Source organism: Rheinheimera texasensis, from assembly GCF_964031785.1.
Classification (GTDB): domain Bacteria; phylum Pseudomonadota; class Gammaproteobacteria; order Enterobacterales; family Alteromonadaceae; genus Pararheinheimera; species Pararheinheimera texasensis_A.
On the sequence record NZ_CAXIRE010000022.1, the window covers coordinates 346,028 to 403,698 of the forward strand.

Annotated in this window: 37 protein-coding genes (2 of these 37 running past the window's edge); 19 read left to right on the plus strand and 18 right to left on the minus strand. The window is 56.0% G+C overall.

All coding sequences use genetic code 11. The features are described 5' to 3' along the window. The 7 genes from ABNT34_RS18260 to ABNT34_RS18290 form a co-directional block, all read left to right on the plus strand. A protein-coding gene (locus ABNT34_RS18260) for an SDR family NAD(P)-dependent oxidoreductase (protein ID WP_348734207.1) crosses the window boundary here: on the plus strand, positions 1-376 show its end. The gene continues 5,867 nt to the left of window position 1, outside the view; only the last 376 of its 6,243 coding nucleotides appear in the window; its start codon lies off the left edge, out of view; its stop codon occupies positions 374-376. Between the two features lie 21 nt (positions 377-397). Then, the gene (locus ABNT34_RS18265) at positions 398-6,163 is read left to right on the plus strand and encodes a type I polyketide synthase (RefSeq protein WP_348734209.1); all 5,766 of its coding nucleotides are present in this window, start codon (positions 398-400) and stop codon (positions 6,161-6,163) included. A gap of 12 nt (positions 6,164-6,175) precedes the next feature. Next, complete coding sequence (locus tag ABNT34_RS18270; protein ID WP_348734211.1) at positions 6,176-11,155, plus strand: aminotransferase class III-fold pyridoxal phosphate-dependent enzyme; 4,980 nt, start codon at positions 6,176-6,178, stop codon at positions 11,153-11,155. Between the two features lie 29 nt (positions 11,156-11,184). Then, positions 11,185-11,820, plus strand: coding sequence for a 2-oxoacid:acceptor oxidoreductase family protein (locus ABNT34_RS18275; protein ID WP_348734213.1), 636 nt, complete (start codon positions 11,185-11,187; stop codon positions 11,818-11,820). Positions 11,821-11,863: 43 nt separating this feature from the next. Continuing rightward, complete coding sequence (locus ABNT34_RS18280) at positions 11,864-13,867, plus strand: thiamine pyrophosphate-dependent enzyme (protein ID WP_348734215.1); 2,004 nt, start codon at positions 11,864-11,866, stop codon at positions 13,865-13,867. A gap of 226 nt (positions 13,868-14,093) precedes the next feature. After that, positions 14,094-15,143: a hypothetical protein gene (locus ABNT34_RS18285; RefSeq protein WP_348734217.1), complete on the plus strand. Its 1,050-nt coding sequence runs from the start codon at positions 14,094-14,096 to the stop codon at positions 15,141-15,143. 96 nt (positions 15,144-15,239) lie between these two features. Next, entirely contained in the window at positions 15,240-16,250 is a 1,011-nt protein-coding gene (locus ABNT34_RS18290; RefSeq protein WP_348734219.1) for a hypothetical protein, read from the plus strand. Here ABNT34_RS18290 and ABNT34_RS18295 read toward each other — a convergent pair. The 8 genes from ABNT34_RS18295 to ABNT34_RS18330 are packed head-to-tail and all read right to left on the minus strand — an operon-like array spanning position 16,230 to position 23,822. After that, positions 16,230-17,042: an alpha/beta fold hydrolase gene (locus tag ABNT34_RS18295; RefSeq protein ID WP_348734221.1), complete on the minus strand. Its 813-nt coding sequence runs from the start codon at positions 17,040-17,042 to the stop codon at positions 16,230-16,232. The two genes, ABNT34_RS18290 and ABNT34_RS18295, sit on opposite strands and share 21 nt — an antisense overlap. Then, positions 17,042-17,698 carry a hypothetical protein gene (locus ABNT34_RS18300; RefSeq protein ID WP_348734223.1) on the minus strand — a complete coding sequence of 219 codons (657 nt, stop codon included), beginning with the start codon at positions 17,696-17,698 and terminating at the stop codon, positions 17,042-17,044. The genes ABNT34_RS18295 and ABNT34_RS18300 overlap by 1 nt, the downstream gene beginning before the upstream one ends. Before the next feature lie 18 nt (positions 17,699-17,716). Further along, positions 17,717-18,448 carry a LytTR family DNA-binding domain-containing protein gene (locus ABNT34_RS18305; protein ID WP_348734225.1) on the minus strand — a complete coding sequence of 244 codons (732 nt, stop codon included), beginning with the start codon at positions 18,446-18,448 and terminating at the stop codon, positions 17,717-17,719. Between the two features lie 7 nt (positions 18,449-18,455). Further along, on the minus strand, positions 18,456-19,586 hold the full coding sequence (locus ABNT34_RS18310) for a histidine kinase (protein ID WP_348734227.1): 1,131 nt from the start codon (positions 19,584-19,586) through the stop codon (positions 18,456-18,458). Positions 19,587-19,600: 14 nt separating this feature from the next. Further along, positions 19,601-20,878 (minus strand): hypothetical protein, encoded by a 1,278-nt coding sequence (locus ABNT34_RS18315; protein ID WP_348734229.1) that lies wholly within the window; start codon positions 20,876-20,878, stop codon positions 19,601-19,603. Positions 20,879-20,881: 3 nt separating this feature from the next. Next, positions 20,882-21,700, minus strand: coding sequence for an outer membrane lipoprotein-sorting protein (locus ABNT34_RS18320; protein WP_348734231.1), 819 nt, complete (start codon positions 21,698-21,700; stop codon positions 20,882-20,884). A gap of 35 nt (positions 21,701-21,735) precedes the next feature. Then, positions 21,736-23,130 (minus strand): FtsX-like permease family protein, encoded by a 1,395-nt coding sequence (locus ABNT34_RS18325; protein WP_348734233.1) that lies wholly within the window; start codon positions 23,128-23,130, stop codon positions 21,736-21,738. Beyond that, positions 23,127-23,822: an ABC transporter ATP-binding protein gene (locus tag ABNT34_RS18330; protein ID WP_348734235.1), complete on the minus strand. Its 696-nt coding sequence runs from the start codon at positions 23,820-23,822 to the stop codon at positions 23,127-23,129. The genes ABNT34_RS18325 and ABNT34_RS18330 overlap by 4 nt, the downstream gene beginning before the upstream one ends. A 283-nt stretch (positions 23,823-24,105) precedes the next feature. Here ABNT34_RS18330 and ABNT34_RS18335 point away from each other — a divergent pair, with 283 nt between their 5' ends. Both ABNT34_RS18335 and ABNT34_RS18340 read left to right on the plus strand, forming a co-directional pair. After that, positions 24,106-25,584 (plus strand): MATE family efflux transporter, encoded by a 1,479-nt coding sequence (locus tag ABNT34_RS18335; RefSeq protein WP_348734237.1) that lies wholly within the window; start codon positions 24,106-24,108, stop codon positions 25,582-25,584. A gap of 32 nt (positions 25,585-25,616) precedes the next feature. Continuing rightward, entirely contained in the window at positions 25,617-36,272 is a 10,656-nt protein-coding gene (locus ABNT34_RS18340) for an amino acid adenylation domain-containing protein (RefSeq protein ID WP_348734239.1), read from the plus strand. Between the two features lie 157 nt (positions 36,273-36,429). Here ABNT34_RS18340 and ABNT34_RS18345 read toward each other — a convergent pair whose 3' ends face one another. Continuing rightward, positions 36,430-37,233 (minus strand): MipA/OmpV family protein, encoded by an 804-nt coding sequence (locus ABNT34_RS18345; protein ID WP_348734241.1) that lies wholly within the window; start codon positions 37,231-37,233, stop codon positions 36,430-36,432. Between the two features lie 159 nt (positions 37,234-37,392). Between ABNT34_RS18345 and ABNT34_RS18350 the strand changes: the two genes are divergently transcribed. Beyond that, entirely contained in the window at positions 37,393-38,139 is a 747-nt protein-coding gene (locus ABNT34_RS18350; RefSeq protein WP_348734243.1) for a 4'-phosphopantetheinyl transferase superfamily protein, read from the plus strand. Here the strand turns inward: ABNT34_RS18350 and prmA are convergent. Continuing rightward, entirely contained in the window at positions 38,136-39,017 is an 882-nt protein-coding gene (gene prmA, locus ABNT34_RS18355; RefSeq protein ID WP_348734245.1) for a 50S ribosomal protein L11 methyltransferase, read from the minus strand. The genes ABNT34_RS18350 and prmA overlap by 4 nt on opposite strands. Positions 39,018-39,216: 199 nt before the next feature. Here prmA and ABNT34_RS18360 point away from each other — a divergent pair, with 199 nt between their 5' ends. After that, positions 39,217-40,356, plus strand: coding sequence for a glycosyltransferase family 4 protein (locus ABNT34_RS18360; protein ID WP_348734247.1), 1,140 nt, complete (start codon positions 39,217-39,219; stop codon positions 40,354-40,356). Between the two features lie 62 nt (positions 40,357-40,418). Here the strand turns inward: ABNT34_RS18360 and accC are convergent, their stop codons facing one another. The 4 genes from accC to ABNT34_RS18380 form a co-directional block, all read right to left on the minus strand. Beyond that, complete coding sequence (gene accC / locus ABNT34_RS18365; protein WP_348734249.1) at positions 40,419-41,762, minus strand: acetyl-CoA carboxylase biotin carboxylase subunit; 1,344 nt, start codon at positions 41,760-41,762, stop codon at positions 40,419-40,421. Between the two features lie 16 nt (positions 41,763-41,778). After that, on the minus strand, positions 41,779-42,234 hold the full coding sequence (accB, locus tag ABNT34_RS18370) for an acetyl-CoA carboxylase biotin carboxyl carrier protein (RefSeq protein ID WP_348734251.1): 456 nt from the start codon (positions 42,232-42,234) through the stop codon (positions 41,779-41,781). A gap of 27 nt (positions 42,235-42,261) precedes the next feature. Beyond that, positions 42,262-42,723 (minus strand): type II 3-dehydroquinate dehydratase, encoded by a 462-nt coding sequence (aroQ, locus tag ABNT34_RS18375; protein ID WP_348734253.1) that lies wholly within the window; start codon positions 42,721-42,723, stop codon positions 42,262-42,264. A gap of 261 nt (positions 42,724-42,984) precedes the next feature. Further along, complete coding sequence (locus tag ABNT34_RS18380; RefSeq protein ID WP_348734255.1) at positions 42,985-44,823, minus strand: protein-disulfide reductase DsbD; 1,839 nt, start codon at positions 44,821-44,823, stop codon at positions 42,985-42,987. A gap of 376 nt (positions 44,824-45,199) precedes the next feature. Here ABNT34_RS18380 and ABNT34_RS18385 point away from each other — a divergent pair, with 376 nt between their 5' ends. From ABNT34_RS18385 to ABNT34_RS18405, 5 genes are all read left to right on the plus strand, one after another. Beyond that, on the plus strand, positions 45,200-45,490 hold the full coding sequence (locus ABNT34_RS18385; RefSeq protein ID WP_348734257.1) for a co-chaperone GroES: 291 nt from the start codon (positions 45,200-45,202) through the stop codon (positions 45,488-45,490). 53 nt (positions 45,491-45,543) lie between these two features. Then, positions 45,544-47,181: a chaperonin GroEL gene (gene groL, locus ABNT34_RS18390; RefSeq protein ID WP_348734259.1), complete on the plus strand. Its 1,638-nt coding sequence runs from the start codon at positions 45,544-45,546 to the stop codon at positions 47,179-47,181. Between the two features lie 1,091 nt (positions 47,182-48,272). Then, the gene (gene ltrA, locus ABNT34_RS18395) at positions 48,273-49,919 is read left to right on the plus strand and encodes a group II intron reverse transcriptase/maturase (protein ID WP_348734261.1); all 1,647 of its coding nucleotides are present in this window, start codon (positions 48,273-48,275) and stop codon (positions 49,917-49,919) included. A 27-nt stretch (positions 49,920-49,946) separates the two neighbouring features. Next, positions 49,947-50,240, plus strand: a complete 294-nt coding sequence (locus tag ABNT34_RS18400) for a hypothetical protein (protein WP_348734263.1) — start codon at positions 49,947-49,949, stop codon at positions 50,238-50,240. Positions 50,241-50,330: 90 nt separating this feature from the next. Next, positions 50,331-50,753 carry a hypothetical protein gene (locus tag ABNT34_RS18405; RefSeq protein ID WP_348734264.1) on the plus strand — a complete coding sequence of 141 codons (423 nt, stop codon included), beginning with the start codon at positions 50,331-50,333 and terminating at the stop codon, positions 50,751-50,753. A 316-nt stretch (positions 50,754-51,069) separates the two neighbouring features. Here ABNT34_RS18405 and ABNT34_RS18410 read toward each other — a convergent pair whose 3' ends face one another. Further along, complete coding sequence (locus tag ABNT34_RS18410) at positions 51,070-55,077, minus strand: rhombosortase-dependent M36 family metallopeptidase (RefSeq protein ID WP_348734265.1); 4,008 nt, start codon at positions 55,075-55,077, stop codon at positions 51,070-51,072. A gap of 166 nt (positions 55,078-55,243) precedes the next feature. Between ABNT34_RS18410 and ABNT34_RS18415 the strand changes: the two genes are divergently transcribed. Further along, positions 55,244-55,684 carry a hypothetical protein gene (locus tag ABNT34_RS18415; RefSeq protein ID WP_348734266.1) on the plus strand — a complete coding sequence of 147 codons (441 nt, stop codon included), beginning with the start codon at positions 55,244-55,246 and terminating at the stop codon, positions 55,682-55,684. A 163-nt stretch (positions 55,685-55,847) separates the two neighbouring features. Next, on the plus strand, positions 55,848-56,363 hold the full coding sequence (locus ABNT34_RS18420; protein WP_348734267.1) for a DUF3016 domain-containing protein: 516 nt from the start codon (positions 55,848-55,850) through the stop codon (positions 56,361-56,363). Between the two features lie 80 nt (positions 56,364-56,443). On the opposite strand, the gene ABNT34_RS18425 is transcribed toward ABNT34_RS18420, so the two are convergent. Then, positions 56,444-56,737: a hypothetical protein gene (locus ABNT34_RS18425; protein ID WP_348734268.1), complete on the minus strand. Its 294-nt coding sequence runs from the start codon at positions 56,735-56,737 to the stop codon at positions 56,444-56,446. 53 nt (positions 56,738-56,790) lie between these two features. Continuing rightward, positions 56,791-57,096: a primosomal replication protein PriC gene (gene priC, locus ABNT34_RS18430; RefSeq protein ID WP_348734269.1), complete on the minus strand. Its 306-nt coding sequence runs from the start codon at positions 57,094-57,096 to the stop codon at positions 56,791-56,793. A gap of 138 nt (positions 57,097-57,234) precedes the next feature. On the opposite strand from priC, the gene ABNT34_RS18435 reads away from it, so the two are divergent. Then, positions 57,235-57,624 (plus strand): MerC domain-containing protein, encoded by a 390-nt coding sequence (locus ABNT34_RS18435; protein ID WP_348734271.1) that lies wholly within the window; start codon positions 57,235-57,237, stop codon positions 57,622-57,624. 8 nt (positions 57,625-57,632) lie between these two features. Here ABNT34_RS18435 and ABNT34_RS18440 read toward each other — a convergent pair whose 3' ends face one another. Beyond that, on the minus strand, positions 57,633-57,671 hold the end of the coding sequence (locus tag ABNT34_RS18440) for a glycerophosphodiester phosphodiesterase family protein (RefSeq protein WP_348734273.1). 663 nt of this gene lie beyond the right edge of the window; the window shows 39 of its 702 coding nt (coding positions 664-702); its start codon lies beyond the right edge, outside the window; the stop codon is at positions 57,633-57,635.

Here is a 57,671-nt window from a genome sequence, read left to right on the forward strand (position 1 = left end):
GCGACAGCTGCCACGACCTCAGGCGGAGCAGGCGATGCAGCTCTGGCTCAGTCAGCAAGTTGAAGCTATCACCGGTCTGACCGTCGATGCCGACCAGTCACTGATGGCGCAGGGCGTTGATTCGCTGGCTGCTGTGACTATCCGCAGCACACTCAGCCAACAACTCGGGCTGCGCCTGCCGGTCAGCCTGCTGTTTAACTTCCCGGCCATTACCGCCCTTGCCAGCGAGCTGTGTTTGCAGCTGTTTGGTGCCGCACCGGCCCCGGCCTTGTCTGCGTCGGCAACTGAGGCCACCACTAACCCATTTCATTATTTAGAAGACCTGTCGGAAGCAGAGCTGAACGCGCTGATTCTGCAGGAATTCAGTGCTGTTTAACCCGATGGAGACGGAGTACCTATGAGCGAACATAACCAGACCCGGCCTGAAACAAATACGTCAGCTGAGGCGATGAAAAAACTCTTTGTGGAATATAAAAAAGCTCAGGACCAGTTGCAGCAATTGCAGCAACAACGCACTGAACCGCTGGCGATCATCGGTGCCAGCTGCCGTTTTCCGGGCGGCGCCAATGACCTGCAACAATTCTGGCAAGTGCTGGCCGATGGCATCAATACCATCACGCCGGTCGACCCTGCGCGTTGGGACGCCGGGCATTATTACGCGGCCGAACAACAAGCGCCCGGTAAAATGTACACCACCCACGGCGGTTATCTGCAGCTGGCGCTGGACCAGTTTGACCACCAGTTTTTTGCCATCTCACCGAAAGAAGCCAAAGCGCTGGACCCACAACAACGGCTGTTATTAGAAGTGGCGTGGGAAGCGATGGAAGTGGCGGCACTGGACCCGCAGCAGCTCAAAGGCTCTGCGACCAGCGTGTTTATCGGCATGTCGAGCGACGACTATGCCCACGCCCATTTAAAATCCGGCGATCCGGCCACTATCGACGCGTACAGCATGACTGGCGCCACCCACAGCACAGCGGCCGGGCGGTTGTCTTACACCTTTGGTTTTGAAGGCCCGGCGGTGACCGTCGATACCGCCTGTTCCTCATCCAACGTGGCGTTACATCTGGCCTGTCAGAGCCTGCGCAGCGGCGAGTCGGATTTAGCGCTGGTCGGTGGGGTCAACCTTATTCTGACACCGTTGGCCCATATCGCTTTTACCAAACTGCAGGCGATTTCGCCGCATGGCATAGTGCGGACTTTTGACGCCGACGCCAGTGGCTATGTCCGCGCTGAAGGCTGTGGGCTGGTGGTGGTGAAACGGTTGTCGGACGCTGTGCGTGATGGCGACCCAATCATGGCGCTGGTGCGCGGTACTGCCGTGAATCAGGATGGCCGCAGCAATGGTTTCACCGCGCCAAGCGGTCTGGCGCAGCAAAAAGTTATTCGTCAGGCGTTAGCCAATGCCGGCTTGCAGCCGCTTGATGTCGATTACGTCGAAGCGCATGGCACCGGGACGCCGCTGGGTGATCCGATTGAAGTTGAAGCGCTGCAAAGTGTCTATGGTCAGGGCCGGCCAGCGACGCAGCCGTTGAAACTCGGTTCAGTGAAAACCAATCTGGGCCATCTGGAACCGGCGGCGGCGATTTCTGGTTTGATTAAGTTATTGCTGTCGCTGTCGCATCGTCAGTTGCCGGCCAGTCTGAACTTTGCCACGCCTAATCCGCATATCCACTGGCAGGGCGCGCCAGTGCAGGTGATTAACCAGTTGCAGGACTGGCAGGTCGGCGCTGCTGCGGAAGGCGGTGTGCGGCGTGCAGGCCTGAGTTCATTTGGTTTTAGCGGGACCAACAGCCATGTCATTGTCGAACAGGCGCCGGAGTTGTCGCGCCAGCTGCACAGCAGCAGTGCGCAGTTATTGCTGTTAAGCGGCCGTAATCTCAGTGCGCTGCAGCAACAGGCCGAGCGTTATGCCGATTTTCTGCAGCTGCACAGCGTGGAACTGGCCGACCTGGCGTATACCTCAGCCTGTGGCCGTAGTTTATTTCAGGAACGTCTGGCGCTGGTAGTCAGCGATAAAGACAGTGCGGTCAGCGCGTTACGGCAAATTGCCGATGGTCAGCTGCAAGGCACTGACCGCGCCCGTTGCAGCAGCCATGAGCATAAAGCGCAGTCGCTGGCGTTGTTATTTACCGGGCAGGGTTCGCAATATGTCGGTATGGCCCGCCAGCTGTATCAGCAATTACCGGTGTTCCGCCGGGCGCTCGATGAAGTGCTGGCGCTGTTTGCGCATGAGCTGCCTTTGCCACTGCAGCAGGTGTTATGGCCGGATGAACCTTCGGAGCTGATTAACGACACCGCTTACGCCCAGCCGGCGATTTTTGCCGTGCAATATGCGTTGGCGCAGCAATGGCTGGCTGATGGCGTGGCGCCGCAATATGTCGCCGGCCACAGTATCGGTGAATATGCCGCGGCCGTGGTGGCTGGTGTGTTCAGCCTGGCTGATGCCGTGCGGCTGGTGGCGGCACGCGGCCGGCTGATGCAACAGGCGCCGGGTCAGGGCGGCATGACTGCGGTCTTTGCTGCGCGGCCGGCGGTGGATAGTTTATTGCTGGGTTACCGGGGCCAGTTGTCAGTGGCGGCAGTCAATGCGACGGATGTGACTGTGGTGTCCGGTGCGCTCGATGCGATGGCGCGGTTTATCGCCGATTGCCAGGCGCAGGAGCTGGAAACCCGGCCTTTAGTGGTGTCGCATGGCTTCCATTCACCGTTGATGGAGCCGGTGCTGGCAGACTTTGCTGCTGTGGCGGCGACTGTGCAATACCATGAACCGACAATCAGCTTTGTCAGCGCGCTGACCGGCCAGCCGGAGCGCAAAGCGCTGACCCGGCCGGATTATTGGGTTGCCCATGTGCGCGAAGCTGTGTTGTTCCTGCCGGTACTGCAATACCTGCAACAGCAGCAGGTGCAAGTGCTGCTGGAAGTCGGCACCACGGATACGCTGACTGGATTGGCGCGCCGGCTGTTGCAAGCTCAGCCTGCGACATCCGGGCAAGCACCGGCACTGCTCGCCAGTCAGAAACGTGACCAGCCGGGTCTGCATACCTATCTGCTGGCCTTAGGGCAGCTGCAGTTGCGCCAGCCTGTGCCGGGTGTAGCAGCGTTTTATCAGCAACAACAGGCGCGACGTATTGCCATTCCGACTTATCCGTTCCAGCGTGAATCGCATTGGCTGCCGCTACGCTATGACCTGTTGCAGCCCGGGCTTGCCGAAAATGGGTTTGTACAACCTGGGCTTGTAAAAAACGGCCAGGCGCCATCAGGCGTGGCAACCGGCAGCCCGCTAGGTCTTAGCAATCAACATGCGCTGCTCGGTCAGCGCCTGGAAACGCCGGCGCTCGGTGGTCAGATTGTTTATGGTCGCGAATACAGCGCCAATACACCGTATTTTATGGCCGAGCATATCGTTTATGACACGCCAATTTCACCGGCGGCAGCCCATGTGTCCTTGTTGTTATCAGCGGCGCGTGATGTGCTGGCGCAGGACGTGGCGGTGCTGGAACACATTGATTTCCTTGCCCCGTTAATTGCCAGAGATCACGAGCGTCGCGCCGGTCAGGTGATCCTGACGCCGGATGCGCAGCAGAGCGGCCAATATCAGTTTGAACTGGTCAGCCGGGATGCGTTGCAGGCCGGTAGCGAATTTACCCGCCACTGCAGTGGTCGCGTACAAACAAGCGGAGCAGACAGTGGGGGCAGGATGCAACCGGCGCCACTGGATTTACCGGCACTGCGTCAGCAATTTCGCGATGAAGTGGATGTCGGCGCTTTTAATCAGTTTTTTGAAGGGCTTGGCTTTAAACTCGGCGACGGTTTCCGCCGCATTCAGCAGGTCTGGAAAGGGCATAACGAAGGCCTGTCACGTTTAACCTTAAAAGCTGATGTACCGGACAGCGACATTTACCTGATTTATCCGGGTTTAATCGACTCGTTGTTCCACACGTCATTGCCGGTGTCGGCTTTGGATTTTAACCAGTTACAGCAGGACCGCCGGGCTTTTATTCCAATTTCGGTCGGGCGGGTCTGCCTCTATGCCAGCACTATCCCGGCCGAAGTCTGGGCCTATACCTGCGATCACGACGTGCGGCAGGGCTCGGATGTGATGACCAGCGATATCACTGTCTGTGCGTTGGACGGCACTGTGCTTCTGACCATCGAGGGCATCACCGCCAAACGCAGCGCCGAATCGGTGTTATTGCGTAATCTGCAGGTCAATACCGCGCCGTTGTTGTATCAGCAGGACTGGCTGCCGGTTGCATTGCCGCAACCGCAAACCCCAGCACAAACCCAAGCACAAACCCAAGCACAAACCCAGGCCCAACATTATCTACTGCTGGCAGATCGGAACGGCGTCGCCACCCGGCTGGCCGAAGCGCTGCGCGCTGCCGGCCATCAGATCAGCATGATCTGGCCGACTGTCAGTGAGCTGCAGGTCGCGCAGGCGGCAATGCCGGGGCTGCATCATCTGCAGCTCGACCTGACGTTGGCTGCCGACTATCCGGCGTTGTTTCAGCATTGTCTGGCCACAGGTGCCAGTGCTGCGGCGCCGGCACAGCTGGTATATGCCGCCGCGCTCGATTTGCTGCCAGCGTCGGCCGAATTTGCCGCAGAGCTCAACACGCACTACCAGACACTGCTGACGCTGGTGCAGCAAATCGCGGCCTCGGCCCAACCGCTGCAACTCTGGCTGTTGCTGGACCAGCAGGCTGAAGTCGCGTTGGCGCAATCGCCGTTACTTGGCCTTGCCCAAGTCATTGCACTGGAACATGCCGACTTGTGGCGCGCCAGCGTGATAAGCGCCGGACTCACCTCTACTGAAGTCAGCACTGCGGTCGATGCTACAGCCGAGAACAGCAGTCAGACGCAACAGCTGGCCGCCTTGAGCCAGCTGTTACAGGCGGCACCACAAGCGACTGAACATGAACCGCTGTGGCGTTTGCAACAGGGCGAGGCGGCTGTCGCCCGGCTGCAACGTTTACGTTTGCCGGCGCTGGCTGCTTATACACCGCAGCCAGATCGGACTTATCTCATCAGCGGTGGCCTCGGCGCATTGGGGCGGCAAGTGGCCGAATCGCTAATCCAGCGTGGTGCGCGTCAGCTGGTGCTGACCGGGCGCAAAGCGCCGGACGCCGCAGCACAGCAGTGGTTGCAGCAACTGGCCGACGACGCTGTCGAGGCTGTCAGTGTGCGTTATCAGCAACTGGACATGGCCGATGCGGCGGATGTCACGGCGCTGGTCGCCGAACTGCCGGATCTCGCCGGTGTCTTCCACTGTGCCGGCTTGCTCGATGATGGCCTCATCGCCGACCAAAGCGCTGCACGTTTTCAGGCGGTATTTGCCGGCAAAGCGCTCGGCGCCTGGCATTTGCATCAGGCCACACAACACCTCACGCTGGATTGCTTTGTGCTGTTCAGTTCCGTCACGGCGCTGTTTGGCAGCCCGGGACAAAGCAATTATGTCGCCGCCAATCAGTTCCTCAATGCTTTAGCAATGCTGCGCCGGCAACAAGGTCTCGCCGCGACATCGGTGAACTGGGGGCCATGGCTCGAAGGCGGCATGGCCAGTGATGACGCCAAACGCGGCGACCGGCTGGCCGCCCGCGGTATTCATGGCTTAAACCCGGCGCAGGCGATGGCGGCGTTGTGGCAATTACTGACCCAGCAAGTGGCAGCACCAGCCGTGGTCGAGATGGACTGGGCGCGGCATCAGGATTACGCCGCACCGGCGCAGCGTTATGGCCTGTTCAGTGCTCTGTTACCACAGCAAGCGTCGGCCGCTGCAAGCGGTGCTGCTGGCGTGGCCGCGCCAGCCTGGCTGGCGTTGTTGCAACAGGCTGAACCGGCGCAGCGCCTGCCGTTGCTGTTAGCGCAAATGACCGCTATCACCGCCAAAGTGCTGGGCTACAACCCGCAGCAAAACCTGGACCCGGACCTGCCGTTGATGGACCTCGGCGCCGACTCGCTGATGATGGTCGAAGCGCGCAGTCAGTTGGCGAGTGCTTATCAGGTGAAATTGCCGGCGTCGTTTTTCTTTAACTATCCAAGCTTGCGTAAAGCCGCTGACTATTTATTGCAGCAGGCTTTGCCTGACTTACTGCCGCAGCAAAAGGCAGCGGACAGCAGTGCCGACGTGCTGGCGGATATCGCCGCCTTGCTGGATTAAGCGGAGCACATGATGGATACATCAACAGAACAGAAATACAAAGAAGCGCTGCGCCGCGCCGCCGGTCAAATCCAGAAGCTGGACGCTGACCTCAAAGCCAGTCAGGCGCAGCAGCAATCGCCAATCGCGGTGATTGGTGTCGGCTGTCGTTTTCCGGGCGGCGCCAATGACGCGGACGCTTACTGGCAGCTGCTGGCCGACGGCATCGATGCGGTCGGACCGGTGCCGGCCAGCCGTTTCGCTGCTGAGCAGTGGTTTGACCCGCAGCGCCAGCCGAAAAAGACCGGTCGCAGTTATGTGCGTCACGCCAGTTTTATCGACGATGTGGCCGGATTTGATGCGCGTTTTTTTGACATCACGCCGGTCGAAGCCAAAGCACTGGACCCGCAGCAGCGCCATTTGCTTGAAGTCAGCTGGCAGGCGCTGCAACACGCCGGGCTGGATCCACAGCAGTTACGTGGCAGCAAGACCGGTGTTTTTGTTGGCCTCAGCAGTAACGATTATTTTAAAGCCCATATGGGCTCACTCGATGCCGACAAAATCAGCGCTTATGCCCTGACCGGTGTGCATGCCAGCACCGCTTCAGGCCGGCTCAGTTATTTTTATGACTGGCATGGCCCTTGTTTTGCCGTGGACACGGCCTGCTCATCATCGCTGGTAGCGTTGCATCAGGCGGTGCAGAGCCTGCGCGCCGGTGAATGTGATCTGGCATTGGTGGCCGGGGTCAACCTGATGTTGACGCCGGAGCCTTTTGTCGCGTTTTCGCAGCTGGATGCACTCGCACCGGATGGGCGTTGTAAAACCTTTGATGCGCGCGCTGATGGTTATGGCCGTGGTGAAGGTTGTGGTGTGCTGGTGTTAAAACGTGAAGCCGACGCGCGCAAAGCGTCGGATGACATTCTGGCGCTGGTCTGTGGCAGTGCGGTGAATCAGGATGGCCGCAGTAACGGCCTGACGGCGCCGAATGGGCTGGCGCAGCAGCAGGTCATTCGCCAGGCGCTGCAGGCGGCCGGCGTGCAGCCGGCTGAAGTGGATTATGTCGAATTGCATGGCACCGGCACGCCGCTTGGCGATCCGATTGAAGCGCAGGCGCTGGCCGAAGTGTTTGCCAGTGTCGACCAGCCGGTGCGCATTGGCAGTGTGAAATCGCAAATTGGCCATCTGGAAGCGGCTGCCGGCATCGCCGGCCTGATTAAGCTGGTGTTGTCGATCCGCGCCCAGCAACTGCCGGCCAGCCTGCATTTTCAGCGCGCTAACCCTCTGATCCAGCTGGAGCAGCTGCCACTGCGGATGCAAACCGCGCTGGAGCCGGTGACACCGCGCAGTGGTCGCCTGACCTGCGGCATCAGTGCTTTTGGCTTTAGTGGCAGCAACGCCCATGTATTGTTACGCGCGCCTGTCTTGGCTCCATCGGACGACAGCGCCGACGTCCCGGCGCCAGCGGCAGGAGCGCCGGGCTGGCAGCTGTTGCCGGTGACGGCAAAAAGCCCGGCGGCGTTGCAGCAACTCTGTGTTGCGTACAGCAAACGGCTGACGGCGGAAGCCGATTTAAGCGCCTGGTGTGCCAGCGCCTGGCAGAGCCGGGCTGGGCTACCGCTGCGGTTACCACTGCTGGCCGACAGCAGCGCCAGTCTGGCGGAGCAGTGCCGGCAATGGCAGCAAACACCACAGCTGCCGGCAAAACGCAATAATCTGCAGATGGCCTGGTGTTTTAGCGGGCAGGGCAGCCAGTCGTTGCAGATGGGGTTGGCTTTATATCAGCAGTATCCGCTGTTTTGCGCGGCGCTGGACCAGGCAGAAGTTTATCTGACGCAGCAGCAGGGCTGGTCGCTGCTGGCACTGCTATACCCGGCGGAAGGGCAGGCGCAAGAAGCGCAGCAGATGCTGGCGCAAACCCAATACACCCAACCAGCCATTGTGGCGCTGCAATGGGCACTGGCCGCGTTATGGCAAAGCCTTGGTCTGATGCCCACGCAGCTGGTCGGGCATAGCATTGGTGGCATTTCTGCTGCAGCAGTGGCTGGATTTTACACGCTGGAGCAGGCGCTGGAGCTGGCGTGTTTGCGCGGCAAGCTGATGCAGCGCTGTGGTGAAGGCCAGATGCTGGCGTTGCAAATGCCGGCAACGCGCTGGCGTGACTGCCAGGCCTTTGTTGGTGCAGAGGCTCCGGACGCGATGTTAGTGCTGGCCGCTGATAATGCCAGCAGCAGCATCACCCTCAGTGGTGACAGCACGGCGATTGCGTTGGCGCAGCAGTGGGCTGAAGCGCAGCAGGTCCGGGCTAAATTGCTCGATGTGACGCAGGCTTTCCATAGTCCGGCATTTACCGGCGTCACGGCAGAATTTGCCGCGGCTATTGCCCATATCCAGCCAGCGCCAGGGCGCTTGTCCTGTATTTCTGATGTGACCGGCGAGTTGCTGCAGGCCGCAGATCTGACACCCGCTTATTGGGCTGCACAAATCACCGCGCCAGTGCAGTTTCGTCAGGCCGTGGCGGTTGCGGCGGCGCAGTGCGGCATTTTGCTGGAACTCGGCGGGCACGCCACGTTAAGTGCGCCGCTTGGCACTGATTATCCTGATCAGCTGGTGCTGTGCAGCTTACGCAAAACCTGGCCGGCCGACCGGGCCTGGCTCAGCGCCGTCGGCGCCTTATGGCAAGCCGGGCTGCCCATTCGCTGGCAGGCACTGTTTCAGCTACCGGACGGCGCCTTGCTCCGCCGGCCTTTACCGCCCTATCCGTTTGACCATAGCCAATATTGGATCCCCCTTAATGACCACACCGCGCCTGTTCGGCCGGCACAGGAGTCTGTGATGCCATTTTCCGAATCCGCCGGCGCAGCCGCCATGACCGCATCTGCTACGTCCACAAACCACAATCAGCTGTTGCAGACGCAATTGCAGCAGATGATTAGTCAGATCTCCGGCCTTGCGGTCAGTGAGATAGCGCCGGGCGCGCATTGGTTTGAACTGGGGCTGGACAGCCTGATGGTGGTGCAGCTGCAACAACGACTGCAGCAGCGTTATCAGCTGGAGCTACCGGTAGAACAGTTGTTCCAGACGCACAGTTCTGTTGCGGCGTTGGCCAGCTTTTTACTGAGCGACTATCCGCAGCAGATGTTGGCGCAGTTGCAACCGCAAGCACAAACTCAAACGCAGCCGGTTGCAGTCAGTCAGGTCGCGCCGGCTGTTGCCACGCCGCCGGTTTTTGCAGCTGCTGTTACTGCGTCCTCTGCTGTCACACCCTCTGCCACCACACCCTCTGCCACCACACCAGCTGCGGCATCGCCACAGCTGGCATTTGCGGCCGAGCCTGAGCCGGCGCTGGCGCAACTGTTACAGCTGCAACTGGCGCAAATGGACCAGATGAACCAGCTGATGGCGCAGCAGCTGCAATTGCTGACACAGGGTGATGGCCTGCTGCAGACGCCGGCTGCCAGCACTGCGCCGGTCGCCAGCACAGCACCAATCATCACCGCAGCGTCTGCAGTACCCGCTGCAGTGAAGCCACAGCCGGTGGTCACAGCAGCCCCCGCGGCAGCCGCTGGCAATCAGGCGCGGGGCATGAGTTTTAACCGTGAAGGCCTAAATCCGCAGCAGCTGGCTTTTGTCCGTGCGCTCATCGACAGCCATGTGCAGCGCACCGCCAAATCCAAAGCCTATGCCGGCCAATACCGGCCGGTGCTGGCCGACTGGATCGCCAGTCTGAATTTCAGCCTGACGTTAAAAGAAATGGTTTATCCGCTGGTGTCAGCCACATCTGCCGGTGCGCGTTTTAGTGATATCGATGGCAATGATTATCTGGATATTTCCGGCAGTTATGGCGTCGGCTTTTTTGGCCACAATCCGGCTTTTGTCCGTGACGCTATCGCTGCGCAACTGGCGCTGGGGCTGGATTTAGGACCACAGAATGCCTTGGCCGGCGAAGTGGCGACCCTCATCAGCGAGCTGACTGGCGTCGAGCGCGTGGCTTTTTGTAATACCGGCTCCGAGGCCGTCACTGTGGCTATCCGTATCGCCCGCACTGTCACGCAGCGGCCAAAACTGGTGATTTTTAAAGATTCTTATCACGGCACTTATGACGGTGTGCTGGCCGACAGCGGCGAATTCGGCACTGTGCCAAGCGCACCGGGTATTCCGGCCGGTATGGTCGAGGATGTTTTGGTGCTGCGTTACGGCACTGATGAGGCGTTGGCGACTATCGCGGCGCACGGCAGCGAAATCGCCGCAGTGTTGGTGGAGCCGGTGCAAAGCCGCAAACCAGGGTTGCAGCCCAAGGCATTTTTGCAGCAGTTGCGCAGCCTGACCGCGCAGCAGGGCTCACTACTGATTATCGACGAAATCATCACCGGCTTTCGCACCGGGCCACAAGGCGCACAGCAGCATTTTGACGTGCAGGCTGACCTGGTCACTTACGGCAAAGTACTCGGCGGGGGCATGCCGCTTGGCGTGGTCGCAGGTAAAGCGCAGTACATGGGCTGCATCGACGGCGGCAGCTGGCAGTATGGCGACGATTCAGCACCGCTGCAAAAAACCACGGTGTTTGCCGGCACTTTCTGCAAACACCCGCTGACGATGGCGGCGGCCCATGCCGTGTTACTGCGCCTGCGCGACAGCGGCGGTCAGTTACAGCAGCAGGTCAATACGCTGACCAGCGAGCTGGTACAGGCGCTGAACCAATATTTCAGTGCCGACAATGTGCCGCTGCAACTGAGCCATTTTGGTTCTTTGTTCCGCTTTGAGCCTTGCGGTGGGGTCGACTTCCATCTGCAGGCGCTGCAACAGCAGTTGTTTTTCAGTCTGCTGCTCAAAGAAGGCGTTTATGTCTGGGAGCGCCGCACTTGCTTCTTGTCCGTCGCGCACAGCCGGGCGGATATCGCCGCCTTATTAACAGCCTGTCGCGAGGCCGTGTTGCAGCTGCGTCAGGGTGGCTTCGCTTTTTACCGCCAGCGCGTCACATCCGGGCCTGCTGTTGCGGCTATTCCGGTGATATGAATTAACCATCTGATTAAAGGGAGTTTTGTATGCGAAAGTCCTATACCAATGTGCTGATCACCGGGGTCGGTGGTCTTGGCAATATCCTGTTGACCCGGCTGACCGGCATGGCGCTGTATCAGCGCCATCCGCGGGTGATCACCTCAGAAGAGCGGGGCATCGCCCAGCGCACCGGCAGTGTCAGTGCTGTGGTGCGTGCTGGCCGGGAGATTGAAACCTCTTGTCTGTATTCGCAGCATACGGATTATCTGCTGGGGCTGGAACCTCTGGAGGCGCTGCGCAAACTGCCGTTTTGCCAGCGCGGCACTGTGACCTTGTTGTCTGATTTGCAGTTTCCGACCGGCCGTAGTCTGGAGCGCCAGCGGCAGTACCCGGATTTTCAGCAGATTGTGCAGGCGTTTACCGCGCACTGCAGTGTGCTGGTGATCCCGATGCGCCAGCTGCTGAGCCGGGAGCAACTGACCGACAAATTCAGTTCGGCGGTGATGTTTGGTGTGTTTTGCGCCAGTTACGGCTTTTCGCATAGTTTTGCCCTGCAGTTACTCAGCGAAACCGTGGCGCCGGCTTATCTGGCATCGAATCAGCGCGCTTTGGCGGCCGGTTTTGACTGGCTGGAGCAACAGGATTTACCGGCAGCGCCTGAGCACGAACTGAAACGGGCCTGATGGCAGCTATGGGCGCAGGTGTTGAGTACACAAGGACAAAAAAATGCTGAATTATCACTCAGGCTGTGAGGCCGTGGCATTTGGTGCCTGGGAAGCGGGCGTGCAAGCGCTGTATTCCTATCCGGGCAGCCCGGTCACAGAGATTGTTGAAGCGATGCAACGCTTGCCAGAGGTGAAAACCAGCTGGGCGACCAATGAAAAAGTCGCGATGGAAATGGCCGCCGGCGCCAGCCACAGTGGCGCCCGGACGCTGGTCGTGATGAAACATGTCGGGCTCAATGTGGCGGCCGATCCGTTTTTTAATCTGGCCTACACCGGTGTGGTCGGTGGGTTGGTGGTGGTGGTCGGTGACGACCCCGGTGCCCGCAACTCGCAAAACGAGCAGGACACCCGCCAGCTTTGTCTGGCCGCCGGCGTGCCGGTGCTGGAACCTGCGACAGTGCAGGAAGCCAAAGCTCTGACCGCGCTGGCATTTGCACTGTCTGAGCAATTTGATTTACCTGTGGTGCTGCGGCTGACTTCCAGACTTTGCTACAGCAAAGACAAGCTGGACCGGCTTGAACGTCAGCCCAACAGCAAGCCCGGCGCTTTTGCCACGCCGATTCAGAAATATCTGTTATTACCGGCATTTGTGCCCGGTTGCCATGAGCGGCGCAATCATAACTTACAGGCGCTGGCGCAAAGTAGCACAGCCGACAACCTCTGTGTCCGCACTTTGCCGGACAAACTGCAAAACCGTTATCCGCTTGGCATCATCAGCAGCGGTTTTCCGTCCGGCGTGGTGCAGGAGCTGCTTGGGCAGGACCTGCCGCTGCTGCGGCTGCAGCTGGTGTATCCGTTGCCGGCCGCGCAGATCCATGCTTTTGCTGCGCTGTGTGAGCGGGTGCTGGTGGCGGAAGAATCCTCCGGTTACCTCGACCAGCAAGTGCGTAGTCTGGGCATTCAGACGCTGGACAAACCGGATTATGACGGCGTTGGTGAATTCAGTCTGCAGATGCTCAGAAGCCCACAAGCACCGGAGCTCGAACCTTATATCCGCGCCACCGCGCCCGGCACTATCGACATCCGCTGGCTGGATAATCTGCCGCCGCGTTTACCCGGCTTTTGTGGTGGCTGTCCGCATACCGGCATTTTTCAGATTTTACGCGACCGCAAGCTTTACGTGGTGGGCGACATCGGCTGCTCGACACTCGGTTCACTCGAGCCGTTTAGCGCCCTGCACACCAATTTATGTATGGGCGCCAGTCTCGGCATGTTGCAGGGGTATCTGGATGGGCTCGGGCCGCAGGCCGCCACTGAATGTGTGGCGGTGCTTGGTGATTCAACTTTTTTCCATTCCGGCATGACCGGCATGATGGCGCTGGCGCGCCAGCAATGCCCCGGCACAGTGATCATTCTGGATAACAGTGGCTCGGCGATGACCGGTATGCAATACACCAGTTTGTCACTGACCGCGCCCAAGTGGCTGGATTTACTGCGCAGTCTTGGTGTCGAGCACTGTCAGGTGCTGCCGTCGCTGGAGCCCAAAGCTATTGAACGCTGGCTCGACCAGGAACTGGCGCGGCCGGCGTTGTCGGTGCTGGTGCTCAAAGGCAGCTGTGTGCAGGAGCTGAATATCAAAGAAGACACGCCGTTTCGCTACACCATTCTGGAGTCGGTCTGTACCAGTTGCGGCGATTGTGTGCGTGAGACCAACTGTCAGAACTTTGCCGTCACTGCGCTGGAACAGCAACAGGCGCAGATTGAGATCAGCAGCAGCTGTATTGGCTGTGGCCTCTGTAGTCAGCTGTGTCCGGAGCAGGCGATAGTGCCGTTGTCCGTCAGCCTGCTGGTGCCAAAGTCCGGTCCGTTGGCGCGGCCGCTGGCCAAAGTGGCCGGACGCTTGCCCTGGGCGCGCATTATTCGCCAGCTGAACCAACAAACCTGGTTGGCGCCCGGTTTGCATTGGCTGGAAGTGAAACTGCAGCGGCTGTTACAGCGCCGGGCGGCAAAAACGGCAGCTGCCAGCACCGCCACAGAGCCGGTGCAGTTTTATCCGGCTGAATAAGCTCAGTTGCCGTAGTGGCGACTGAACTGCAATTAGCGCTGACGACTGGTTATTTGTGATGAAAAACAGGTTAAATGCAGTGAAAATCAGGGAAAATATCAAAAAATTAGCAGGTTTTTTCGCGGCGTTGTCATTGTGTTTCAGTGGCGGTTTTTTATCTTGAGGGCGCCTGTCACCGGACAGGCTGGGCCTGGCCCACAGATCAATTCAACGAAGGACCATGAAGATGAAAAAACACCTGCTGACGCTGGCTTTGACGGCCACTCTGGGAATGACACTGTTAAGCACCGCGCAGGCGGCGGATTATAAATATGTGCTGCTGCATGGCTTCCAGCCGTCGCAATTACAAAGCCGGCCGGATGCCGCGGCTGTGACAGCCAATGGCGAAAAATACTGGCAGGAATTTTGGTTACAGCACGCCAGCGCCCGGATTGACTGGCCATCGCATGAACGCATCGAAGGCAAAATCGCCACCGACTATCTGTGGCCAAAGTTGCAGCAAATGTCGCGCGATAATCTGTGCCAGAGCGGCTGTGTGCTGGTGACGCATTCGACCGGCGATCTGGTGGCGCGTTACCTGCTGGAAAATCAGGCCAACTGGTTACGCAATGCTGGTTTACAGCCATTAAATATCATCGCCACTTTTGACTTCGCCGGCGCCGGTGGTGGTTCTGAGCTGGCGGATGTGGCGTTAAATGTCGCCGACGGCAAAGCCGGCACTCTGGCGAAAAAAGCCGTGCAGGCCTGGCTGGGTTTTGAGCCAACCCGGGCTAATGTCGGGGTATTAAACGACTTGTCGGTCAATACCGCCCGCGCCTTGGTCAGTGCGCCGCAAAACCGCGTGCCGCGCATCCGTTTTGTTGGCGGTGGTACAGATTTTTACTGGGTGACGGACAGCTTCCTGCCGGGCCAGGATGACGGTGTGGTGGCGAGCCATTCGTCTTGTGGTGCGGCCAAAGCCGGTGCTTTTGTCAGTTGCAGCAATCGGGTTGATCTGGACGGTAAAGTTGGCGCGACTGCCGATGCGGTGACCAGCTTTTTACCGAACCACGTGCCGCTGCTGATGGCGCTTGGTTATTCCCATTCGGCGCTGGTTGGTAATAAAACCGCCGGAAAATACACCACAGCCAGCAACAGTGTCAGTTTTGGTGCCGGCCAGCTCAGCATTGCCAGCAAAGACGAAAAAGCCAAATGGCCATTTAGCGGCACTTACCGTTATGTGGTGGATTCTGCCAGCACGCCAGTATCGGCGCTGGTGCAGCGTAAAGCGTTTTAACGCGGTTTAAAACATTACCGTCTGATGCAATCAAGGCAGCAACCGCGGTTGCTGCCTGTTGCCGCTGCCGGTATTTAATTCAGCCAGGGAGTCAGGATGAAACTGAAAATTTTTTTGTTATTGGCCAGTGTGGGCCTGTTATGGGCCGTGCTGAACAGTCTGAAGCCTGGCGTCAGCCAGCCGGCGTCAGGCCTTGTGGTGAATCCGCCTGTGCCAACACCAGCCGCCAGTGCGTCAAAGACCCAGCTACCACCGCCTGCTGCGGCAGCGCCACTGCAGCAATTCAGTGAACAGCTGCTGAGCCCGCCTTATTCGCAACCCGTCACCGCGATGAATCTGGCACAAACTGAAGCGCCGTCTGTGGCTGCGGTGACAGTGCCGCTGGATGATGGCATTGTCTGGTCACTGCAACCCGGCCAATTTCGCTTCAGCTACCCTGAACCTGTGACCGCCACTGTGCAAATCAACGGTGAGCAGCCGGCGCTGGTGCGCTACCGGCTGCGCAGTACTGCTACAGCAGAGCTGCTGAGCAGCGGTGAGCTGGCTGCTGACGCCGATGGACTGTTCCGGCTGTCGATACCAGGGCAAACTGATTTTCCTGCCGAACTCGAGCTTGTTGTCGACAGCGAACCGGGGCACGGCGCGTTGGCGCTGCTGCAATACCATCAGCCAGTGGCGTGGCTGGGGCAAACGTTGGCGCTTCGTGCCGATGACAGTGATTTAGTGCTGCCGCTACAGCTCGAAGTGCAACAACGTGGTTTATACCGGGTGCAGGCAGTATTAGGCTTGCGCCAGGACCAGCACCAGAACGCAGCGAAGCCGCAGGCCATTTTACAGGGCGAATTTATGCTGGAAGCTGGTACTGCCACTATTGAACTGCGGGCCCATCACTCGGTATTACCGGCCGAACCTTTTGACGCCGAACTGAGCCGGCTGCAGCTGGAACTGGCGCCACCAATGCCAGGCGCGGCAACCGGCTACGGTCGGCCTTTGAACGCGCCGGTGGCTTTAGGCGATTTTGACCCGCGGGCATTAAACCGCACGCCCTATCAGCCGGACGCGCAGGCGCTGCAGCGGGTAGAGCTGTTACAACAACTTGGCCGTTAAAGGCAACGCAGTTGTCGGCAGGATTTTCAGCGCGGCTTGCAGCGTCTGCACCAATGGTTTTAATAATGCTGGCGCATGCTCAAAAATAAAAAAATGGTCGCCCCGGCAAAGCTGTACAGCGGTTGGATTGGCAAAACACTGCTGCCAGGCTTGCAAGTCGGCCGCGCTGATATCAGGGTCCTGATCACCGCCAAAAATCCAGCACGGTGGGCCTGCGAGCGGCGGCCGGTCCGGCAGACTGCGGTACTGTTCGACGTGGGCAAAATCACGTTGCAGCATCGGCAGAAACAGATCCAGTAATTCATCGTTTTGCAGGATCTCGGCCGGTGTGCCATTCATCTCACGCAGCAATTGAATAAACGCCGCGCGATCCTTGTTGGCGACATCCCGAGTGGTGGGCGGTAAAAACGGTGCGCGGGCGCCGCTCAGCACCACAGCCGCCGGTTGCAGGGCGACCGGCAGCAGATGCAGAATTTCAAAGGCGATACGCGCCCCCATGCTGTGGCCGTACAGCACCCAGGGCCGGTCGGTGATGAGTGCCGGTAAATCGGCCGCAATAGCCGTCGCCATTTGTACAATCGATAAGTCATTACGCTGATGAAACCGCCGGCCACGGCCCGGCAGCTGCACCGTCTGCATTTCCAGCCAGCTGGGTAACAGCGGCAACCAAGGCCGGTATACATGTTCGTTGCCGCCGGCAAAAGGTACCGCCAACAGCAGGGCTGGCTGGCGGACCGCGGCAGTCGGATGCTGCGGGCTGAACCAGCAGCTGTGTGTCTGCGGCGCCTGCATCAGCTGCGGCTCAGGCTCAGTACTTTGCTGGCGTCGATCACCGCCAGAAACGACTGACCGGCAGTGGCCTGACACAGATCCAGCGCTTTGCCGTTAATGCTGAATTCGCCTTTGCAGTTTTGCAGGCTGAACCAGTTACTCGGCTGACCTTTTTCCAGCAATTGCACAGTGCCGCCGGCTTTGACTTCAATGCCGCTGGCGGTGGCAAAAAACCGCACCCGGTACACACCACTCTGGTCACTGCTGTGTTTTTTAAAGGCGCTGATACGCGGCGCTTTATTGTCCTGCCAGGCCACGACTGTCTGGTCATCGTCATTTTTCACGTCATAAACCAGATGATTGCTGCCGCTTTTATCCAGTCGCTGAAAACTCTGCACTGACACACGGTAATCGATATTGTCGCGCCGGACTTTGGCACTGCTGGCGTCCTGACCGGCTTCGAGGCTGCCGGCGCGGTATTTGCTGTCACTGATATTCGGCGCTTTGCCGGTATAGTCATGGGCGCCGATGTGGATGTCGACCGGCTCGCTGCTGGCATTAATCAGCTGATAAGTATTTTTGTAGTCGTAATCTTTGATAATGTCGCGCACTTTACTGACTTTACAGCCTGCGAGTGTCAGCACGGCGATAGTAGATAACGTCATGACTTTACGCATATTTTAACTCCTGTTTCCTTACATTTGTTTAAACTGCGCCGCAAAAGTGCGGCTCAGCGGTAACACATCCGCGTGTTCTTTTAAGTGGATCTGATGGCGGCCAAACAGGTCCTTTTCGACATAAGCGACAGCGCGCAGACTGACGATGTAACTGCGGTGCACCTGGGCATACCACTGGCTGTCGAGCTGGCGAATCAGCTCTTTGAGCGGGGTGCGGATCACGTGACGCTCATGCGCTGTGACCAGTTCGGTGTATTTGTCCGAGGCCTGAAAAAATAACACTTCATCCAGCGCCACCAGTCGGGTCTGATTGGCGAGGCCAACATGAAACCAATGCAGTTTGTTATGCTGGGTCTGCAGACTGGCCAGGCATTTGGTAAGCAGTGCCGGGTCGGGTTGCAGCTGCTGGCGCAGCCGGTCTATGCATTTTTTTAAGCGCTCATCGGACACTGGTTTCAGTAAATAATCGGCGGCCGCCCGTTCAAAGGCGGCTACGGCATATTCATCAAAAGCGGTGACAAATACCGCCCGGGTCTGATGCAGGCTTTCGGCGACCTGCAGGCCATTCAGACCTGGCATGCGGATATCCAGAAAAGCGAAATCCGGTTTGTGCTGATGCACCAGGCTCAGCGCTTCCACGCCATTGCGGGCGGTGGCAACCAGTTCCAGTTCCGGCCACAGATGGCGCAGCCGGTCACACAGATAATTCAGCAGCAGGGGTTCGTCGTCAGCGATTAATGCAGTTGGCATACAGCTATTACTCTTGGTTAAAGGCGGCACGGGGGGAGGATGGCTCTGCAGGTGGTGCTTCCTGCAATAACACGGCCGGCGGCGTATCGAGCGCAGCCAGTGGTAAACACAGTTCGCTGATGCAGCCATGCGGCGGATTGTCGAAGAGCGCCAGCCTGGCTTTGTCGCCATATAAGTGATGCAGGCGGTTGCGCACATTGGCGAGACCAATACCGCTGGTTGACTGCAAGGTCTGGGCTTCAAGCCCGACACCGTCGTCTGTGACTTTCAGGCACAGCTGCTCGTCATGCAGTTCAGCATGCACGCGGATATGGCCTTTGTGCAGCGAAGGCTCGATACCGTGCGCCAGCGCATTTTCCACCAGTGGTTGCAGCAGCAGCGGCGGCAGCAGTTTGCCGTGTAGTTCCGGCGCGATGTCGATGCAAAATGACAACCGATCGCCAAGGCGGATGCGGGCAATTTCCAAAAGTTTTTCAATGAGTTCTAACTCATGCTGCAAAGTTGACAGCGGCCGGCGGGTACGTTGCAGGCTGGCGCGCAGATAACCGTTAAAATGCGTCAGCATGGTTTGCGCCTGCTGCGGATTAAACATAATCAGGCTATGCACGTTAGCCAGAGTATTAAACAAAAAATGCGGTTCAATCTGCGCCTGCAAAAACATCAGCTGCGCCTGGGTGTCGGCCTGACGATATTCGGCCAGCAGCCGGCGCTCGCGTTCCAGCTCGGCGCGATAGACCTGGCCCTGATAACGCACCAGCACAAAGCTGGCAGCGATGATAGCCACCACCAGCGGCAAAATCAGACTGCGCCAGCCGATGTCCGGATTTTGCTGCATAAACTGAAAGACGTCGGGTGAACCCAGCACTGCAGCGATTTTCAGCCCCAGATACAAACCCGGCGGCACGGCCAGCAACTGGATGAGCCAAACCGGCAAACGCTGGCGTGCTACCAGATGGCCTAGTTGAGTCAGACCCCAGATACAGCCACCGACCGCATTGGCATAAATCAGTTTCACCGGCCAGCTGGTGCTGTCGTCGAGCAGATACATCAGACTGGCAATGACAAAGTTAATCGCCAGTAAAATCAGGATCTCACGCAGCCAGTGGCGCAGATCTTTCGGGGCAGCGGGTGCAGGCATCAGTTCAGCTCATGTTAAAAGTAAGAACGCCACAGCAGCTGCAACTGGCTGCCGACAGCACCAAAGTGGCTTTGGTCCGGGCCAGGCGCCCATTGCCATTGCAGCACTATGTCATACTCAGGTTTAATCCATGTTAATTCGGTTAATAACATATCACTGTTATCTTGCAAATCATGTAACCACAAGGCGGACCAGTCAAAACCTGCTGACCACTGCTGACTTTGTGCCTGCAGCAGTAAGGTCTGACGGGTCGGTAACTGGCCCTGACGCTGCTGTAAATAGTGCTGCCAGTCGGCTGGTTGTTGCAGCAGTTGTTGCCAGGCCTGCTGGCTGAGGCCTGCTGCGTCATACTGCCATTCCAAAGTCAGCGTCATTGGCAACGTCAGGCTGTAACTGACACCTGTGGCCAGACGGTTGCTGTGCTCGGTCCCGGCTTGCCAGCGCGGCTGGCTGCCGCTCGCGGCTTCGAGGTGATACAACCAGCGCTCATTCAAAGCGCCGCTCAGGTTCAGACCATATTGCCGCGCCTCGCCTTGTGCCTGATATGCTAATAGCCCAAGCGTCCAGCCTTGCCAGAGCTGCTGCTCGGCACTGAGCTGCCAGCGATCAGTACTGTTGGTGCGGGCCCAGTCGGGCGCGAGAGTAGCGTCGTCTGCCGTGCTGCTGAGCTTGGGGCTGAATAAAAAACTCAGCGATTTTGCATCGCCCAGCCATTGCTGGCGCAGCATCAGGCTGCCAAGCCGCTGTTCGCGCAGCACGGCCGGTTGCTGTGAGATTTGTGCCCGCACGGCCGCTGCGGCAAAAAAATCGGTTGGATTAAAACCACGAGCCACGCCGTTTTTTTGATTAATACGGCCAAACTCGGTGAGCCAGCTGTCATTCCAGCGATACCCGGCGTACAGCTCTTTCCATGACAGTACGGTGCTGCTGCCCGCGCCCGTGCTGCTATCAAAACGGTCAATCCGGCCGTTCCAGCGCAGATTCCACGATTGATCGGCGCTGGCCTGACTGAATCGGCTGTCAAGCGCCAAACGGCTTTGCCATTGTTGCTCTGTCGCACCAGGCAGCGTGTTGCTGGCCAGCGCCAGTTCGCTGCTGAGCTGCCAGTCTGGCGCTGTGGCGGGGGCGGTGCTGCTGTTGTCGGCCAGCGCAAAGGCTTGTTGCATAGGATCAGTGCCTGCAGGCGCCATCAGCAGCGGAGCCGGCAATGGACCGGGCAATGGACCGGGCAACGGAGCTGGCAATAGATCGGGCAGCGCCGGGAGCAGGCTGAGATACAGCAGCGGCCACATCACTCAGCGTCCGTTAAAATTTTCCAGCGCCTGGCGTTGCAGCCACTGCGCCGGTACGTCCATCGCCTGATGATCCTGACTTTGGATCACCGTCACCAGCTGCGGATTTAAGCCATCGATGATGATGGTTTCAGTCGGCCGCAGTTGCCCCAATGCCGGTTTGTAATGGCGAAACCAGGCAGTTTTCAGCAAAGTACCGCTTTGGGCATACAAGGCGGCTTTAACGGACTGACCGTTTTTCGGGTCAAGCCACAGCTGCATGCGGGCGTAGGTAACATCCGCACGGCGGGCGCTCAGGTCAAGTTGGATGGTATCCCGGTTTTGCCCTTCGGCGTCCTGCAGGGTGGCGCGTCCGGCCTGGATTGCACTGTAATCACGGATGAGGTCGGTGGTCACCACATCACCGTTGGCGGCCTGGCCCAATAAACGTTGCTGTGCTGAGATCCGGATGCTGGCCTTGCCGGCCGGGTCGTAAAACCACAGGTCGGCGCCGTCTTTAAGCAGCAACTTGCCGTTGTCGCGCCGGGGCTGCAAAAAGCGGATCAGGTTGCGAAATTGTTGGGTGTCTGCGTCATAACGGGTAAAAACGGCCAGCTGATTGCGGCTGATTTCTTTGCCGTTGCGATATTCAATTAACGTCGAGGTCACCCGGTACGACTGACGTGGGTTTCTGACGTCATCGGCCTGTTGCAATAAGGTGTGGGCGGCGTCGTGATTGTTTTCATGCGCCTGCGCTGGGGCGAGCGGCGTCGTGGCTGCACAGAGCAGCAGGCCAAACACCAACAGTGGGCGCAGGCCTGTGAGATGGCGGAGTGCTTTCATCAAATCACCTTTGAATTTAATAGACTGATTTCAAATCAGACATAACGCAGCGCATCGACCACGTCCTGCTGCGCGGCACGCCGTGCCGGCCACCAGGCGGACAGCGTGGCTACCAGCACCACGGTCAGGCTGATGCTGAGCAACATCTGATGTTCGCCCCAGAGCCGGATAGTGATCGGCACCGGATTGCTGCTGCCAGGCGGCAACCAGGCAAAACCGGCCTGATTAATCAGGCCGGCCAGCAACAGCGCCAGCAGGGTGCCGAAGATGGCGCCAGTCAGGCCCAGCAGCAGGCCTTCGCTGACAAACAGCCGGCGGATGCCGCTGCGGCGCAGGCCCAGCGTGCGCAAAGTGCCAATTTCCACCGTGCGTTCCAGCACCGCCATGCTCATGGTGTTGCCGACCGTAAAGAGCACAATGGCGCTGATCAGGATGGTGATAAAACCAAAGATGGCGGAAAACATGCCGGTGATCTGGCCAAACGCCGGGTTTAGCGTCTGAAAGTCATGGACTTCCAGCGGTTGTTGTTGCCAGCGGCTGTCGATGAGTTGCTGCAGCCTGGCCTGGGCTTTTTCGAGATCCGCCGTATGGCGTAGCTGAATTTGCAGCGCGGTGACGCGTTGGCCGGCCTCGCCATACAGCAGGCTTTGTGCCTGACTGAGCTGCATCGCCAGATAAACTTCATCCAGCTCTTTGGCGCCGGTGGTGACGGCCCGGTTAATCTGCAGGCGGCTGACGTTCGGCGCGCCGCCGGTGCTGGCCGCCAGCAGCTCCAGTCTGGCACCGGTCTGGCCGGCATCAGTGGTTGTAGATTGTTGGGCTGCCAGCGCGGCAAGATCAGCGGACAGGCTGTTGCTCTGGCCGGATTGGGTGCCCGATGTGGTGTCGGTTTGCGGGCAATCTTTCAGCGCCAGCTGACTACACAGTTGCAGCATCCTCGCGACGCCGATGCCAATCTCGGCTTCGTCCGCTGCAGCTGGGTTCATGCTGAGTAATTCCGGCGTGATGGCCAGCTGATAGTCGTTCCATTGCCGCATCTGGTTCTGCCCGGCAACATCGACCCCTTGCACTATCACCAATTTGGACAGCCCGGCGTCAAAGTTGCCGGCAATACCACCAAACTGCAGCACCGGCGTGACTACCTGCAGCAAAGGCGCCAGCTCAGGGTCCTGCTGAATATCGCTGATGAGTGCCTGATAATTTTGCAGGCTGTATCCTTGTGGGTCGCCGCTGCCAAACCAGAAATAATCTTTACGCTGCAGCTGCAGGTGGCCGCTGCGGCCAACAAAATCAGTTTCCAGGCCGTAATACACAGTGCGGCTGTAGCCACCAAATAACAAAATCGACAACATGCCGATCATCATCGCCAGCAAAGTCGTGGCGGAGCGGCGCTGATTGCGCCACAGGTTGCGCAGGGCCAGAGCGATCATATGGCCTCCTTTAAGGGTTGTGGCGATTGCAGATGGCCATCTTTTAACAACACCAGATGGTCGGCACTGGCGATCACTTGCGGATCATGCGAGGAAAACACAAAAGCGGTTTTATGCTGGCGCTGCAGCTCACGCATCAGATGGATGATTTGGGCGCCGGTCTGGCTGTCGAGGTTGGCGGTTGGTTCGTCAGCCAGCACCAACAGCGGCTGATGCACCAGTGCGCGGGCGATGGCGACGCGCTGGCGCTGGCCGCCAGACAGCTGATTCGGCCTGTGCTGGCTTTTGTCGGCAAGGCCCACGGCATCAAGCAATTCCAGCACTTTTTTGCGGCGCTGCGCTGCCGGTGTGCGGTTTAACCGCAGTGGATACTCGACATTCTCAAAAGCGGATAACACAGGTAACAGATTGAAATTCTGAAAGATGTAACCGATGTGCCTGGCACGGAAATCGGTCAGCGCATTGTCGCTCAGTTGCTGCAACGACTGACCGGCGATGCACACATCCCCCTGGTCCGGCCGGTCGATGCCGGCGATCAGATTCAGCAGCGTGGTTTTACCGCTGCCCGACGGGCCGGACAACACGGTAAAACAGGCCGGCTGCAGCAGCAGGCTGACATCTGTCAGGGCCTGCACCCGCAGCTGGCCAAGGGCATATGTTTTCGACAAATGTTGCAGTTGCGCCAGACTCATGCCGGGACTCCTTCAGGCAAAACAGAGATGCTTAGCCTGCTGCTTTTGCCGATGACTGGCTGTGAATTGTGATAAAGCGTTGTTTTTTGGCGCAAAGTGCGCTGGGGGAGGATAAGAAGCGGCTGGGTTTTTGGTTGCGGTTTTCTGGCGGGCTTCATCAGATAAAAATAAACATTTCATCAAGTCGGTGTTAACCGTTTGTCATATTGTGGCGGCACTTTGGCAGGGCAGCCACTGTCGGTTTTGTTGACCGGGTGGGACTGCTCTTAATCAGGAGTACCTCATGTCCGGACCTGCTTTATCCGCATTGGCCGCTGCGCCGGTGTTTCCAACGCTTGGGCGGCTGGCGTTGCCGATCATGTTGTCGCTGGTATTTGGCGCGCTGGCCAATGCCGTCGACATGGCGTTTATCAGCCAATTCAGTCAGAGCGACCGCGCTATTGCTGCTTTGTCGGTGATTTTTCCGCTGCAGATGTTAGTGGCGGCGCTGGGGACTGCGCTCGGTGGCGCGCTGGCCAGTGTATTAACTCGGGCGCTCGGTGCCGGCAAGCCGGTGACCGGCCGCAAAGCGATCTGGCAGGCCACAGTGTTGACGATCTGGTTTGGGCTGTTGCTGACTCTTGGTCTGTGCGTGCTGTTGCCGGCGCTGCTGGCGTTGCTGCAAACACCAGCCGATGTGCTGCCGATTGCACTGGATTATGGTTACCCGGTGCTGCTGGCCACGTTGCCGGCCTTGCTGGCGCAGGTCTGGTGTGAAGTGTTCCGGGCCCAGGCCAAAGTTCGGCTGATGGTGCTGGTCGTCGTCAGCAGCTGTCTGCTGAATGTGCTGCTGAATACATTGTTGATTGTAGGCCTGGACTGGGGCGTGTTTGGCGCGGGTGTGGCGACTGCCATCTCTCAGCTGCTGGCTGCGCTATTGGCCTGGTGGCTGCTGCAGGGACCGCGCAACCGGCTACAGCTGTGGTGCTGCGGTGCCGGCAAAGCCGCAGACAGTGGCTTGCGTTGGTTACGCCGCCGTGCCTTACCCGGTGTGAAACGTGAATTGCTGTTGCTGGGGCTGCCGCTGTTTTTAAACCAGCTCGGCATCGGCCTGATGGTGGCGGCGGTGAACAGTCAGTTGGCCTCGACCGGTGGGCTTAGTCAGGCCGACGTCCTGCTCGCCACTGCCGCTTTTGGCCTTTTTATCAAAATGATGGTGATAGTGGTGATGCCGTTGCAAGGCTTAGCGGCGGCGTTTCAGACGCTGGCGGCTTTTCATGCCGGGGCCGGCGACCAATCGCGCTTGTGGCGGACTGTTTATGCCGCGCTCGGCTGGACGCTGGGCTACGCCATCATTGTTTATGGCCTGATGTACCTGCAGCCGCAATGGCTGTATGGCGCTTTTATGGCGCCGGCGGCGGTTAATACTGCGGCTATTACTATCACGCAGGCCGCGTGCCTGGCATTTCCGCTGTATGCGCTGTTTTTTGTCTCGGCCGGTTTTTTCCTGTCGACCGGCCGGGCCGGCCTGGCACTGCTGATTTACCTGTCGCATAACTATCTGTTTTTCTTGCCCTTTGTTTTCTTGTTTCCGGCCTGGTGGGGCGACAGCGGCATTTGGTGGGCTTTTGTTGCCACCGATGTGGCGGCTGCCGCGCTGGGTGCTTTGTGTCTGTTACTGGCGTTATGGCGGCCGTTGCCGCGGGCGCTGTCTGCACCGCAGCGCCAGGCTATTGCCCCGGCTGCGACTGAGCCAGCCAATCCCTGTTCTGATGCGGCCTGACCGCCCCCTGATGTGATGAAAAGGAGTGATGTGTGAAAACTTCCCAACCAGGCCGCAGCCGTCATCCGGCCCTGCTGGCAATTTTTAAGCAGCAACTGGCACGGATGAGTCAGATGCAGCAACTGATGTCGGTGCAGCTGCAACAGTTGCAGGCGCAAACCGCAGAGCGCAGGAGCACGGCTGCTGCGCCTTCTGCCGCGGCGCTTTCAGCCACAGTGATACCGCAGTCTTTTACCGCTGCAACTGAGTCGCCTCCTGTTACTGCATTCGCTGTGAATACATTGTCGCAGCAAGTGCTTGCTGTGCCAGAGGCGCAGCCCGAATGGCTGCCGATGACTTCGGCGCAGCGGCGGCTTTATCTGCTCTGTCAGCAGCCGGACGCGGAATTGTCTTACCACATCACTTCATTAACTGAACTGCAGGGCCCACTGGATTTGCCAAAGCTGCAGCAAACGATGCAGCAGCTGGTGGCGCGTCATCAGGTGTTGCGCACCACTTTGCATCAGCAAACAAGGGATGGTTCGGACGAACTGTTTTGGCAACAGATTTTGCCGGCGGCCGATTTCGCCCTGCAATATCAGGATTGGCAGGCGCATGATCACCACAGCTTACCCAAGGCGTTACGGGCGCTGCTGCAGCCGTTTGAGCTGACGGCGGCGCCGCTGGCACGGGTCTGGTTGTTGCAGCTGGCAACTGATCATCATGTGTTGCTGACCGATTTTCATCATGCGATCAGCGACGGTTTTTCGTTGTCAGTCTTTGTCCGCGAATTATTGCAGCTGTATCAGGGCGAGCCTTTGCCTGCGGTCAGTCAGCAATATGCGGATTATGGACAATGGGAGCAGCAATACCGCCAATCCGCACGTTATCAGCAGGATGCCGAGTATTGGCAGCAGCAACAGCTGGCCACACGGCCGCCGACTGAACTGCCGCTTTGTCACAGCCGGCCGGCGCGTCAGGCGTTCAGTGGTGGCCGGTTGTTCAGTCAGCTGGATGCGCCGCTGACCGCCGCCTTAAAACAGACTGCGCGCCAGCATCAGGTCAGCCTGTTTATGTTGTTGCTGGCCGGTTGCCAGCTCTGGCTGTCGCGGCTGTGTCGTCAGCGCGAAGTGCAGTTGGGTGTTCCGGCTGTGGTGCGCGGCAATGAAGCGGCCGAGCACACCATGGGTATGTATACCAATACGCTGGTGTTGGCACAGGACATTGACGAGCAGCAAACGCTGGCGGAGCTGCTCAGACAAGTGCGCAGTTGCTGTGTTGGCGCTTATCAGCATCAGGCCTTTCCGTTTGAAGATTTGCTGGGGCACAGCACAGGCCCGGGGCAGACCCTGGCGCGGAACCCGTTGTTTGATGTGATGTTTGTCTATGAAAACGCCGACGACCGGGTGCTGGACCTGCCTGGGCTGCAAGTGCGGGATCTGCCGTTTGACCCCGGCGTCAGCAGCTTTGATTTGTGTCTGGAACTGATTGAACAGCAAGGGCAGGTGGCGCTGAACCTGCATTATGCGTCGGCGTTGTTTGCCAGCGACATTCTGCAGCACTGGCTGGACGCGTTATTGGCGCTGTATCAGCAGATGGCCATGCAGGGGCAGTCGCAGGTGCGGCCGGATGTGCAGCTGAGTGAACTCGGTTGGCTGTCAGCTTCCCAGCAGCAGCTGTTACAGACATTTCAGCAACCGCAACCCGTGGATACGACAACTGCATTACCGCAGCACTGGCGCGACTGGCAAATTCAGCAGTGGGTGGAATATCAGGCGCAGCAGCAGCCGGATCAGATTGCTCTGGTGTATCAGCAACAACAGCTCAGCTACGCCGAACTGGACCAGCAAGCGAACCAGCTGGCGCAGCTGTTATTGTCGCATGGTGTTGCTGCACAGCAGCGGGTGGGCATCAGTCTCAACCGCGGGCCATTACAGGCGGTGGCCTGGCTGGCTGTGCTCAAAGCCGGTGCGGTGTTTGTGCCGGTGGACCCGGATTACCCGGCGAGCCGGATTGCACATATTCTGACTGACAGCGCGACCAGCCTGATGCTCAGTGAAAGTTCCGTCGCGCTGACGCTGCCGGCAAGCTGTCAGCGGCTGGATTTGGACCTGCTGGCGCTGGATACTGCGCAAGACGTGGTGGTCAGCAAACCGCCGTGTAACGGCGATCTGCAGCAGCTGATTTATCTGGTCTACACCTCCGGCACGACCGGTTTGCCTAAAGGCGCGCAACTGCACCATTTGGGGGTGAACCGGTTATTGTGGCAACAAATTCCGCAGCTTGGGCTGGGCCCCGGTTGCCGGGTGCTGCAATTTGCTTCTTTTAGTTTTGATGCCGGTCTGGCCGAGTTTTTCCTGGCATTGTGCAGCGGTGCCACTTTATATCTGTATCCGCCGGCGGTGGTGCGGGACCCGGCGGCGCTGGACGAAGCAGTGGCGCGTGATCAGTTAACCCATGCCTTGCTGACGCCGGCTTTGTTGCCTTATCTGAATGTAGAGGCCTGGCGTAGTGTGCAAACACTGCTGATTGGCGGTGAAGCCTGTCCGGACGCTTTGGCACGGCGCTGGGCACAAGACCGGCGTTTACTCAACAGCTATGGCCCGACCGAAACCTCGATTTATTGTACTCAGGGCCAGTTACAACCCGACTTCCCACGGATGCAGATGGGCGGCAGTGTCGCCGAAGCGCAGCTGTATGTGGTGGATTCGGCGTTAAAACCTGTACCACCGGGTGTACCGGGTGAGCTGCTGATTGGCGGGCCTGGTGTCGGCGCTGGTTATTGGCAGCGGCCTGAACTCAACAGTGAAAAATTCATCAACAATCCGTTTGCCGCCGGTCAGCTGTATCGCACCGGTGATTTAGTGCGCTGGTTGCCGCAAGGCCAGCTGCAGTATCTGGGCCGGATTGACCTGCAGGTCAAGCTGCGTGGTTTCCGGATTGAACTGGCAGAAATTGAAGCGGTATTACTGGCACAGCCCAACGTGCGCGAAGCCGTGGTGCGGGTGGTTGGCAGTGGAGCGGCGGCCGAGCTGATTGGTTATCTGGCCGCGCCAGAGACAGTGCGTGAACAGGTGCGTCAGGCGCTGCGCGCGGCATTACCGGATTACATGGTGCCGGCGGCTTTGGTGCTGTTGGATAAAATGCCGCTGACTGCCAATGGCAAACTGGACAAACAAGGCTTGCCGCTGCCGCAGGAACATGATTATCAGCGCACACTGTTTATCGCGCCGCTTGGCGGGACCGAACAGACGCTGGCCGGCTTCTGGCAAGAGGTGCTGCAAGTGGCGCAAGTCGGCCGGCAGGACAATTTTTATGCGCTGGGTGGTCATAGTCTGCTGGCCGCACGCTTATTGGCGCAAGTTCGCCAGCACTGGCCTGTCCCGGTCGGGCTGGCCGAGATAGTCGGCAGCAGTGATTTAGCCGACATGGCGCGGCGGATTGATGCTGCTCAGCAAGCCGCCAGCCAGCCCGGTCAGATCACAGGTCTGCCGCCTCTGCAGGCATTACCGGCGCAGCCGCGTTATCCGTTGTCGGCATCGCAGCAGCGGCTGTGGTTTGTTGAGCGCTGGACGGCGGGACAGAGCATGTACCATGTGCCGCTCGTCTGGAAAGTGGACGGGCCATTTGACCATCAACGCGCCGACCAGGCCTTGTTGGCGTTAGTGGCGCGGCATCAGCCGCTGCATTTTGGGCTTTATGAAGATGACGCCGGTTTGCTCTGGCAACAGCCGCAGCCGCTGCCAGACACCTTGCTGCAATACTCGGATGTGACTCATCTCAGCGCCGCTGCCTTACAACAGCGGGTCACGGCGTTATTGGCGCAGCCTTTTGACCTGGCTACCGATTTGAAACTACGCGCCTGGTATCTGCAAAGCGCGGACAACAGTGGGCTGCTGGTGCTGAACCTGCACCATATCGCCACCGACGGCTGGTCGATGGCGGTGCTCGCCAGTGAATTTGCCACTTTGTATCAGGCATTGGCCACATCACCGTCTGCGGATGTGCTGAGCCCGCTGCCGCTGCAATACACCGATTATGTGTTATGGCAACAGAGTGAGGCCGTGCAGCAGCACTGGCAGCAACAACTGAGTTTCTGGCAACAGACGTTGGCCGGAGCGCCGCCTGTGCATCAGTTGCCGCTCGATTTTGACCGGCCGGAGCAACAGAGCCAACAGGGCGGCTGGCTGGCATTTCAGCTTGAGGTGGAGCAGGGCCAGGCCTTGGTGCAACTGGCCCGCCAACAGCAGGTCAGTTTGTTCACACTGTTATTAACGACCTTTTATCTGTTGCTGGAAAAATACAGCCAGAGCCGCGACCTGGTGATCGGCACGCCGGTGGCCAACCGCGCGCAACCTGAACTTGGCAATCTGGCCGGTTTTTTTGTCAATACGCTGGTACTGCGCCAACCGCTGGACCCGGCCTGGTCCGTCAGCAGCTTGTTGTCACAAGTGCAGCAGCAGGTGGCGCTGGCGCAGCAGCATCAGGAATATCCGTTTGAAAAACTGGTCGAAGCGCTGCAGCCGGTCCGGCAAAGCCAATATTCACCGCTGTTTCAGATCATGTTCAGCATGGACCCGCCGGGGCTGGCAGATATGCAGCTCGGTGATTTACAGCTGCGTAAAGCGGCAGGCAGCGAGCAACAGGCGCGTTTTGAGCTGACGCTGGAAGTCAGCACTGAAAGCCCTGCCTTTGCATTTGCTTTTGAATACAACACTGATCTGTTCAGTCCGGTCAGCATCGAACGCTTCGCCGACAGTTATCAGGCGCTGTTGCAGCAGTTGTTGCAGGTACCGCTGGCCAACACGTGCTGGACTGAGCTTGATGCGTTAAGTTGCGGGCAGCGCGCTTTGTTGTTGAGCGGCCGTGGCGAACTGCTCACGGACACCGCACTGTTGCCACCGACAGAGCTGACGCAGCCAGCGCCAACTGTAATGACGCCCACTGTGCTGACACAGCTGGCGTGGCTGGCAGAACATCAGCCCGATCAGGCCGCCTTAGCCCACGGCAGCGAATGCCTGAGTTATCAGCAACTGTGGCAACAGAGTCAGCTAGTCGCTGCAGCGCTTAAGCGCGAAGGCATCAAAGCAGGTGCTGTGGTGGCGCTGTGCCTGCAGCGTTCGGTGCCGTTGTTAGTCACTGTGCTGGCGCTGCAGCGGCTGGGTGCCATTTATCTGCCGCTTGACCCGGCCTATCCGGATGCGCGGCTACAACAAATTGTCGATGATGCCGAACCGGCGTTAATCCTGACGGAGCCGGCGCAGGCGGATCGTTTTGACGTCGGCGCGACAGGACGCTGCCTGGTGCTGCAGCAATGCTGGTTGCAGTGGTTCAGCCCGGAGTTGTCGGCAGAACTCGCTACTGCGCCGCTGCCAGCGGTGCAGCCGGATGCAGACGTCTATCTGATTTACACCTCAGGCTCGACCGGTACACCGAAAGGCGTCTTGGTCGCACAGCCGCAATTGTTACATCTGGCTCAGGCGATGCAGCAGGTTTATCAGCTGGTGCCAGCGGACCGGGTGCTGCAGTTCAGCAGTATCAATTTTGATATCTCGATTGAAGAGATTTTTGCCAGCTGGTACAGCGGCGCTTGCCTGGTGCTGCGCGAAGCCGATTGGCTGGACAGCCCGGCGTTATTCTGGTCTAAAGTGCAGGACGCTCAGCTTAGCGTACTGAATCTGCCGACGGCGTTCTGGAGCGAGCTGACCAGTGCCTTGCCGGATGCTTTTGCTGAGGCGCTGCGGTTGGTGATTATCGGCGGCGAAGCGGCACCACTGCCGCAGGTGCGGCGCTGGTTGCACAGCAGCGCCGGGCATATCAGGTTAATCAATGCCTATGGCCCAACCGAAACCACAGTCACTGCGACCTGCTACCCCATCACTGAGTTGGTGCCGCGCCAGCATCAAATTCCGCTGGGCCGGCCGGTTGGCGCCAACCGTTGTTATATTCTCGATGCAGAGCGGCGTTTGTTACCGCCAGGCGCCATTGGTGAGTTGTGGCTAGCCGGGCCTGGTGTCAGCCGTGGTTATCTGCGCCGGCCGGCACAAACCGCCGCGGTGTTTTGTCCGGCGCCGCTGCCAGATGCAGATGAGACCGAGCTGTGGTATCACAGCGGTGACCTGGCGCGCTGGAACAGCGGCGGTCAGCTGGAGTTTTTCGGCCGGCAGGACGACCAGGTCAAAATCAATGGCTTTCGCATTGAACTCAGCGACATCGAAGCGCAGATCCTGCAATTTCCGGCGGTCGACAGTGCGCTGGTGCTGGCGGATCAGCCGCAGGGCAGCTGGCGCTTGTTGGCCTATCTACGTGCCGCACAGCCGATAAATACTGAACAGCTGCGCCAGCACTTAAGCCGCAAATTACCGCAATTTATGTTGCCGTCGGCCATCCAGCAACTGGCGGAATGGCCGTTGCTGCCCAATGGTAAAATTGATCGCAAAGCCCTGCCACAGCCTGATGAGCAGGCCTTTGCCCACAGCGCAGGTGAGCCACCGGCAGCGGGCGTTGAACAACAACTGGCGGCGCTGTGGCAGCAGTTGCTGGGCGTCAGCGTACAAAGCCGGCACAGTGATTTTTTTGCGCTCGGTGGCCATTCGTTGTTATCAATCCGCTTACTGGCACTGATCCGGCAGCAGTTTGGCCGCGAGCTGCTGGTGCGGGATATTTTCCGCCACAGCAGTCTGGCGGCGATGGCTGCGTTATTACAGGAACAAACTCAGCAATGGCCAGAGCTTAGCGCGCAGCCACGCAGCAGCGATGCGCTGCTGCCGCTGTCGTTCAGCCAGCAGCGGCTGTGGTTTATCGAGCAACTGCAGCCGGGCTCAGCGCAATATCATATCAGTGCGACCATTCAGCTCGAGGCACCGCTGGACGGCGCATTGCTCGAACAGGCGGCCAGGCTGCTGACGACACAACAGGAAATCCTGCGTACTGTGCTGCTGGAGCAGGACGGCCAGAGCTGGCAGCGCGTGCTGCCGGACGTGCAGTTCCACCTGCAACAGCTGCAGGTGGCGAATGTGCCGGAATTACGCAAAGTTGCGGCTGAGCATGCGCGCCGGCCCTTTGATTTGCGACAAGATTTATTGTGGCGGCTGGCGCTCGTGCACTGCGAACAGCAACAATACCTGCTGTTTAATCTGCACCATATTGCCGGTGACGGCTGGTCGGTTGATTTACTGATTAATGGCCTGCTGCAGTGTTATCAACAGTTACAACAGCAGGCTGCTGTGACAAAACCGGCTTTAACGCTGCCGGCGTTGCCGCTGCAATATGGCGATTATGCGTTGTGGCAACACCAGCTGGCCGCTGCCGGCTATTTTGCTGCGGCTGAGCAGTATTTCCGTGACAGCCTGGCGCAGTTACCGCCGGTGCATGCGTTGCCGCTGGATTTTGTCCGGCCGCCAACACCGGATGACCGCGGCGCCAGTGTCAGCGCTGCGCTGACTTTGGAAGAGCTGCAGGGGCTGCAGCAGTTTGCCCACAGCCATCAGGCCAGTTTGTTCTCGCTGTGCCATGCCGCCTTTGCCCATGTGTTGGCGCGCTGGAGTGGTCAGCCTGATATTGTGATTGGCACGCCGGTACTGAACCGTACACAGGCCGCATTGCAAGGGCTGGTCGGATTTTTTGTCAATACGCTGGTATTACGGCTTCACTGCGATCCGACGCAGCATTTCACCGCGTTGCTGGAACAAAGCCGGCAACAATTGCACAGTGCCCAGCACTATCAGGATTATCCGTTTGAACTGTTGGTGGCGCTGCTGAATCCGCCGCGGGAAGCGGCGATCCATCCGTTGTTTCAGGTGTTTATGTCGATGGATGTGTCGGACGACAGCGCGCTGACCGCACAAGGCCTGAGGTTATTGCCGCCGGATACAGTGCAGGCGCGATTTGACCTCAGCCTGAATCTGCAGCAACAACAACAGCAACTGCTGTTGCGGCTGGATTATGCCTGTGCCTTGTTCCGTCCCGAGACGGCGCAGGCGCTGCTCGATGCGCTGCTGCTGACCTTAAGACTGGTGCGCACTGAAGCCTTGCGGCCACTGGAGCGCTTGCCGCTGCTAAGTGGTGCCCAGCAGCAACAGCTGTTGGCGGCACAACCGGTGTTGACAGAAGACAGAACCAGTTTTGCCCGGCGGGCTGATTTTCTGGCGCAGTGGCAGCAACAACAGCTGCGTTATAGCGACGACATTGCGGTGGCAGATGCGCAGCAGGCGCTTAGTTATCAGCAATTAGACACTGGCGCAAATCAGCTGGCACACGCCTTAGCTGAAACCGGACTGCAGCCCGGGCAACGGGTCGCACTGCTGATGCGGCGTGATCATCAACTGCCACTGGCGATACTGGCGCTGTGGAAACTCGGTTGTGCTTATGTGCCGCTCGACCCCAATCAACCGGCGGCGCGCTTACAAGCCGTGCTGGCGGATGCTGAGGTGGCAGTGACGCTGGTCAGCAGCTGTTATCAGCCGCTTGCCGAGCAAGCCGGCGCAATAGCGCTGTGGCTCTGTGATACATCGGAGCAACAGCGACGGGTGCGACAACAAGCCGTCAGTGCACCAATGCTGCAGTTGCCGGACGACCCGCTGGCGTATCTGATTTACACCTCCGGCTCGACTGGTCAGCCCAAAGGCGTGCAGGTGTATTTAAGTTCGGTGGTGGAATGCCTGAATCAAATGGCCGCCCGGATTGGTTTCCAGCCACAGCAGGCGCTGCTGGCCATCACCACTGTGACTTTTGATATTTCGGTGCTGGAACTGTGGCTGCCGCTGTTGTGGGGCGGCCGCACTGTGCTGATGCAGACTGAAGATGCCCGTGATCCGCAGTTATTGCAGCATTGGCTGGACCGCTATGACATCGGCTTGCTGCAGGCCACTCCGGCCACCTGGCAAGGTTTGTTGTTGTCGGGTTGGTCCAGCCGCCCCGGCCTGACCATGTTATGCGGCGGCGAAGCGCTGAGTCAGCCGCTGGCGCTGCAGTTACTGGCCGGCGGCGGGGCTTTGTGGAATGTGTACGGGCCGACCGAAGCGACGATTTGGGTGTCGGCGGCGCCTGTTCGCAGCGCGGCCGATTTTGCTGGGCAAGGCGTGGCGCCGGTGGCAGATTTATTGCCCGGTATCCGCAGTTATGTATTAAGCCCCGCCGGGCTGTTGCAACCGCCGGGCGTGGCCGGTGAGCTGGTGCTCAGTGGTCCTTGTGTCGCCGCCGGTTATCGCAACCGGCCTGAGCTGACCGCGCGGCACTTCCTGCCGGATCCGTTTTTACCGCACAGCCGCACTTTGGGGCAACAGATGTACCGCACCGGCGATCTGGTGCGGCAATTGCCGGGCGGCCAGCTGGCCTTTTTGGGCCGGCTGGATCATCAGGTGAAAATCAACGGTTTCCGGATAGAGCTGGGCGACATTGAAAGCCAGCTGCGCCAGCATCCGGCCGTGGAACAGGCGGTAGCTGTGGCGCTGACCGTGCGCGAACAGCCGCAACTGGTGTTGTACTGGCAGCGCCGCACTGCGGCTGAGGTCACTGAGCAGGAGCTGCGCAACTATCTGCAACAGCAGTTGCCGGCCTATATGCAACCGGCCTATTGGCTGGAGCTTGAGGCCTTTCCGCTGAACAGCAACGGTAAAATTGACCGCAAAGCCTTGCCGTCCCCGCAAGCGCAGCAGCAACAGCAACAGCCGCCGCAGACCGCGACTGAGCGGCAACTGCAGCAGATTTTTCAGCAGGTGCTCGGCGCTGTTGTGGACGATGTGACGGCGAGTTTCTTTGATCTTGGCGGCCATTCCTTATTGAGTATCTCGCTGATGCAACAAGTGAATCAGCATGGCCGTGCTGCGGCATGGCCGCAGCTGAGTCTGGCGGATCTGTTCAGTCATGCCGATATCCGTGCTCTGGCAGCACTGATTGATGCCGGTGAGCGACCAGCAGATGCTGACCCTGTTGATACGGTGCGTTGGGTGGTGCTGGAGCCGCAAGCAGGATTGCCGGACTGGTGGCTGATCCCGGGCGCTGGCGCCGTGAGCGCGGCCATGTTGCCTTTGGCGCGCCAGCTGCGCGGCCACGCCCAGGTCTGGGTGGCGGAGCCACAGGGACGGTTGGGAATGCTGACGCCGCATCAGGACTGGGCAACGCTGACCGCAGACTATCTGGCTGCACTGCGCGCGGTAAAGCCAAAGGGGCCTTATCGTATCGCCGGCCATTCGCTCGGCGGCCGTATCGCTTATCAGCTGGCTTGTGCTTTGGAGGCTCAGGGTGAAGAGGTGATTTTGTGCCTGCTTGATGTCGATTTACAGCCGGTGGCCGCCAGCAGTGCAATGGCCGACGCGGCGACTGAGATGTACCAGCTGTTATGCCGGGCATTGGGTCAACCAGCGCAGAGTTTTAGCGCGCCGGCGCAATATCGTGTGGCGCTGGCGCAGCTGATGCAACAGGCTGGTTTGTTGGCGCAAACCGGCTGGCAGACTGAGCTGGATGCTTTGCTGGCGGTGGCGACAGCGCAGGCCGGGTTGTACCAGCAGTTTAAGCCGGGGCCGAAGTTTGCCGGGCAAAGCTGGCTGATTTATGGCGACGAATTTGCCGCAGTGCATCCGCGCGCGCAATTACGCAAGCAGCTGAAGCGATATCTGCAAGGCAGTCTGCAGCTGCAGCAAGTCGAAGGGGATCATTTGGCTATGTTGTCGGCGTCTGCGCTGTCGGCCCGGTTAGCCGCATTGTTGTAAAGCTGTTGGCTGAGAATGCCCGGCGGCGTGGTGGCGCCGGGCACTGCAGCTTTAAGCAAATGCACTGTTGTATCAGCCGGTTCGCCCCAACGGATTGGCAAAACCGCGCAATAAAAAACCCGCCATTTGGCGGGTTGTGCGGGCGTAAATAACGGGGTCAGAAGCGATACACCAACAGTAACATCGCGTCGATGCTGCGTTTTTCGTCTACCAGCGGGCTTTGCTGCAGATTGTCAGCCAGTTGCGTGACACCGGCACTGCCAAGCAGCACGGTCTGGGCACTGAGTGGATATTGCACGCGCAGGTCCAGCCGGTAATTGACTTCAGCTTCCGGCTGAAACACTGGCCGGCCGACGCTGAGATTCTGATTGCCGGGTGCCACGCCATAAATCCGCTGGGTGTAATCTTCATTCATCCAGCTGGCAGTGGCTACCGCCATCAGGCGAAACCCTGAGCTGTGCTGATAAAGCGGCAGTTCCAGTGCCAGATCTGCGACCTGCGCATTGCGGTCTTCGTTCAGTTGCTGCGCCAGCTGTACTGAGAACCAGTACCAGCGCATGCCGATGGAACCGGTGATCTCGGTGTCAGGGGCCTGATAGCCGTTAAACACCGGGTCATCAGATAGTGTGGAGCTCAGGCTGGTGTCGGCGTCGTAGCCGTTGTCGCGGATGCCGGCGCCGGCGTAAAGGCGGAAGTTTTCATCCTGGACGAAGCTGTAGCTCACCAGATTGCCCTGTTCAAAGCCGAGGCGCCAGGCGCCGTTACTGGCAATAAAATATGGGATAGCACTGGTGACAGCCGGCATTTTTTTCCAGACCTGTTGCTGGCTGATCACACCGGCACCGGCTTCAAATTGCCATGGGTCGGCGAGTGCGACAGCAGAGGGCAGACTCAGCAGCAGCGCGGCACATCGGGTCAGTAAACGGGCCTGCAGGCGGGAAGGGCGACATAACGCAGACATAAAAGCTCCTTGTCAGAATAAGGGTCAGGGAGCCTTACTTTACCGAGCCATGGCAAAGCCGGCTTTGTTATGTGATTAATGGTATTCACAGCCGACAGACCGCCGACATTGCGGACGGGTGGCGGTCCGTTTCAGCTGCAGTTCAACATGGGAACAACAATGGTTATGCAATGGTTTGACGAGCTGCAGCAATGGCAGTGGCGGAGCTGGACTTTATGCCGGGCCGGTTTTGGGGCGCTGCGGCGAGCGGCTGATTTGCCGCAGCTGGCACAGGATACGGGTGTTGTGTTGCCGGCCTCTGTGTTGCAGGCGGTACCCAAACGTCAGGCGGAATATCTGGCGGCGCGGCTGTTATTGCGTCAGCTACAGCAACAGCTGGGGCTTGGACTCGCGCAAATTCTGCCGGGCGCTGACCGCAGTCCTTGTTGGCCTGCCGGTCAGCAAGGCTCGGTGTCACATAGCGGCGAGCGGGTGCTGGTCGGGCTTGGGCATGCCGGCAGCAGCACCAGCAACAGCACGCTGCGTCTGGGCGTGGATCTGGAGCAATGGCTGACGACGGGGCAGTGCGCAGAACTGACGCCAGCCATTTTATCGGCGGAGGAGCTGCGCTGGTGTCAGCTTGAACACAGCAATATTCCGCTGCCGCAGCTACTGACGTTAATTTTTGCCGGCAAAGAAGCGCTGTATAAAGCTTTGTATCCGGATTGCCGGCAAATCATGGAATTCAGTGCCGCCCGGATTATCGCGCTGACCGCTTCGCAAATGTTGTTGCAACTGACACAAGACTGGTCGGCAGCATGGTGCGCCGGTACCGAGATTTGGCTGGATTATCAAACTGATACATATGGCGTGCAGGTGCTGACCGAAGTCAGCAGCCGCACAGCTATGCCTTGTAGCCTGGTTTAGGCTTTTTTCCGTGCACTTAAGCGCACCCATTCGTCTTTGACGGCGACCGGGTCAAAGTCAAATTCTGCGCTATAGGCATCTATCACCGATTGGGCCTGGCTTTCCAGAATGCCGGATAATGCCAGCAAACCACCGGGACGGACATAAGCGCTGATGATTTGACTGAGTTCCGCCAGCGGGCCGGCGAGGATGTTGGCGACCACCACGTCTGCTTCTAACTTCGGCTGGTCTTTGGGTAAATACAGTTCAATCTGGCCGGCGACATTGTTACGCGCCGCGTTGGCGGTGCTGGCTTCAATCGCCTGCGGGTCTATATCAATGCCGACCACACGTTTGCCACCGAGTTTCAGCGCGGCGATACCTAAAATGCCGGAGCCACAGCCAAAATCGACCACCAGGCTATCTGTTAAATCCTGCGCATCCAGCCATTCCATACAAAGCGCGGTGGTGGGATGGGTACCGGTACCAAAAGCGAGGCCTGGGTCCAGCATCACATTCACTGCGGTTGGGTCGGGTATCTCCCGCCAGCTTGGGCAGACCCACAAGCGTTTGCCGAAGCGAATGGGGTGGAAGTTGTCCATCCATTCGCGCTCCCAGTCTTTGTCTTCCAGCTGCTCTAGTTTGTACTGCACACCCTGTTTAAACAGGCTGACTTGTTCGAGCTTGCGGATCACTTTGTCCATCGGATGTTCGGCGTCAAACAGCCCAACCACCACGGTATTAGCCCAATAAATCACTTCGCCTGGCATCGGCTCGTAAATCGGGGTGTCGTGTGCGTCGACAAAACTCACCGCTTGGGCGCCCCAGCTCATCAGCATGTCGCTGACGGTCTCAGCATGTTTTTCAGTGGTGTTTACGCGCAGTTGGATCCAGGGCATAGCGATTTCCGGCAGCTGTCAAAACGGCGGATTATATCAGTTTGCACGCGACAGCGGCAGGCGCACTGGCGCTTAAATCAGATTGCGGTTAGGTGATTGGTTTTTTACACAAACAAACAAATTAATTAACTTTTTATCTTTACAAATATTTATCAAAATATAACCTATGGCGGTTTTCCTGTTTTGGGACTATCCATCGATGAAGTTATATCTGATTTACCGCCAGTTCTACCTGCCAGAGACTGCTCAGCTGCACCTCGGCGGCATTGAAAATTACATCCTCGCCTTAAGCGAATTGTTCCTGCAGCAAGGTTATCAGGTTATTGTGTTGCAGCCGGCCCGGCACAGCTTCAGCGCCAGTTACGCTGGCATTGAGATCCGGGGCATCGATTGTCGTGGTTATCGCGGCAACCGGAAAAAATATGCGTTGTTTCAGGCAGCCCGGCAGGATTTCGACCCTGCCATTGATTGGCTGATTTTTGCTACCGACAGTTATTTTGTTCCCTCAGATTTACCCCGCACCATCGCTATCCAGCACGGCGTGTCCTGGGACAAACCCGGTAAAGGTTCGGGCCTGCTGGCGATTGTCAAAAGCTGGTTGTCGCAACGCAAGTATTTGTCCTACGTGCGGCAGTGCCGCGACCTGGTCTGTGTTGATCATAACTTTATTAACTGGTATCGCACCTTGCGTGATATGAGCCCGCTACAGCGCTGGACGGTGATCCCGAACTTCTGTCTCGAATTAGCCGGCGCGGCGCAGATCCAACGAAAATGGCCGGCAACAGGGCCGGTCCGACTGTTGATCGCCCGCCGTTTTGTTGATTATCGCGGTATTCCGCTGGCCAGTCGTGTGGTGCAAACGCTGTTACAGCGTTATCCGCAGCTGCAGGTCAGTTTCGCCGGTGACGGGCCTTTGTTGCCGGCACTACAACAGCAATTTGCTGCTGAGCCACGCGTCAGCATTTTCTGTTATGAACCGGCAGAAAGTCTTGCTGTGCATTTACAGCATCATCTGGTGTTACTACCATCCGTCGGCTCTGAAGGGACGTCGTTAAGCCTCGCCGAAGCGATGGCTGCCGGCTGTGCTGTGGTCACAACCAACGTCGGTGGGCTCAGCAATATGGTGTTAGACCAGCATAATGGGCTGATTTGTATGCCTGATGAAGCTGAGCTGGTGCAGCGACTTAGTCAGTTGCTCGACGCGCCGGATAAAGCCCAGCAGCTGGCGTTAATGGCCTGGCAGAGTGCGCAGCAGAGTTTCAGTAAATCACGCTGGCAGCAGGACTGGCTGCAGCTATTGGCAAATATCCGTAAGCGTTCCGCGGGAGTTTTAAGCTAAATCAGCGGGATAAAAAAGCCAGTCTGCACAACAGACTGGCTTTTTTCTGGCATCAGGAATGCTTATTTGATACCGAGTTTGTGCTCAAGATAATGAATGTTGGTGCCGCCCTGATTAAAGTTGGCGTCCGTCATAATCTCTTTATGCAGTTCGATATTGGTTTTGATCCCACCGACCAGCAGCTCGCCGAGCGCATTGCGCATCCGCGCAATGGCGATAGCGCGGTTCTCACCATAAGTGATGAGTTTGCCGACCATTGAGTCATAATTTGGCGGCACTGTGTAATCGGCATAGATATGCGAATCCCAGCGCACACCATTACCACCTGGCGGGTGGAAACGGGTGATAGTACCTGGCGACGGAATAAAGGTTTTTGGATCTTCCGCGTTGATGCGACATTCCACGGCATGGCCGCGAATGACGATGTCGGATTGTTTAATCGACAGCGGCATGCCAGAGGCAATACGCAGCTGCTCTTTAATCAAATCGACGCCGGTGATCATCTCAGTGACCGGGTGTTCGACCTGAATCCGGGTGTTCATCTCGATAAAGAAGAACTCACCGTTTTCATAGAGGAATTCAAAAGTACCGGCACCGCGATAGTTCAGGTCGATACAAGCCTGCACACAACGGCCACCGATAAAGTCACGCTGTTCTTGCGTGATGCCAGGTGCCGGCGCTTCTTCAACCACTTTCTGGTGACGGCGCTGCATCGAACAGTCGCGTTCGCCCAAGTGGATAGCTTTGCCCTGACCGTCGGCTAATACCTGAATTTCGATATGGCGTGGGTTTTCCAGGAATTTCTCCATGTACACCATGTCATTACCAAAAGCGGCTTTGGCTTCGGCTTTGGTCATTTCAATTGATGACACCAGCTCATCTTCACCGCGCACAACACGCATACCACGACCACCGCCGCCGCCAGCGGCTTTGACGATGATTGGGTAGCCAATGCGTTTAGCGATAGCTTTGTTAGTGTCGGCGTCGTCACCGACCGCACCGTCAGAGCCCGGTACACAAGGTACACCGGCTTTTTTCATCGCTTCGATGGCTGACACTTTGTCGCCCATCAGGCTGATCGATTCCGGACGTGGGCCAATAAAAACCAGACCACTTTCTTCGACTTGCTGGGCAAAATCAGCGCGCTCGGCGAGGAAACCATAACCCGGGTGAATAGCCTGGGCGTTGGTGACTTCGGCGGCGGCGATTAATGCCGGAATATTCAGGTAGCTTTGTGGTGATGGGGCAGGGCCAATACAGATGGTCTCGTCCGCCAGCAGCACATGCTTGAGGTTACGGTCGACGGTGGAGTGCACCGCGACCGTTTTGATACCGAGTTCTTTGCAGGCGCGTAAAATACGCAGCGCAATTTCGCCCCGGTTGGCTATCAGCACTTTTTCTAACATGTGTCGGCCTTTTCGGTTATTCGATCACAAATAAAGGCTGGTCAAATTCAACCGGCTCGCCGTTTTCCACCAGAATGGCCGTGATAGTACCGGCTTTGTCTGCCTGGATCTGGTTCATCATTTTCATCGCTTCCACGATACACAGCGTATCGCCGACTTTGACGCTTTGACCCACTTCAGCGAAGTTCTTCGACGTTGGTGAAGCGGCACGGTAGAAAGTCCCGACCATCGGTGAGCGCATTTGATGACCCGTCACTGCCGGAGCCGCTGCGGCCGCTGGTGCAGCAGCAGGCGCTGCAGCAGCTGGTGCCGGAGCTGCAGCTGGTGCTGCGGTGTAGTGTACCGGCGCATATTGCTGGACCGGACCACCGCGGCTGATGCGCACAGATTCTTCACCTTCAGTGATTTCCAGCTCGTTAATGCCGGATTCTTCCAGAAGTTCGATCAGTTTTTTAATTTTTCTAATATCCATGACGTTTGCGCCTGACTTGGTTGGAATTTATGGGTTAAGAGGCGTGCTGGTCAGTGTTTTGACCGCTGCGTCCAGTGCATAACGATAACCGTTTGCACCCAGACCACAGATCACACCCTTTGCGATATCGGATAAATAAGAATGCCGGCGAAATGCTTCGCGGGCGTGAACATTCGACAAATGCACTTCAATAAATGGCACTGCCACCGCCAGTAAGGCGTCGCGGATGGCGACACTGGTATGAGTGAACGCGCCCGGATTGATAATGATAAAATCCTGCTGGCCCAGACTCTGTTGGATTGCGCCCACCAGTTCATGCTCAGCATTGGACTGCAGATGGGATAATTCCACCTGCATTGAAGTGGCAGTTTGCTGCAGATCGCTGACAATTTGCGCCAGCGTTTGCGCGCCATAAATATGTGGCTCGCGTTGCCCCAGCATATTCAGGTTCGGACCGTTTAACAGCAAAATCCGTAATTTGGCAGTCATTTGTCGATTATTCCGTTGATAATTCTGGATCTGCTTCCATCCTGCCAAAGGTCGGTGAAAAAACAATCTTTTTCAGCGGAAATCTGGCGGGCATTTGCAGATTTGCGCCTCATTATAGTGAAATCGCAGCAAATGGCAGCAAAATACTGGTCTTATCAGCAGATGGGAACTTTTCGCCGCTGTTGTTGTAAAGGCAGATTAAGTAGTGAGGCTACGTGGTCTGAGCAGTTTCCCAAACCACGCCAGTCGGGTGCTGCAGCCTTATTGCTGCAGCTGGGTAAGATGCGCTTTGAACGCATCCGGCCCCATAAAACCCGTGATGCGGGATGTCGTTAATTCGCTGCCGTTCGGTGCAAAAAACAATAAAGTTGGTAAACCCAGCACCTGAAACTTGTCCAAAACCTGCTGATCCTGCTCAGTGGCTTTAGTCACATCGATGCGTAACAGGCGAATTTTCGCCATTTCGGCTTTGACGCCGGTGTCAGCAAAAGTGATGTGCTCAAATTCTTTGCAGGCGACGCACCACTCGGCGAATAAATCCAGCATCACATATTGGTTTTGTGCTTTGGCTTCTGCCAGCTGTGCGTCCAAATCGGCCAGAGTTTTAATGTCGATAAACTTGCCAGCCTGCTGGCTGTCGGTTGCGCTGATTGCTGCAGGCTGTGGCTGCATTGCCGGTGCCAGCCATTGTTGATAATTCGCCAGCACCACTGCACAGACCAGCAGCGTGGCAACCAGCCAGCATAAGCTTTTTGCCACAGCAGTTTTCAGCAGTTGTTGCACTTGCTGCAGATAAAGCGCAAAACCGAGCGCTAACAAAGAACCCAACACTAACAGCACTTCCGCTGCAACAATGCGCGATATCAGCATCAACGGCACTGATAACAACAGGAAACCGAAAATCGCTTTAATCACGTCCATCCAGGCGCCGGGTTTTGGCAGCCATTTGCCGCCGCTGCTACCCAGGATCAATAACGGCAGGCCCATGCCGAGGCTCAGGATATACAGCACCAGCGCGCCATAAGCCAAATCACCGCTTTGGGCGATATACAACAGCACACCGGTCAGCGGCGCTGTGGTGCAAGGCGAGGCGACCAGACCCGATAAAGCCCCCATCACCAGCGCGCCTTTAACGGAACCGCCTTGCTGGCGGTTACTGGTTGCAGTGAGTTTTTCTGTCCAGCGTGCTGGTAGTTGCAGATTAATCCAGCCAAACATCGCGCCGGCGAGTAACACAAACAGCAGACTCATGCCGACTAACACCGCCGGGTGCTGGAACGCGGCCTGAAATTTCACGCCGGCGCTGGCCACCACTAAACCCAGAGCCGAGTAAGTCAGTGCCATGCCCTGTACATAAGCAAAAGATAAACGAAACGCGCGGCCGTGGCTCAACTGCTGGCCCTGACCCACAATAATGCTGGTCAGAATCGGGTACATTGGGAACACACAAGGCGTGAACGCCAGGCCTAAACCGAGCAGGAAAAACAGGCCTAAAGTCAGCAGGCTTTTATCACTGCTTAATCGCTCGGCCAGACCAACCTGGCTGGAGACCGGCGCTGCCGACACTGCAGCTGTTGCTGTGGGCTCACTTGATGCCGCTATGCTGCTGTCCGGTTTGATTGAACCAATCAGCGGAATTTCGCGGGTTTCCACCGGATAACACAGGCCGGCATCAGCGCAGCCCTGATAACGAATCTTTAATTTGGCGTCGGCATCGATATTGGCCAGCTTGACGTCAAATACCAACTGATGGCGGTAGATTTCGGTTTTGCCAAAATATTCATCTTCATGCGGTAAACCGGCCGGTAAAACCGGATTGCTGAAATTCACCGCCACACCGGCAATTTTCAGCTTGTGTTTGTACAGGTAATAACCGTCGGCTATTTGAAAGCTGATACGCACCGATTCGCCACTTTGGGCAAAATCCAGCATAAAGGCCTGATCGACGGGTAAAAACTGCGGCTGTTGCAAGGCTGCCAGAATATTTGGCGCCGCAATCGGATTTTGGCTGGCGGTTGTTGGTTCTGCGGCTTGTAGCGGCATACAGACCCACAGCAATAAGGCATACAGCGTAGTGACAAAGGAAGGGCGGTTATTCATTCGGTGAGCATTCCTCATTGACCCGGTTAAGGCAAAAAGCCCTGGCTGAGCGGGATGGCTATAATTTCCGGCACGCTATACGGATGCAAGCGGCAAATGGTCTGGCAGACAGTATCAAACAATCGTATCAAACGGTCGCATTACGAATATCGCGCTAATGTAACGCAATCTCGGCTGTTGACACCAGACCGGTGCAACCGGCACTTTCTTTCAGCATGCTGGAATGTGACAACCTGACCATGACAAAAACCCGGCATAAAAAAACTTCCACCGATACCCTTGGTTTTTTTGCGGATTTACCCCATATCCCGGTTACAAAATTTTTTAACCCCGCTCGTGGGATTAAATCCACCAAACATGTTCAGGAGCTTTACACATGAATATTCGTCCATTACATGATCGCGTCATCATCAAGCGTCTGGAAGCAGAGAGCAAATCAGCCGGTGGTATCGTGCTGACAGGTGCATCTGCTGAGAAGTCGACCCGCGGTGAAGTCGTTGCAGTCGGCTTGGGCCGTATTCTGGAAAACGGCAGCGTGCGTCCACTGGAAGTGAAAGTGGGTGACAAAGTGATTTTCGGTGCTTATGTCGAGCGCACTGAGAAAATCGACGGTCAGGAATACGTGATCACCAAAGAAGACAACATTCTTGGCATCATCACTGAATAATTGTTCGGTAATGACTTTTCCCACGCATTGAATTGATTTGAGGTAATTAGAAAATGGCTGCAAAAGACGTACGTTTTGGCGATGAAGCCCGCAACAAGATGTTAAAAGGCGTGAACATTCTGGCGAATGCCGTTCGCGTTACTTTAGGCCCGAAAGGCCGTAATGTGATTCTGGACAAATCATTTGGCGCACCACTGATCACCAAAGACGGTGTATCTGTTGCCAAAGAAATCGAGCTGGAAGACAAGTTCGAAAACATGGGCGCGCAGATGGTGAAAGAAGTTGCTTCTAAAGCCAACGACGAAGCCGGTGACGGTACAACAACTGCGACAGTACTGGCACAAAACATCATCAACGAAGGTGTGAAAGCTGTTGCTGCCGGTATGAATCCAATGGATTTAAAACGCGGTATCGACAAAGCGGTGATTGCTGCAGTGGCTGAGTTAAAAGCACTGTCTCAGCCTTGCACAGATTCAAAAGCTATTGCGCAGGTTGGTACTATTTCTGCCAACTCTGATGACGAAATCGGCCAAATCATTGCAGACGCGATGGACAAAGTCGGTAAAGAAGGCGTGATCACTGTTGAAGAAGGTCAGGGCCTGGCGAACGAACTGGCCGTGGTTGAAGGTATGCAGTTTGACCGCGGTTACCTGTCGCCGTACTTCATCAACAACGCCGAAGCCGGCCAGGTTGAACTGGACAACCCATTTATCCTGACTGTTGATAAAAAAATCAGCAACATCCGTGAACTGTTACCAGTGCTGGAAGGTGTGGCCAAGTCTGGCAAGCCGCTGCTGATCATCGCTGAAGATTTAGAAGGCGAAGCCTTAGCGACTCTGGTTGTCAACAACATGCGCGGCATTGTTAAAGTGTCTGCGGTCAAAGCGCCAGGTTTTGGTGACCGTCGTAAAGCCATGCTGCAGGACATCGCGGTATTAACTGGTGGTGTCGTGATTTCTGAAGAAATCGGCCTGGAGCTGGAAAAAGCCACGCTGGAAGATTTAGGTACTGCTAAACGTGTTGTGATCACTAAAGACAACACCACCATCATCGACGGTGCTGGCAGCCAGGAAGCGATTGACGCGCGCGTTAAACAAATCCGTCAGCAAGTGGAAGATGCCACTTCTGATTACGACAAAGAAAAACTGCAGGAGCGTCTGGCTAAACTGGCTGGTGGCGTCGCAGTGATCAAAGTTGGTGCTTCAACTGAAATCGAAATGAAAGAGAAAAAAGCCCGCGTGGAAGACGCGCTGCACGCCACCCGTGCTGCCGTTGAAGAAGGCGTGGTCCCTGGCGGTGGTGTTGCGCTGGTGCGTGTTGCTGCCAAACTGGGCGAGCTGCGTGGTATCAACGAAGACCAGAACCACGGTATCAAAATTGCGCTGCGCGCGATGGAAGCACCACTGCGTCAAATCGTCGATAACGCTGGTGAAGAGCCTTCAGTGGTCGTCAACAACGTCAAAGGTGGCAACGGTAACTACGGTTACAACGCGGCGACCGGTGTGTACGGCGATATGCTGGAAATGGGTATCCTGGACCCAACCAAAGTAACCCGTTCTGCACTGCAATTCGCTGCATCTGTTGGTTCGCTGATGATCACTACTGAAGCCATGGTGACAGAGCTGCCGAAGAAAGACGCGCCAGCTATGCCAGACATGGGCGGCATGGGCGGAATGGGTGGCATGATGTGATGCGACGAGAGTCGCGTAGGTCGCTAGCCTAGCGGGGTCTACCAGTAGTGAGCACTAACAAGTGCTCACTATACCACCCGCAAAACTAGTAGTCGACTCCGGTATTCGGAGGTAAAACCGAATGCCGGAATCATCACGCAAGTGATGAGGTCGCGCAATCGTTTTACGATTGGAAAACAAGTCTCCGAAGCATTCTGCTATCGGCATAAAACGAACAAAAAGGTAAGAAGTGACGGGTTTTTACCCCCGTGTAGTAGCGAGATATTTTCATCGTCGCGCCACCCAAATCACACTTCGGATCCAAGTAGTTCTGAAATCAAACACAAACAATGACAGCTGTTTACAGCTAGGCATTGGTTTGTCTTCTCGTTTTCTGTATCTCGGCAAGTTTACGACCTGCGGGCGTAAGCTGTTGTAGTTATTGTCTCAACCCCATTGGCTTTGACAGCAAAGGCGTGAGCGAGACTCGTTATACGACTAACGGTAGCCTAGGGATAGTGCGATGCTGGTAACGGCGTGGTGCGGAGCTTCCTGACAATGTACCTCTGTGAAAACAGTGCTTTAACCCGTGAGGGCGGGCATAGACCATGAACAATACGTGGGCTGAGGGCTAGGCTGGGCAATAGGGTTAATGTACGTGAACTGCTGATAAACACCGTCAACCGCAATGAGCGAAATATTGTTGTTACGCTCTGACCAAAAGGTACGTGGCCGGTTATTCCTTTTACATCTGGGAATACGTCGTCTGAAGGCCACCGGTGGATAGGCAGAACCTAAGTTGCTCGTGTAACTGCAACGGAACTCGGTAAGCCCGATTGTTCGCCTTGCGTAAGTAAGGCAGGGGATCCGCAAGGAAAACTGTTGGACAAGCGGGTAAAGGAGGTTGGAAAAAGCGAATGCTGCGCTGTAATGGCGTGGATAGGGGTTCAAACTTTGCCCTGACCTGAAAAGGTGCAGACTTCCAACTGGTCTTTAATCGTGTGAAGGCTTGATAAGTCATCTGAAAAACAACCCAAGGGGGATTAGCTATCCCTTGCGGGCCTGGCTTTACTCCATTTGCGGTTTTGGAGAAAAGCAAGATGAGTACAGTAATGAAAATGACCGTACCTGCGTTCTCCCACCCACCGCAGAGCTGGCATACCATTGATTGGTATCTGGTAAAGCGGCAGGTGAGAGGTCTGCAAGTACGGATCGCGAAGGCGACGAAACAGCAACAGTGGCGTAGGGTGAAAACTCTGCAACGCATGCTGGTGCGCTCGTTTGCTGCCAAGGCATTGGCGGTCAGGCGGGTCACGGAAAACCGGGGCAAAAGGACGTCCGGTGTTGATGGGGAGTTGTGGGGTACGCCTGAGTTGAAATGGCAGGCTATTACAAGGTTAAAGCGGCAAGGCTACCGGCCAAAACCGCTGCGTCGGGTTTATATCCCAAAAGCCAACGGCAAACGCCGTCCTTTGGGCATACCAACGATGCTGGACCGCGCGATGCAGGCGTTATACCTGTTGGCGTTGGAACCAGTGTCGGAAACAACGGCAGACCGTAATAGTTATGGCTTTCGCCCAATAAGGTCCACGGCGGATGCGATAGAGCAATGCTTTGTCAATTTAAGCCGGAAAAGCTCGGCAGAGTGGGTACTGGAAGGGGACATCAAAGGCTGCTTCGACAACATCAGTCACGACTGGTTGCTTGCCAACGTTCCGTTGGATAAACAAGTGCTCAGACGTTGGCTGAAAGCGGGGTATCTGGAGTCCGGTAGTTTATTTGCAACCGAAGCCGGTACGCCACAAGGGGGCATTATTTCGCCTGTGTTAGCCAATTTGGCGCTTGATGGTTTGGAGACGGTATTAGAAAGCCATTTTGGTCAGAAGAATACTAAAGCCAGCTACAAGACCAAGGTGAACTATGTGCGGTACGCGGATGACTTTGTGATCACCGGCATCTCGAAAGAGCTGCTGGAAGACAAAGTAAAACCTCTGGTCGAGGCCTTTATGGGCGAACGGGGGCTGACGCTATCGCCGGAGAAAACGCTGATCACCCATGTGGACGATGGTTTCGACTTTTTGGGGCAAAATATTCGCAAGTACAACGGTAAACTGCTGATAAAGCCAAGCCGGAAGAACCTGCGGAATCTGCTGCAGAAAGTGAAGGGCATTATTTCGGGAAACAAAACCGTGACGGCGGGTTTGTTGGTATCACTGCTCAATCCTGTTTTACGGGGCTGGGCAAACTACCATCGGCACATCGTTGCGAAAGAGACCTTTAATTATGTCGACTATCGGGTGTGGAAAATGCTGTGGAAGTGGTGTCGGAGACGGCATAAAAACCGTCAGTTCCGCTGGGTTAAAGCGAAATACTTTAAGTCAGTGGGCAACCGCAACTGGGTGTTTTCCGGTGAAGTGGCGGAGCAGAAAATGCTACGGCTGTTTTACTGCAATGATACGCCGATTAAGCGGCATATTAAGTTAAAGGCAGAAGCCAATCCGTATGATTTGGCCTTTGAGGAATACTTTGAGCAGCGGCTGGAGCGCACTTGGAGAGATTCTATGGTCGGTCAATGGAAAGTGCTTTACCTCTGGCAACGGCAGCAGAAATGCTGTCCGGTCTGCCGGTTCCCGATAACTTTTGAAACAGAGTGGAATATTCACCACATTCTGGAAAAGGTAAAAGGCGGATCGGATGAGCTGGATAACCTGATATTGCTGCACCCTAATTGTCATCGGCAATTGCACAACAATGACTAAGACAACTAGAAACTGAGAACTTGAACTATGACGATTATTAGTGCTAACGAAGCTCGGAACATTTGTGGCTTTGATTCTTTTAAGGGAAGTACTGTCGCCAGCTTGGCATTCCATGCAATCAAAGCGAGTGCCGGGAGGAGGGAGACAAGTACATCTGTGGAATTTCGTAAATTTCAACTTAAGAAATTATCCATAAAAGAGGGAAAAGAAATCATTGAAGCCCAAGGTTTCCGAGTCGAAGCGTCTGAAAGCAATGGTATCGTCAAGCTCCATATCTCGTGGTTTTTCCAAGCAGATAAGGATCGAGTAATTGTTCTGTAAGGTTGTTTCGGGACTACCTGTGTGACGTATATCTGACATCGTACAATGATGTTAATCTTGCAGGGATTGGAATTCTGACAGGACACTCAAATGGACGAAACTATCGAAATCCTAAAAACTTTGCTGCCAGTGTTTACCTTAATAATCGGCTCTGCACTTACTTATTATTACGGTGTAATGTCTAAAAGAGGCGAAGCGGCTTTGAAGTACAAGGAGGAGCAGTATTCCAAACTGCTCGTTAAGCTTCAGGGCTTTGTTGGGCATACGGCCAATGCTAAAACGAAGAGAGAGTTCTTCGAGGAGCAATACAAATCTTGGCTGTACTGCTCTGATGATGTCATTGAAGCGATAAATGAGATGGTTAATTTGGTCAAGGAAAACCGAGGAATGGAACCAGATCCTGTTAAAGGTCAAAAAGTCGTAGGCAATATCGTTGTTGCGATGAGAAAAGATCTTTATGGCAAGACTAAACTCGGTTATGAGTCCTTTACGTACACAGATGTCATCGGTTGACGGTTTTCACATCGCCGGTCGGTACTTAGGTACTGACTTATAAAGGCTTGAGCCGTATGCAGGGAAACTTGCTTGTACGGTTCTTAGGGGGCGGCGGCGCAGTAATGCGCTGCTGCTACCCGACATGCCTGCTGCTGTGGTTTAACCTGCAGCGTCATTTTTCGCAAAAGACAAACCCGGCTGTTGCCGGGTTTGTTGTTTCTGCAATGCTGACAGTATTTATTTGACTGCACTGCGGTTGTCTGTTGCTTCACTGCGCAAAAAAAGCACCACAGTTGAGTGTGGTGCTTTTATTAGGGATACTTCTAAATCCGTATTATTTACTGCGACGACGCAACAGCGCTAACGGTGCTAACAATAAAACAAACCAGTTCATGCTACCACCGCCGCTTTTCTTGGTTGGTGTCACGACTTCCGGTGCCGGCACGTCGTTAACCTTCACTGTCACTGTCGATTTCGTGGTTGCAGTACCGTCGGTCACGGCCACTTCAAACACCAGATTTTCCGAACCTGATGCTATCGAAGGTGCAGTGACTGAAGCAGTTGCAGTGGCTGCGTTGGTTAATGTTGCTGCGGTTCCGCTTAATTGTTTCCAGCTAAAGGACAGCTTGTCAGCTGTATCCCGGTCTGTTGCAGCTGCAGTCAGCGTGAAAGTGCCACCTTCGTTCAGTTCTGCAACGCTGGCTTTCACACCTGACAATAACGGTGCACGGTTATCACAGGCGACTGCATCACCAGCCACGACAGAGTGGAACACTGGGGATGTGATGTTTTTAAACTGCACATTATCGATGTACCAACCGGATTCATTTGAGTTTGAATCAGATACCGCGCGGAAACGGAACTTCACTTCGTTGCCGTTCAGTGCGGCACCGAAGTTAATTGTTTCCATGCGGCCAAAGGTCGATGAACCCAGTTTTGCATCCGGATCCATCACCCCTGTGAAGGCTTTACGGCCTGGCAGTAATTCTTCCAGTGCATCCGTGTACCCCTGGCTGCTGAAACCAGCATATTGCACTGGTTCGTTCGCGGCACTGCGGATCACTTTGGTGACGTCGGTCCAGGCCGAGCCGTTAATGCTGATCTCGACAACACCACCATCGTAGCCTTCTTCAAATTCAAAGTAATGCCAGAAGCTCATGCTGAAGTCGCCGGCATAACCAACCGTAAATGGTTTGGTTTCGTACGCCACATCTGAGGTAAAGCCGTTGTTGGCAATATGCATATATTGCTTACCAACCGGATGGCCTTTGCTTGCAAAGAAGCTGGCGTATGCTGTGTCTAACTGACGGCTGTCTTTCGCCAGATCGCCACCAGTCAGCACTTTTTCACCGAAGTTGTTTAGTGTGGCCAGAGTTTCCATGTTATCGGTACTTTGCATATTGCTTGGTGCCACAGTTGCAAATGCCAGATTGACCCGTTCAGTCAGGCTGTAAGCGCTGGTGACGATGGTTTCACTGACTTCTGGGAACGACAGTTTCAGCGTCAGCATATCGCCTGGTTTTGCACCTTCCAGCTTGAATGACAGCGGAGCTGTGGTTGCTGATGACATCACTTTCAGTTCAGGTAATGTCACAGCGCCGCCATTGGCGAATGTAACCTGGTGACCACTGGTAACTTCAACTTTGCCTTTGAGATCTTTCAGCGCAGCCGAACCTTTGTTGGTGACATTAAATTGCACTGTGGCAGTTTCACCGTTGTCCAGCGTGCTGTTATTGGTACAGAAGCCTGTGGTGGCATCACTGAAGGTTTTATCCAGCTTGTGTGCAGTGACGTTAAATGTGCTGAGTTCCGTTTTGTACGACTCGACAACACCAGTATGTTTTGCATCGTCACGGTGTGGTGCGACCGCACCCAGACCCATGCCACGGTCGGCAAAGGCTTTGAGGATCACTTTGTAATCTTCCGGATCTTTGGCATATGCGGCTGCGAGAATGGCGTCACGCGCTTCGGTATAAGTTGGGCCAACCGGCGTCAGTTTGTAGCCGTTGACCAGATACCCCATCATGCGGTCTTTGGCTTTGTCGTAGTCTTTGTGGTAATTCACCAGACTGACGAAACTCTGCCACAACATCTGTGCCCAGACTGAGCCGGCAGAGTGCACCTGTGCTGCGCCAGTGTTGGCGTCTTGTGCGGTGAAGTACTGATTGGTGTCGCCCAGACCGATATGCTTGAAGGTACGCGGGTTAATTTCCAGGCTATTTCCGTTCGGGAATGAGCGGATACCATAGTAGAACGAATCGACGTAACTGATCGCGGCATAGGCGCGTTGCATTTTGTCATTGCCAGCCAGTTTCAGATCTGAAGCGTCTGACACCATCAGTAAGGCATGGAAGTCGCCCCAGCCTTCACCCATAGAACGGCCCTGGTTGTTATATAAGCCGTTACCATTACCGACCAGACGGTTGCTGATGTAATGACCCCATTCGTGCGAAACGATGGCGTTATCCCAGGAGCTGTCCTTGTATGGTTTGTTGTTAAACATCTTGATATTAACTGCTTTGCCGGCAGCAAGCGCATCATAGAGTGCTTTACCTTCTGCCTGCGAAATACCGACGCTTGGAATATTGACTGTTGCGTCAGCGCCACCCATACCAGGCAGACCGGCCGCGCTGTTGTTCACGATCACGACACCAATGGCACCTGCTAACTGAGCATTTTTAACCTTGATAGTGAAAGTACAGGTACCACGGTCGATAATGGCGATTTTACCGGCAACATCTGCAGGAACAGCAGCATCAGTACAGCCGTCCCGGGTCGGTGCAGCGGTATCAACAAAGGTAACTGCCTGACCTTCAAGGCTGAACTGGCCAGGACCAAAGCTAGCACCTTGCATTGCCGTCAGTGGAATAGAAACACCATCTGCTGTTTTTGCGGTAATGCCTAAATCTTTGCCAAACAGCGCGTCTTTACTGGCCCACAGATACATTTGCATCCGCGGTGAGCGGCCATCGGCCGGAGTTGACATGTTGGCGTTGTCAAAGCCGGAGTTATCCTGCACTTCAGCCATGATCGGGTCGCCTTCGACACCGCCGCGGCCGTAGTTCACCAGCTGAGCATTGCCGGCTTTTTCATCAAAACCATAGTCATAGAATTGGTCGTGCAGGTAGTTGTTCATGTAGAACAGGTTAACAATGGCCGCTTTGCGGTTGTTCACCGAGGATTCTGGTTCGCTGGTCCGGTATTTATAATCAAAAACCAGCGGGCCTGTAGTTTCAGCAGCGAAATCACCAGTGGTGAAACCATTTGGTGCTATCGCATCGACATAAGCAAAAACGTTATTACCTGAGGTGATTGTTGCATCGCCTTTGAGCCACAGGTCTTTTGATTTGATTGGGCCATGCGCTACTTTCACCAAAGGTGCTGCCAGATAAGCTGTGGCGTCGACTTGCTCCGCAGATTCCGCCGGAACTACGTTGCCATGTGGACCATCCCATGGACGGCCATCGGCATTGGCATAAACGCGGTATTCAAATTCACCTGCATGCGCCTTCAGGTTGTTTTTGAACAGCACTTCACCGGTATCTGCAGCGATAACATAAGCGAAATAATCGGTGTCAGTGTCATTATGGTTACTGGTTTCCAGCTCGACATATTGCGCCGCGATCAGCTTGCCTTTTTTCTCAAAAAATACCGGTTTTACGCGTGGGTTACCCAAAACCTTTTTGTCGGCATCGGCGTTGTCTGCACTGAAAATGGCATAGCCGTTGTCCTGTGCCGTTTCACTCAGTGACAGCTGAGAAGCGTCGCCGCCATTTGCGGCAAATGCAGCTTTGACTGCTTCGTCAGCATACGGGAATTGCGGGTTATTGGCTAAAGTGGCTTTGGCCATTGTGGTACTGGTCAGCCGACCTGAGCCTGCGACCAGATTAAATTCGGCATCCATCAGGATGTTATATTCTTTGTTAAAGACTTCGACGCCCATGAATTCCTGACGGAATTTGGCAGTTTTCACACCGTCTTCTGATTGATATGCATGCGCGAGGACAGGTTTCAGTTGAACCAGTTCACCTTTGGCTGCAGCACCTGTTAAGACATTCAGATAATGGGTGGCAGCAAATTCAAGTTGATATTCAGCTGCGACTGCTGAGATATTCGGTTTGGCGAGGCCAGTCGGAGCCCAGGCAAATGTTGTTTCACCGCTCTGTGCATCAACTTGGTTGGCCATGCCGGAAACTGTGGATTGTTGTTGCTGAACCGCAGAGAGTGATTGTCCTTCTGCTGCAGGCAGTTGTGGCAGCGAACCAGCCAAGGCGGATTGCATGGGCAGCGCGAAAGCAGTGCTGACAATCACTGCGATCGTTGACAGTTTGAAGTTGTTCATTCATGTTCCTTGAAATTATTATGTTAAAAATTATAGGTCGCGCAACAACCGTTATAACTCTATGGTTAATATTTTGGCAATGCCTCTGTTGTGTTATCCGGTTATAAAGTAGATTTTTCGTGACCAGCGAGCACAGGTTTTAATGTCGGAAGGGAGGAGCTGTGTGATGAGCCGGATATCTTTGGCCGCGGTATGGTTTTTACTATTGCTGCCCATGGCTGGCTGCCAGGCACAGGACCACAACCCTGCTACAGCCGCAAATAATCTGCAGCAGAAACCGGCAAATTTTGTGTACATTAACGGCACGAAATATCGCTTGATTCAGCGCTATCCCAGTTACTGGCTGTTAATTGATCCGCAGAATGCACAGCCACTGCATCTGACCAATCAATTGGTAGTATCCGGTATGAAGTCTGTCGATGAACTGCGCAAACGTCTGACAATAAAACCTGTCCTGGAGGTAAAACGGATAGCAGAAGGAGTGCTGGCAATTAGCGGGACTATCGCTGAGCTGATGCAACTGGAACAGCAGCTACAGCAGCTTGCTGATGTTCGTACTGAGTGGCAGCTGTATTATTTACCATTAAAATCGCAACCTGATCGTTAGACCGGATGTCAAAATCAGGTAAAGCCGAATTACAGAACGCCACAGCTTTAGACATTTCTGTACTGTAACATTGTGTTAATCGCGATATAGTGGGTTCAGGTGATGTGATGGCGGATGAACCTCCGTTATTTCACAGGTTTAATGTTTTTTCAGGAGCAAAGCTATGAGAACCATATTACCGATACTGTTAGGCGTCCTGTTAGCGACCAATGCATGGGCCTCACAGCAAACCACGACGGTTAAAGTCAACTGGCAAAATCCGGAGAAATACAGCGACATCCGGCCTTCGTCCGGCACTAAAAAAGCTTATCAAAAGCGGGTGATTAGCGCTTTTGATAAAATCTGGGCCGATTTCGCCGCGAAGTTGCCAGCAGGTCATAATCTGCTGGTCACGGTGAAAGACCTCGATTTAGCCGGCGATGTCAATCCGATGTACCGGATTGATCACAGTGATATTCGTGTGGTGAAAGAAATTTATTTTCCCAGAATGACCTTTGATTATCAGTTGCTGGACAGCAATGGTCAGGTGATTCTGGCGGAACAGGATGTCAAAATCAAAGATATGGGGTTTATGAACTCATCGCCCATCGGCCTTGGCAGCACCGAATTCGTCTACGAAAAGCAGATGCTGAAGAACTGGTTCCAGAAAACCTTGACACCAAAACTGACAAAACCCTGAGTCAGACCAGATCCTGCCGAAGCTAAAGACGCCGATAAGCGTCTTTAGTTATTTTTACAGCCCATAGACAGGTCTATATTTCACAACATGTTGGCGATTTTTTGATAGATGGCGACCGCTTCATCTCGGGTCAATAAACCGCTGCTGGCAGCTTTACCAAGCGTGCTGCTGACTCTGACACTGTCATTCTGCGGTTCAGCCGGTGTGTTCTCCGGTAAATTATCCAGTTTGTTTTGTTGCTGACTGAGGTCTGCCTGTTGCACGACCTGCTGGCGCTGTTGCGAGGTGTCGGTGCGGGGGCGATCAGTGGCTGACTGAGTCCGGGCGGCTATGCGCAGCGCGTCCTGCGATATCACACTGCTGGTTGTCACCATCACTACCTCCACACCTGATTGGGTTCAGAGCCACTGTCCATCCGACAGTATAGTTATTTTGTCAGTGCTGTGCGAAATTCCGCCAGCGTCAGATGCAGCTGCTGTAATTGTTTGACGATATTTTCCAGTGTCGCGGTATTAAATTGCTGGGTCTGACGAATCGCCGAGATTTGCTCTGCAGTTTCTGCCAGATAGGGCAAAAATCTGTTGCTTTGCACCTGAAACAAACCCGCGGGGAAAATGTGCTGGTATCTGCCATGTCCTTGTTGTTGCAAATCGTCGAGTACAGCGTCGGCGTCCACCGCTTTGCGATAAAGTTCTTTTAGATTTTGGTCCAGTTGGGTCAGTAGTTGTTCCATACGCAGGTCTCGTGCTGAAAAAGAGCAATTATGCCACAGCATGCCACAGGGCAATACCATCAGACTTTTTCTTCACAGGCATTCATAAATGAGCAGATTTGTTATATCATTTCACTTCAGCATCGTTTGGGGGCATTTATGTTCGACAATATCCGTCACACTCTGGATAAAGTAGGGATCGCAGTCACATCTTTATGTGCCATCCACTGCATTATGCTGCCGGTATTGTTACCTGTATTGCCACTGCTCGGGCTGACTTCCGTCCACAACCATGCATTTGAACGCATTATTCTGCTGATCACTATGGTGCTTGGGTTTATTACCTTATTTGCCGGTTTCCACCGCTATCACCGCAAGTTATATCCGTTTTATTCGTTATTTTTAGGTGGTTTTATCTACTGGCAAAAAGACTTGCTGGGACACGAATACGAACATTACGTATTAATTGTTGGTGCGGCGTTTGTGGTGTTAGCGCACGTGCTGAATATCCGGCTTTGTAATCAGTGTCATAGCTGCGAAAGTCACTAATCCGGCGCTTAGGCTGTTGCGGTTCTTAACCACTGCAGCGCTTCTGC

What these genes read in the sequence shown, in the direction of transcription:
- ABNT34_RS18265 (WP_348734209.1), top strand. Translation starts at nt 398, where the DNA reads ATGAGCGAACATAACCAGACCCGGCCTGAAACAAATACGTCAGCTGAG.
- ABNT34_RS18270 (WP_348734211.1), top strand. Translation starts at nt 6,176, where the DNA reads ATGGATACATCAACAGAACAGAAATACAAAGAAGCGCTGCGCCGCGCC.
- ABNT34_RS18275 (WP_348734213.1), top strand. Translation starts at nt 11,185, where the DNA reads ATGCGAAAGTCCTATACCAATGTGCTGATCACCGGGGTCGGTGGTCTT.
- ABNT34_RS18280 (WP_348734215.1), top strand. Translation starts at nt 11,864, where the DNA reads ATGCTGAATTATCACTCAGGCTGTGAGGCCGTGGCATTTGGTGCCTGG.
- ABNT34_RS18285 (WP_348734217.1), top strand. Translation starts at nt 14,094, where the DNA reads ATGAAAAAACACCTGCTGACGCTGGCTTTGACGGCCACTCTGGGAATG.
- ABNT34_RS18290 (WP_348734219.1), top strand. Translation starts at nt 15,240, where the DNA reads ATGAAACTGAAAATTTTTTTGTTATTGGCCAGTGTGGGCCTGTTATGG.
- ABNT34_RS18295 (WP_348734221.1), bottom strand. Translation starts at nt 17,042, where the DNA reads ATGCAGGCGCCGCAGACACACAGCTGCTGGTTCAGCCCGCAGCATCCG.
- ABNT34_RS18300 (WP_348734223.1), bottom strand. Translation starts at nt 17,698, where the DNA reads ATGCGTAAAGTCATGACGTTATCTACTATCGCCGTGCTGACACTCGCA.
- ABNT34_RS18305 (WP_348734225.1), bottom strand. Translation starts at nt 18,448, where the DNA reads ATGCCAACTGCATTAATCGCTGACGACGAACCCCTGCTGCTGAATTAT.
- ABNT34_RS18310 (WP_348734227.1), bottom strand. Translation starts at nt 19,586, where the DNA reads ATGCCTGCACCCGCTGCCCCGAAAGATCTGCGCCACTGGCTGCGTGAG.
- ABNT34_RS18315 (WP_348734229.1), bottom strand. Translation starts at nt 20,878, where the DNA reads ATGTGGCCGCTGCTGTATCTCAGCCTGCTCCCGGCGCTGCCCGATCTA.
- ABNT34_RS18320 (WP_348734231.1), bottom strand. Translation starts at nt 21,700, where the DNA reads ATGAAAGCACTCCGCCATCTCACAGGCCTGCGCCCACTGTTGGTGTTT.
- ABNT34_RS18325 (WP_348734233.1), bottom strand. Translation starts at nt 23,130, where the DNA reads ATGATCGCTCTGGCCCTGCGCAACCTGTGGCGCAATCAGCGCCGCTCC.
- ABNT34_RS18330 (WP_348734235.1), bottom strand. Translation starts at nt 23,822, where the DNA reads ATGAGTCTGGCGCAACTGCAACATTTGTCGAAAACATATGCCCTTGGC.
- ABNT34_RS18335 (WP_348734237.1), top strand. Translation starts at nt 24,106, where the DNA reads ATGTCCGGACCTGCTTTATCCGCATTGGCCGCTGCGCCGGTGTTTCCA.
- ABNT34_RS18345 (WP_348734241.1), bottom strand. Translation starts at nt 37,233, where the DNA reads ATGTCTGCGTTATGTCGCCCTTCCCGCCTGCAGGCCCGTTTACTGACC.
- ABNT34_RS18350 (WP_348734243.1), top strand. Translation starts at nt 37,393, where the DNA reads ATGGTTATGCAATGGTTTGACGAGCTGCAGCAATGGCAGTGGCGGAGC.
- prmA (WP_348734245.1), bottom strand. Translation starts at nt 39,017, where the DNA reads ATGCCCTGGATCCAACTGCGCGTAAACACCACTGAAAAACATGCTGAG.
- ABNT34_RS18360 (WP_348734247.1), top strand. Translation starts at nt 39,217, where the DNA reads ATGAAGTTATATCTGATTTACCGCCAGTTCTACCTGCCAGAGACTGCT.
- accC (WP_348734249.1), bottom strand. Translation starts at nt 41,762, where the DNA reads ATGTTAGAAAAAGTGCTGATAGCCAACCGGGGCGAAATTGCGCTGCGT.
- accB (WP_348734251.1), bottom strand. Translation starts at nt 42,234, where the DNA reads ATGGATATTAGAAAAATTAAAAAACTGATCGAACTTCTGGAAGAATCC.
- aroQ (WP_348734253.1), bottom strand. Translation starts at nt 42,723, where the DNA reads ATGACTGCCAAATTACGGATTTTGCTGTTAAACGGTCCGAACCTGAAT.
- ABNT34_RS18380 (WP_348734255.1), bottom strand. Translation starts at nt 44,823, where the DNA reads ATGAATAACCGCCCTTCCTTTGTCACTACGCTGTATGCCTTATTGCTG.
- ABNT34_RS18385 (WP_348734257.1), top strand. Translation starts at nt 45,200, where the DNA reads ATGAATATTCGTCCATTACATGATCGCGTCATCATCAAGCGTCTGGAA.
- groL (WP_348734259.1), top strand. Translation starts at nt 45,544, where the DNA reads ATGGCTGCAAAAGACGTACGTTTTGGCGATGAAGCCCGCAACAAGATG.
- ltrA (WP_348734261.1), top strand. Translation starts at nt 48,273, where the DNA reads ATGAAAATGACCGTACCTGCGTTCTCCCACCCACCGCAGAGCTGGCAT.
- ABNT34_RS18400 (WP_348734263.1), top strand. Translation starts at nt 49,947, where the DNA reads ATGACGATTATTAGTGCTAACGAAGCTCGGAACATTTGTGGCTTTGAT.
- ABNT34_RS18405 (WP_348734264.1), top strand. Translation starts at nt 50,331, where the DNA reads ATGGACGAAACTATCGAAATCCTAAAAACTTTGCTGCCAGTGTTTACC.
- ABNT34_RS18410 (WP_348734265.1), bottom strand. Translation starts at nt 55,077, where the DNA reads ATGAACAACTTCAAACTGTCAACGATCGCAGTGATTGTCAGCACTGCT.
- ABNT34_RS18415 (WP_348734266.1), top strand. Translation starts at nt 55,244, where the DNA reads ATGAGCCGGATATCTTTGGCCGCGGTATGGTTTTTACTATTGCTGCCC.
- ABNT34_RS18420 (WP_348734267.1), top strand. Translation starts at nt 55,848, where the DNA reads ATGAGAACCATATTACCGATACTGTTAGGCGTCCTGTTAGCGACCAAT.
- ABNT34_RS18425 (WP_348734268.1), bottom strand. Translation starts at nt 56,737, where the DNA reads ATGGTGACAACCAGCAGTGTGATATCGCAGGACGCGCTGCGCATAGCC.
- priC (WP_348734269.1), bottom strand. Translation starts at nt 57,096, where the DNA reads ATGGAACAACTACTGACCCAACTGGACCAAAATCTAAAAGAACTTTAT.
- ABNT34_RS18435 (WP_348734271.1), top strand. Translation starts at nt 57,235, where the DNA reads ATGTTCGACAATATCCGTCACACTCTGGATAAAGTAGGGATCGCAGTC.